General features: G+C 35.1%; 60 protein-coding genes, 1 other RNA gene and 2 other annotated features (2 of these 63 cut by a window edge). Of the genes, 13 read left to right on the top strand and 48 right to left on the bottom strand.

Annotation, left to right across the window (positions count from 1 at the left end):
- From BUB12_RS03085 to gpr, 11 genes are all read right to left on the bottom strand, one after another.
- Window positions 1-265 carry the 5' end (the start) of a 16S rRNA (uracil(1498)-N(3))-methyltransferase gene (locus tag BUB12_RS03085; RefSeq protein ID WP_072887888.1) on the bottom strand. 491 nt of this gene lie to the left of the window's left edge, so only the first 265 of its 756 coding nucleotides appear in the window; its start codon is at window positions 263-265; its stop codon lies off the left edge, out of view.
- 9 nt (window positions 266-274) lie between these two features.
- Complete coding sequence (gene prmA, locus BUB12_RS03080) at window positions 275-1,213, bottom strand: 50S ribosomal protein L11 methyltransferase (RefSeq protein WP_072887886.1); 939 nt, start codon at window positions 1,211-1,213, stop codon at window positions 275-277.
- A 977-nt stretch (window positions 1,214-2,190) separates the two neighbouring features.
- Complete coding sequence (gene dnaJ, locus BUB12_RS03075) at window positions 2,191-3,315, bottom strand: molecular chaperone DnaJ (RefSeq protein ID WP_072887885.1); 1,125 nt, start codon at window positions 3,313-3,315, stop codon at window positions 2,191-2,193.
- 237 nt (window positions 3,316-3,552) lie between these two features.
- On the bottom strand, window positions 3,553-5,388 hold the full coding sequence (gene dnaK / locus BUB12_RS03070; protein WP_072887883.1) for a molecular chaperone DnaK: 1,836 nt from the start codon (window positions 5,386-5,388) through the stop codon (window positions 3,553-3,555).
- A 37-nt stretch (window positions 5,389-5,425) separates the two neighbouring features.
- Window positions 5,426-6,004, bottom strand: a complete 579-nt coding sequence (grpE, locus tag BUB12_RS03065) for a nucleotide exchange factor GrpE (RefSeq protein WP_072887882.1) — start codon at window positions 6,002-6,004, stop codon at window positions 5,426-5,428.
- 58 nt (window positions 6,005-6,062) lie between these two features.
- Window positions 6,063-7,094 (bottom strand): heat-inducible transcriptional repressor HrcA, encoded by a 1,032-nt coding sequence (gene hrcA, locus BUB12_RS03060; RefSeq protein ID WP_072887880.1) that lies wholly within the window; start codon window positions 7,092-7,094, stop codon window positions 6,063-6,065.
- A 76-nt stretch (window positions 7,095-7,170) separates the two neighbouring features.
- Window positions 7,171-8,328: a radical SAM family heme chaperone HemW gene (gene hemW / locus BUB12_RS03055; protein ID WP_072887878.1), complete on the bottom strand. Its 1,158-nt coding sequence runs from the start codon at window positions 8,326-8,328 to the stop codon at window positions 7,171-7,173.
- 132 nt (window positions 8,329-8,460) lie between these two features.
- Window positions 8,461-10,269, bottom strand: a complete 1,809-nt coding sequence (gene lepA / locus BUB12_RS03050; RefSeq protein WP_072887876.1) for a translation elongation factor 4 — start codon at window positions 10,267-10,269, stop codon at window positions 8,461-8,463.
- A 620-nt stretch (window positions 10,270-10,889) separates the two neighbouring features.
- The gene (locus BUB12_RS03045) at window positions 10,890-11,243 is read right to left on the bottom strand and encodes a hypothetical protein (RefSeq protein ID WP_072887874.1); all 354 of its coding nucleotides are present in this window, start codon (window positions 11,241-11,243) and stop codon (window positions 10,890-10,892) included.
- 15 nt (window positions 11,244-11,258) lie between these two features.
- Window positions 11,259-12,437 carry a stage II sporulation protein P gene (gene spoIIP, locus BUB12_RS03040; RefSeq protein WP_072887872.1) on the bottom strand — a complete coding sequence of 393 codons (1,179 nt, stop codon included), beginning with the start codon at window positions 12,435-12,437 and terminating at the stop codon, window positions 11,259-11,261.
- Between the two features lie 93 nt (window positions 12,438-12,530).
- Window positions 12,531-13,637 (bottom strand): GPR endopeptidase, encoded by a 1,107-nt coding sequence (gene gpr, locus BUB12_RS03035; RefSeq protein WP_072887871.1) that lies wholly within the window; start codon window positions 13,635-13,637, stop codon window positions 12,531-12,533.
- Between the two features lie 190 nt (window positions 13,638-13,827).
- On the opposite strand from gpr, the gene rpsT reads away from it, so the two are divergent.
- Window positions 13,828-14,091, top strand: a complete 264-nt coding sequence (gene rpsT, locus BUB12_RS03030; RefSeq protein ID WP_072887869.1) for a 30S ribosomal protein S20 — start codon at window positions 13,828-13,830, stop codon at window positions 14,089-14,091.
- 38 nt (window positions 14,092-14,129) lie between these two features.
- Here the strand turns inward: rpsT and holA are convergent, their stop codons facing one another.
- Window positions 14,130-15,149 (bottom strand): DNA polymerase III subunit delta, encoded by a 1,020-nt coding sequence (gene holA / locus BUB12_RS03025; protein ID WP_072887867.1) that lies wholly within the window; start codon window positions 15,147-15,149, stop codon window positions 14,130-14,132.
- A 323-nt stretch (window positions 15,150-15,472) separates the two neighbouring features.
- Between holA and BUB12_RS03020 the strand changes: the two genes are divergently transcribed.
- Complete coding sequence (locus tag BUB12_RS03020; protein ID WP_072887865.1) at window positions 15,473-15,607, top strand: YqzM family protein; 135 nt, start codon at window positions 15,473-15,475, stop codon at window positions 15,605-15,607.
- 94 nt (window positions 15,608-15,701) lie between these two features.
- On the opposite strand, the gene BUB12_RS03015 is transcribed toward BUB12_RS03020, so the two are convergent.
- From BUB12_RS03015 to BUB12_RS02965, 11 genes are all read right to left on the bottom strand, one after another.
- Window positions 15,702-17,978, bottom strand: a complete 2,277-nt coding sequence (locus BUB12_RS03015) for a DNA internalization-related competence protein ComEC/Rec2 (protein WP_072887864.1) — start codon at window positions 17,976-17,978, stop codon at window positions 15,702-15,704.
- A gap of 9 nt (window positions 17,979-17,987) precedes the next feature.
- The gene (locus BUB12_RS03010; protein WP_072887862.1) at window positions 17,988-18,548 is read right to left on the bottom strand and encodes a ComE operon protein 2; all 561 of its coding nucleotides are present in this window, start codon (window positions 18,546-18,548) and stop codon (window positions 17,988-17,990) included.
- A 64-nt stretch (window positions 18,549-18,612) separates the two neighbouring features.
- Window positions 18,613-19,197, bottom strand: a complete 585-nt coding sequence (locus BUB12_RS03005) for a helix-hairpin-helix domain-containing protein (protein ID WP_072887860.1) — start codon at window positions 19,195-19,197, stop codon at window positions 18,613-18,615.
- 125 nt (window positions 19,198-19,322) lie between these two features.
- Window positions 19,323-20,066, bottom strand: a complete 744-nt coding sequence (locus BUB12_RS03000; protein WP_072887858.1) for a class I SAM-dependent DNA methyltransferase — start codon at window positions 20,064-20,066, stop codon at window positions 19,323-19,325.
- Between the two features lie 2 nt (window positions 20,067-20,068).
- Complete coding sequence (gene rsfS, locus BUB12_RS02995; protein ID WP_072887856.1) at window positions 20,069-20,422, bottom strand: ribosome silencing factor; 354 nt, start codon at window positions 20,420-20,422, stop codon at window positions 20,069-20,071.
- 4 nt (window positions 20,423-20,426) lie between these two features.
- A complete protein-coding gene (gene yqeK / locus BUB12_RS02990) occupies window positions 20,427-20,999 on the bottom strand; it encodes a bis(5'-nucleosyl)-tetraphosphatase (symmetrical) YqeK (RefSeq protein ID WP_072887854.1) in 573 nt (190 codons plus the stop codon).
- Entirely contained in the window at window positions 20,989-21,555 is a 567-nt protein-coding gene (locus tag BUB12_RS02985) for a nicotinate-nucleotide adenylyltransferase (RefSeq protein WP_072887853.1), read from the bottom strand. Before BUB12_RS02985 ends, yqeK begins: the two co-directional genes overlap by 11 nt.
- A 9-nt stretch (window positions 21,556-21,564) precedes the next feature.
- Complete coding sequence (gene yhbY, locus BUB12_RS02980; RefSeq protein WP_072887851.1) at window positions 21,565-21,855, bottom strand: ribosome assembly RNA-binding protein YhbY; 291 nt, start codon at window positions 21,853-21,855, stop codon at window positions 21,565-21,567.
- A gap of 2 nt (window positions 21,856-21,857) precedes the next feature.
- Entirely contained in the window at window positions 21,858-22,697 is an 840-nt protein-coding gene (gene aroE / locus BUB12_RS02975; RefSeq protein WP_072887849.1) for a shikimate dehydrogenase, read from the bottom strand.
- A gap of 9 nt (window positions 22,698-22,706) precedes the next feature.
- On the bottom strand, window positions 22,707-23,804 hold the full coding sequence (gene yqeH, locus BUB12_RS02970) for a ribosome biogenesis GTPase YqeH (RefSeq protein ID WP_072887847.1): 1,098 nt from the start codon (window positions 23,802-23,804) through the stop codon (window positions 22,707-22,709).
- Window positions 23,804-24,322: a YqeG family HAD IIIA-type phosphatase gene (locus BUB12_RS02965; protein ID WP_072887967.1), complete on the bottom strand. Its 519-nt coding sequence runs from the start codon at window positions 24,320-24,322 to the stop codon at window positions 23,804-23,806. The genes yqeH and BUB12_RS02965 overlap by 1 nt, the downstream gene beginning before the upstream one ends.
- Before the next feature lie 441 nt (window positions 24,323-24,763).
- Between BUB12_RS02965 and sda the strand changes: the two genes are divergently transcribed.
- The 8 genes from sda to sigK all read left to right on the top strand — a co-directional run bounded on the left by sda (window position 24,764) and on the right by sigK (window position 31,447).
- The gene (gene sda / locus BUB12_RS02960; RefSeq protein WP_072887845.1) at window positions 24,764-24,904 is read left to right on the top strand and encodes a sporulation histidine kinase inhibitor Sda; all 141 of its coding nucleotides are present in this window, start codon (window positions 24,764-24,766) and stop codon (window positions 24,902-24,904) included.
- 337 nt (window positions 24,905-25,241) lie between these two features.
- The gene (locus BUB12_RS02955) at window positions 25,242-27,575 is read left to right on the top strand and encodes a Na+/H+ antiporter subunit A (protein ID WP_072887843.1); all 2,334 of its coding nucleotides are present in this window, start codon (window positions 25,242-25,244) and stop codon (window positions 27,573-27,575) included.
- Window positions 27,576-27,914, top strand: a complete 339-nt coding sequence (locus BUB12_RS02950; protein WP_072887841.1) for a Na(+)/H(+) antiporter subunit C — start codon at window positions 27,576-27,578, stop codon at window positions 27,912-27,914.
- Window positions 27,907-29,388 (top strand): Na+/H+ antiporter subunit D, encoded by a 1,482-nt coding sequence (locus BUB12_RS02945; protein ID WP_072887839.1) that lies wholly within the window; start codon window positions 27,907-27,909, stop codon window positions 29,386-29,388. Before BUB12_RS02950 ends, BUB12_RS02945 begins: the two co-directional genes overlap by 8 nt.
- A gap of 6 nt (window positions 29,389-29,394) precedes the next feature.
- The gene (locus BUB12_RS02940; protein ID WP_072887837.1) at window positions 29,395-29,871 is read left to right on the top strand and encodes a Na+/H+ antiporter subunit E; all 477 of its coding nucleotides are present in this window, start codon (window positions 29,395-29,397) and stop codon (window positions 29,869-29,871) included.
- Window positions 29,868-30,182, top strand: coding sequence for a Na(+)/H(+) antiporter subunit F1 (locus BUB12_RS02935; protein WP_072887835.1), 315 nt, complete (start codon window positions 29,868-29,870; stop codon window positions 30,180-30,182). The genes BUB12_RS02940 and BUB12_RS02935 overlap by 4 nt, the downstream gene beginning before the upstream one ends.
- Entirely contained in the window at window positions 30,163-30,537 is a 375-nt protein-coding gene (gene mnhG / locus BUB12_RS02930) for a monovalent cation/H(+) antiporter subunit G (RefSeq protein WP_072887833.1), read from the top strand. Before BUB12_RS02935 ends, mnhG begins: the two co-directional genes overlap by 20 nt.
- Before the next feature lie 199 nt (window positions 30,538-30,736).
- The gene (gene sigK, locus BUB12_RS02925) at window positions 30,737-31,447 is read left to right on the top strand and encodes an RNA polymerase sporulation sigma factor SigK (protein ID WP_072887832.1); all 711 of its coding nucleotides are present in this window, start codon (window positions 30,737-30,739) and stop codon (window positions 31,445-31,447) included.
- 81 nt (window positions 31,448-31,528) lie between these two features.
- Here sigK and mtnN read toward each other — a convergent pair whose 3' ends face one another.
- The 17 genes from mtnN to cymR all read right to left on the bottom strand — a co-directional run bounded on the left by mtnN (window position 31,529) and on the right by cymR (window position 48,322).
- Entirely contained in the window at window positions 31,529-32,221 is a 693-nt protein-coding gene (mtnN, locus tag BUB12_RS02920; RefSeq protein ID WP_072887830.1) for a 5'-methylthioadenosine/S-adenosylhomocysteine nucleosidase, read from the bottom strand.
- A 41-nt stretch (window positions 32,222-32,262) separates the two neighbouring features.
- Window positions 32,263-33,033 carry a YrrS family protein gene (locus tag BUB12_RS02915; protein ID WP_072887828.1) on the bottom strand — a complete coding sequence of 257 codons (771 nt, stop codon included), beginning with the start codon at window positions 33,031-33,033 and terminating at the stop codon, window positions 32,263-32,265.
- A 187-nt stretch (window positions 33,034-33,220) separates the two neighbouring features.
- Window positions 33,221-33,697 carry a transcription elongation factor GreA gene (gene greA, locus BUB12_RS02910; RefSeq protein WP_072887826.1) on the bottom strand — a complete coding sequence of 159 codons (477 nt, stop codon included), beginning with the start codon at window positions 33,695-33,697 and terminating at the stop codon, window positions 33,221-33,223.
- A gap of 177 nt (window positions 33,698-33,874) precedes the next feature.
- The gene (udk, locus tag BUB12_RS02905) at window positions 33,875-34,516 is read right to left on the bottom strand and encodes a uridine kinase (protein ID WP_072887824.1); all 642 of its coding nucleotides are present in this window, start codon (window positions 34,514-34,516) and stop codon (window positions 33,875-33,877) included.
- A gap of 23 nt (window positions 34,517-34,539) precedes the next feature.
- The gene (locus tag BUB12_RS02900) at window positions 34,540-35,178 is read right to left on the bottom strand and encodes an O-methyltransferase (RefSeq protein WP_072887965.1); all 639 of its coding nucleotides are present in this window, start codon (window positions 35,176-35,178) and stop codon (window positions 34,540-34,542) included.
- 108 nt (window positions 35,179-35,286) lie between these two features.
- Entirely contained in the window at window positions 35,287-36,393 is a 1,107-nt protein-coding gene (gene mltG / locus BUB12_RS02895) for an endolytic transglycosylase MltG (protein ID WP_072887822.1), read from the bottom strand.
- Between the two features lie 190 nt (window positions 36,394-36,583).
- On the bottom strand, window positions 36,584-36,874 hold the full coding sequence (locus BUB12_RS02890; protein WP_072887820.1) for a DUF1292 domain-containing protein: 291 nt from the start codon (window positions 36,872-36,874) through the stop codon (window positions 36,584-36,586).
- Window positions 36,875-36,888: 14 nt separating this feature from the next.
- Entirely contained in the window at window positions 36,889-37,305 is a 417-nt protein-coding gene (ruvX, locus tag BUB12_RS02885) for a Holliday junction resolvase RuvX (RefSeq protein WP_072887818.1), read from the bottom strand.
- 4 nt (window positions 37,306-37,309) lie between these two features.
- Window positions 37,310-37,576, bottom strand: coding sequence for an IreB family regulatory phosphoprotein (locus BUB12_RS02880; RefSeq protein ID WP_072887816.1), 267 nt, complete (start codon window positions 37,574-37,576; stop codon window positions 37,310-37,312).
- 150 nt (window positions 37,577-37,726) lie between these two features.
- A complete protein-coding gene (gene alaS, locus BUB12_RS02875; protein WP_072887814.1) occupies window positions 37,727-40,366 on the bottom strand; it encodes an alanine--tRNA ligase in 2,640 nt (879 codons plus the stop codon).
- Window positions 40,367-40,441: 75 nt separating this feature from the next.
- Window positions 40,442-40,651: a binding site (T-box leader), on the bottom strand.
- Window positions 40,652-40,690: 39 nt separating this feature from the next.
- Complete coding sequence (locus BUB12_RS02870) at window positions 40,691-41,758, bottom strand: AI-2E family transporter (protein ID WP_072887812.1); 1,068 nt, start codon at window positions 41,756-41,758, stop codon at window positions 40,691-40,693.
- 48 nt (window positions 41,759-41,806) lie between these two features.
- Window positions 41,807-41,998, bottom strand: a complete 192-nt coding sequence (locus BUB12_RS02865; RefSeq protein ID WP_072887963.1) for a hypothetical protein — start codon at window positions 41,996-41,998, stop codon at window positions 41,807-41,809.
- A gap of 78 nt (window positions 41,999-42,076) precedes the next feature.
- Entirely contained in the window at window positions 42,077-44,404 is a 2,328-nt protein-coding gene (recD2, locus tag BUB12_RS02860) for an SF1B family DNA helicase RecD2 (RefSeq protein WP_072887811.1), read from the bottom strand.
- Window positions 44,405-44,422: 18 nt separating this feature from the next.
- Window positions 44,423-45,091, bottom strand: a complete 669-nt coding sequence (locus tag BUB12_RS02855; protein WP_072887809.1) for a tetratricopeptide repeat protein — start codon at window positions 45,089-45,091, stop codon at window positions 44,423-44,425.
- 497 nt (window positions 45,092-45,588) lie between these two features.
- Window positions 45,589-46,701 (bottom strand): tRNA 2-thiouridine(34) synthase MnmA, encoded by a 1,113-nt coding sequence (gene mnmA, locus BUB12_RS02850; protein ID WP_072887807.1) that lies wholly within the window; start codon window positions 46,699-46,701, stop codon window positions 45,589-45,591.
- Between the two features lie 12 nt (window positions 46,702-46,713).
- A complete protein-coding gene (locus BUB12_RS02845; RefSeq protein WP_072887806.1) occupies window positions 46,714-47,859 on the bottom strand; it encodes a cysteine desulfurase family protein in 1,146 nt (381 codons plus the stop codon).
- Between the two features lie 43 nt (window positions 47,860-47,902).
- Entirely contained in the window at window positions 47,903-48,322 is a 420-nt protein-coding gene (gene cymR, locus BUB12_RS02840) for a cysteine metabolism transcriptional regulator CymR (RefSeq protein ID WP_072887804.1), read from the bottom strand.
- A 277-nt stretch (window positions 48,323-48,599) separates the two neighbouring features.
- Between cymR and BUB12_RS02835 the strand changes: the two genes are divergently transcribed.
- Together BUB12_RS02835 and BUB12_RS02830 are read left to right on the top strand one after the other, a co-directional pair.
- Entirely contained in the window at window positions 48,600-49,883 is a 1,284-nt protein-coding gene (locus tag BUB12_RS02835; RefSeq protein ID WP_072887802.1) for a replication-associated recombination protein A, read from the top strand.
- Window positions 49,884-50,023: 140 nt separating this feature from the next.
- The gene (locus BUB12_RS02830) at window positions 50,024-50,671 is read left to right on the top strand and encodes an RsfA family transcriptional regulator (protein WP_072887800.1); all 648 of its coding nucleotides are present in this window, start codon (window positions 50,024-50,026) and stop codon (window positions 50,669-50,671) included.
- Window positions 50,672-50,713: 42 nt separating this feature from the next.
- Here the strand turns inward: BUB12_RS02830 and BUB12_RS02825 are convergent, their stop codons facing one another.
- The 5 genes from BUB12_RS02825 to BUB12_RS17810 all read right to left on the bottom strand — a co-directional run bounded on the left by BUB12_RS02825 (window position 50,714) and on the right by BUB12_RS17810 (window position 55,288).
- Window positions 50,714-51,262, bottom strand: coding sequence for a DinB family protein (locus tag BUB12_RS02825; RefSeq protein ID WP_072887799.1), 549 nt, complete (start codon window positions 51,260-51,262; stop codon window positions 50,714-50,716).
- 161 nt (window positions 51,263-51,423) lie between these two features.
- Window positions 51,424-51,610: non-coding RNA, 6S RNA (gene ssrS, locus BUB12_RS02820), on the bottom strand.
- A gap of 118 nt (window positions 51,611-51,728) precedes the next feature.
- Window positions 51,729-53,498, bottom strand: coding sequence for an aspartate--tRNA ligase (aspS, locus tag BUB12_RS02815; RefSeq protein ID WP_072887797.1), 1,770 nt, complete (start codon window positions 53,496-53,498; stop codon window positions 51,729-51,731).
- Entirely contained in the window at window positions 53,495-54,781 is a 1,287-nt protein-coding gene (gene hisS / locus BUB12_RS02810) for a histidine--tRNA ligase (RefSeq protein ID WP_072887795.1), read from the bottom strand. The genes aspS and hisS overlap by 4 nt, the downstream gene beginning before the upstream one ends.
- A 56-nt stretch (window positions 54,782-54,837) precedes the next feature.
- Window positions 54,838-55,064 (bottom strand) — a binding site (T-box leader).
- 50 nt (window positions 55,065-55,114) lie between these two features.
- Window positions 55,115-55,288 (bottom strand): hypothetical protein, encoded by a 174-nt coding sequence (locus BUB12_RS17810; RefSeq protein WP_200801012.1) that lies wholly within the window; start codon window positions 55,286-55,288, stop codon window positions 55,115-55,117.
- Between the two features lie 95 nt (window positions 55,289-55,383).
- Here BUB12_RS17810 and BUB12_RS02805 point away from each other — a divergent pair, with 95 nt between their 5' ends.
- Window positions 55,384-56,427: an N-acetylmuramoyl-L-alanine amidase family protein gene (locus BUB12_RS02805; RefSeq protein WP_072887793.1), complete on the top strand. Its 1,044-nt coding sequence runs from the start codon at window positions 55,384-55,386 to the stop codon at window positions 56,425-56,427.
- A 163-nt stretch (window positions 56,428-56,590) separates the two neighbouring features.
- Here BUB12_RS02805 and BUB12_RS02800 read toward each other — a convergent pair whose 3' ends face one another.
- From BUB12_RS02800 to BUB12_RS02790, 3 genes are all read right to left on the bottom strand, one after another.
- Window positions 56,591-56,839, bottom strand: a complete 249-nt coding sequence (locus BUB12_RS02800) for a hypothetical protein (RefSeq protein WP_072887791.1) — start codon at window positions 56,837-56,839, stop codon at window positions 56,591-56,593.
- Window positions 56,840-56,920: 81 nt separating this feature from the next.
- Window positions 56,921-57,436: an AAA family ATPase gene (locus BUB12_RS02795; RefSeq protein ID WP_072887789.1), complete on the bottom strand. Its 516-nt coding sequence runs from the start codon at window positions 57,434-57,436 to the stop codon at window positions 56,921-56,923.
- A 29-nt stretch (window positions 57,437-57,465) separates the two neighbouring features.
- A protein-coding gene (locus BUB12_RS02790) for an ASCH domain-containing protein (RefSeq protein ID WP_072887787.1) crosses the window boundary here: on the bottom strand, window positions 57,466-57,671 show its 3' portion. The gene runs 253 nt beyond the window's last position; only the last 206 of its 459 coding nucleotides appear in the window; the start codon falls outside the window, past its right edge; its stop codon occupies window positions 57,466-57,468.

The following is a 57,671-nucleotide window of genomic DNA, read 5'->3' as shown; positions in this document are numbered from 1 at the left end:
TATCACCTTTAGGAAGTCCTTGGGCAATAGTAACTTCAACAGGTAATTCAACTGTTCCGTCAAGCCACTCTTTAATTACTGCCTGAACTGTTCGATCCTCTATATGAACAATTTCACATATAGACGCTTTCCCTTCAGGATGATTAGCAATAATGTTATCCCCTACTTGAAACCGCATAACACGAACAATATGGTGGGCATCATCTCCATCGATGATCACCTCATTTTCTTTCCAATTCGTATGAGGAACAAAATATCTCTGCAAAAATTCCACCTACTTTTTCTGTGCAACAATGGAAACCCAATCATTCAGTTCATTTGTTTCAATGATCTGAAAGCCTTGAGATTCTAATGAATTTATTACCGTTTGCTTTTTAGATTGGATGATGCCTGATGTTATAAAATAACCGTCTTGTTTTAAGTTTTTCCAAGCATCATCAATAAAACGTACAATGATTTCTGCCAAAATGTTCGATACTACTACATCTACTTGCCTATCAATTCCATTAAGTAAATTATTCTGTTTTGCTGCGATTTTGTCTTCTACATCATTGGTTTGTGCATTTTGCTTCGTGCTTTCTACAGCAATTTCATCTAAATCAAAAGCATGAACTTCTTTTGCTCCTAGTAGAACTGAAGCAATACTAAGTACTCCTGAACCACAACCAACATCGATCACTTCGTCGTTTTCATTAAGGAATTTCTCAAGTGCTTGGATACTCAATATCGTCGTTGGATGTGTACCTGTACCAAAAGCCATCCCAGGATCTAACTCGATTACAACTTCATTCTCATTTTCTGGTTTATATTCTTCCCACGTTGGTGTAATTGTAATCTTATCGGATATTTTAATAGGCTTATAATATTTTTTCCAAGCCGTTGCCCACTCTTCTTCACGTACTTCTGTTAACGTTACTTTGTTAGCACCTATATTAATATCATGATCGATAAGACTAGTAACTGCTTCTTTAATCTCAGCCACCGTTTCAGCCAAAGTGCTATTAGCTGGTAAGTATGCTTTAATATAAACACCTTCATCTGGGTAGTCTGCAGCATCTAACTCAAATATTTCACCATATAGTGCGTCACGGTCGATTATCAAGTCAAGTGGGTCTTCAATGACGACGCCACTTGCACCTGCTTCATGAAGGATATTCGAGATAGGTTCTACAGCTTCATTTGTTGAATGAATACAAATTTCTGACCAATTCATCTTTTCCACTCATTTCATATGAACTTTGTACAACAGAGGCTGGGACATAAGTGTTTTAGTTAAAGTAAAATCCGAACTTTATTCATGATTTAGATTTTTTATAAAATGTAAATGTAGTGTAATCTCTGCCGCTTCAGAAATACACTTCGCTTTCCGCGGGCGGCTGGTGAGCCTCCTCGTGCTATCGCACTGTGGGGTCTCACCGATGCCTTTGCTCCCGCCGGAGTCTACGTGTATTTCTTACGCTAGTGTGTATTCTTAGACAATAAGAATTATGGTTCTACTGCAATATCACTAGTTGATTGGAGCGGAGGGCAGTCGACTCCTTGAAAATGCATTTCCATTTGCATTTTCTGCGTGCGATGCTCCTTTGACTGACGTAGCCTTCCTTGTCCTGCGGGAACAGCACGTGACCGAAGACCCCACTTGATGCACCTGCGTCTTCTAGTAACACAAGGGAGTATCGTTCCTCGGTGCAAGGCAGCACTGGAGCATATTCATGTTGTTGCCTGGCTGAGGCCGTGCCCGCGGCAAAGAAGACACTGTGAAATCGACCGAAGGAAGATTGAACAGATGTCGCACTTGTGCTGGAAGTGAAAGCGACTGTCCGCAGTGCAAATCAACCAAGCAGTTACATCGGAATTGAATAATTCATTTAAAAATAGATTTCACCTAAAGACTAACATTCTAACTACCTTCATGGTAATTGTACGACTTTGGATTATAGAGATTAAGTTATGTTCCAGCCCTCTATGTGTATGACTTTTTTATTAATCGGACTTTTTCAGCAGCCTCGCTATCGCACTGTGTGGTCTCACCGATGCCTTTGCTCCCACAGGACTAGAAAGGCTTCGAAAGCTTATACATCGCACGAACGAAATTGTTCTTTATTTCCGAGGAGTCTACGTATATTACCTCCGCTGAGCTAGCAATTTGTTCATCTTTGGTAATGACTTTTTTGTTATGTCCCAGCTTCGTTATTCACCTTTAAAGGCTTTTTTAAACTTTTGGAAAATGGATTCATCTTGCTCATCCATAGAAATACTTCCTCCACCAAGTTCATTCAATTCGCGTAATAATTCTTTTTGACGTTCATTTAATTTTGTTGGAGTTACGATTCGTACTTTAACATGTTGGTCCCCATGGCCATATCCTCTGACATTCGGAGCACCTTTACCTTTTAATCGGAATATTTTACCTGTTTGTGTTCCTGCTGGGATCTTAAGTTTTACTTTTCCATGAACCGTTGGAACCTCAACTTCGTCACCTAAAGCTGCTTGTGCGAAAGTTAATGGTAATTCACAGTAGATATTATCTCCATCACGTTCAAAAAACTCATGATCTCGTACTTGAATCACAACATATAAATCACCTGCAGGACCACCATTTACTCCTGGCTCTCCTTTTCCAGAGACACGAATTTGTTGGCCTTCATCAATACCAGCAGGAATCGAAATATGGATCTTTTTATTCTTTTTAACCTTACCAGCACCACGGCAAGTCGTACATTTATCAGGGATCTCTTTCCCAGATCCGCTACAATAATGACACACTCGCTTATTAACGACTCTACCAAATGGTGTATTTTGTTCTTGATTTAATTGCCCTGTTCCATGACAATGAGAACATGTTTTTGTTTTTGTTCCAGGTTTAGCTCCTGAACCATGGCACGTATCACAGCTTTCTTCTTTCGGTACAGTAATATCTGTTTCTTTTCCAAAAATCGCCTCTTCAAAATCTAAGACCATCGTATACTGTAGGTCTGCACCTTGTTGTGGAGCGTTCGGGTCACGACGTCGACCTCCACCACCGAAAAACATATCAAAAATATCACCAAAACCACCGAAGTCTTCAGCACCACCGAAGCCACCAAAGCCTTGATTTGCGCCTGCATGGCCAAATTGGTCATATTGAGCACGTTTTTGATCATTGTTTAGTGTTTCATATGCTTCTTTTACTTCTTTAAATTTATCTGCAGCATCTGCTTCCTTATTTACATCTGGATGATATTTCCTAGCAAGTTTTCGATATGCTTTTTTAATTTCTTCTTTAGAAGCACTTTTTTCTAGACCTAGCACTTCATAGTAATCACGCTTACTCACTGTACATCACTCTCCCGCTTACACTTCTGCATAAATTTTATCTTATCACTTCTTATCCGTTCCTAGCAACTGTTAGAAAATTACGTAGTATAATTATAATTAGTGGTTTTACTACATAGTTACAAACTCTTTAGAGGTTGCAATTAAGTTAAAAAAGTCAAAGCCAAGATGGTCCTGACTTTGACTTTTTAACACTTTTTTCATCATTTAGATGCTAGTCATCATGTGGTAATTAGATTATTTCTTGCTTTCTTCATCATCCACTTCAGAATAATCAGCATCGACAACATCATCATCTGTATTTTGACCTTCTTGAGCTTCTCCAGCTTGTTGTTGCTGTTGTGCCATTTGCTCATATAGTTTTACAGATAATTGTTGAACTTGCTCTTCAAGAGCTTCTTTCTTTGCTTTAATGTCTTCAAGATTATCGGATTCCAAAGCAGTTTTTAATTCATCTTTAGCAGCTTCTGCTTTTTGTTTTTCATCATCAGAAACTTTATCACCAAGATCTTTAATTGTTTTATCCGTAGTGAAGATTAGTTGGTCTGCTTCATTGCGTAAATCTACTTCTTCACGACGTTTTTTGTCTGCTTCTGCATTTTCTTCTGCTTCTCTTACCATTTTATCTACTTCTTCATCTGATAAACCTGAAGAAGATTTAATAGTAATAGACTGTTCTTTATTTGTACCCATATCTTTTGCACGAACATTAACGATTCCATTCGCATCAATGTCAAAGGATACTTCAATTTGTGGTACTCCTCTTGGTGCTGGTGGGATATCGGTTAATTGGAAACGTCCAAGTGTTTTATTATCCGCAGCCATTTCTCTTTCACCTTGTAACACATGAATGTCAACTGCTGTTTGATTATCTGCAGCTGTTGAGAATACTTGTGAATGACTAGTAGGAATTGTCGTATTTCGTTCAATCAATTTAGTAAATACTGAACCCATTGTTTCAATACCTAATGATAGAGGTGTTACGTCTAATAATAGAACGTCTTTTACGTCTCCTTGTAGTACTCCACCTTGAATTGCTGCACCTAGTGCTACAACTTCATCAGGGTTTACTCCTTTAGAAGGATCTTTTCCAGTTTCACGTTTAATTGCTTCTTGAACAGCTGGAATACGAGTTGATCCACCTACTAGGATTACTTTATCAATTTCACTAGCGCTTAATCCTGCATCAGAAAGAGCTTTACGAGTAGGTACCATTGTACGCTCTACTAGGTCTGAAGATAGTTCTTCAAATTTAGCACGAGTTAAGTTCATTTCAAGATGCAATGGTCCACCTTCACCAGCAGTGATGAACGGTAATGAAATTTGAGTTTGTGTTACACCTGATAAATCTTTTTTCGCTTTTTCAGCAGCATCTTTCAAACGTTGTACCGCCATTTTATCTTTAGATAAGTCGATTCCATTTTCTTTTTTGAATTCAGCTACTAGATGATCAATAATCACTTCATCAAAGTCATCTCCACCTAGACGGTTGTCTCCAGCAGTAGCAATAACTTCAAATGTACCATCACCAATATCTAGAATCGATACATCAAATGTACCACCACCAAGGTCGTAAACTAGAATTGTTTGGTCTTGGTCATCTTTATCAATACCATATGCTAATGCTGCAGCAGTTGGCTCATTAATAATACGTTCCACTTCTAGTCCTGCAATTTTACCAGCATCTTTAGTAGCTTGACGTTCTGCATCATTGAAGTATGCAGGAACTGTAATTACTGCTTTCTCTACTTTTTCACCGATGTAATCTTCAGCATAAGATTTAATGTGCTGTAAAATAATCGCAGAAACTTCTTGTGGCGTAAATTCTTTTCCATCAATTTCTACTTTATAGTCTGTACCCATATGGCGTTTTACAGATTGGATCGTATCAGGGTTTGTAATTGCTTGACGTTTAGCAACTTCCCCTACTTGTCTTTCACCATTTTTAAAAGCTACAACAGAAGGAGTTGTACGGTTACCTTCTGGGTTTGGGATAACAACCGCTTCTCCACCTTCCATTACTGATACACATGAGTTTGTTGTACCTAAGTCAATTCCGATAATTTTACTCATAATCTACTTCCTCCTACTACATTAAAATTCGATTTAATTATTTGTTTACTTTAACCATTGCTGGTCGAATTACGCGATCCTTTAATAGGTATCCTTTTTGTAGTTCTTCTACTATGATATTTGAATCTTTGTCTTCCTCTTCTACTTGCATAACTGCATGGTGGTAATTAGGGTCGAATTCTTTATCAACCGTTTCAATCACTTCCACACCTTGAGAGGAAAGGGCAGCTATTAGTTGGTTATAAACCATTGTAATACCCTCTACTAGATTCTTATTTGTATCATCAACTTCGACTTGTAATGCTCTTTCAAAATTATCAATTGCCGGTAGCAATTCATTTACAAGGTCTTGTGATTTATATTTTCTGTCCGCCTCTTTTTCTTTTTGAGTTCGTTTTTTAAAGTTATCAAACTCTGCTTGTTGACGGAGTAATCTCTGATAAGCATCATCTTTTTCTTTTTGAAGTTGTTCTACTTCTTGTTTCAACGTATTAAATTCATCCTCATTTACAGAAGTATCATTATTATCCTCTAGTTCCACTTCTGGCTTATCGTCTGCATCTATAATTTCTTGGTCATTTTCTTCCTCAGATGTTTGAATATCTTTTTCTTCCACTGATTTGCCACCTCCATAATTCAAAAAAGAACAAACATACCATTAATAAGGTATCATTCTAGCCATTGCTTTTATACCACAGATAAAGGGCTTCTGTCATTTCATTTGATAATGCATTAAGCAATGTAATAACTTTGCGATATTCCATTCGCGTTGGTCCTAGTAATGCAATAGTTCCCATCTGTTCATCACCTAACTGGTAGGATGCTGTAATCAGACTAAAGTCTTTAATGGCGTCTACATTATTTTCGTGACCAATTTTTACTTTTATTCCATTTTGTGTATTTTTAAGAAGATTAATTACCTCATGTTCGTTTTCCATCATGGAATAAAAGGAACGAATCTTCTCAACATCCTTAAATTCAGGCTGCATAAGCATATTTGATTTACCGCCTATATACAATTTGGCAGGTTGTTCATCAAAAAATGCCGACTTTAAGTATTCGTACGATTTTTCAAAGTCATTAACATATTTTCTCATTAATGAAACTACTTCATTATTTAATACATCTGGCAGATGGATAAGGGACACACCTTTTAAGCGTTCATTTAAGATATTTACCATCTTCTCTAAATCTGAAGACTGAATAGCATCAGGTATTGAGAATGAACGATGTTCTACATGCCCTGTGTCAGTAATTAAAATTGCAACAGCAGTATGTTGTGTTAATGGAACAATCTGCAATTGCTTAAGTTTCGTCTCATAAATTTCAGGACCTAAAATAATCGACGTGTACGTTGTTAAATCTGACAAGATCTCTGCAGATTTCTGTACAAGTGTCTCAAACTCGACAAAACCATCCTGAATAATATGCTTTACGACATTTAAATTACTTTCTTGTATCGTTGGTGCTATCACCTGATCAACATAATAGCGGTATCCCTTCTCAGAAGGAACGCGCCCAGATGATGAGTGGGTCTTTTCCAAATAGCCCATATCCTCTAAATCTGCCATCACATTTCGAATGGTTGCCGCACTATAAGGGATTTCTTCCTTTTTCGAAATGGCACGTGAACCAACTGGATGAGCAGTTTCGATAAAATCATCAATAATGACTTGTAAAATCAATAATTGCCTATCCGTTAACATGATGACCACCTCTGTTAGCACTCTATCCTCTTGAGTGCTAATACTAATAATAAATTATCAAATCCTAATTTCTTTGTCAATTGACTTGTTTAAAATCAAAATCTTCTAATAAAAATTGTTCAAATACTTCATTCCCAAACAATACGCCTTCATCCGTTAAATGAATATGATCATCTTTAGCTATTAACCATTTTTTGTTAACAAGTTGTGTAATGGTATCTTTATATAATTTCTCATAAGAAAACCCAAACTTATTAATGAATTCATTTTTATTTACTCCTGATAACTTGCGTAGTCCTAAGAATAATTCTTCCTCTATTCGTTCTTTTAATCCAATTTCATCTATGTTAAGAATTGGTTTTCCGTCAGCCATTGCTTTCTTGATATACGCAGGTAATGGTCGGATATTTATCGTTCTTTCACCTGGTAAGTATCCACTTGCACCAGCACCAAACCCATAATAATATTCATTATTCCAGTACGTTAAGTTGTGTTTACTTTCGTATCCTGGTTTTGCAAAGTTACTAATTTCATAACGTTGTATCCCATTTCTGGCCATTGAATCTTTAAGTAATTCATACATTTTCACTTCTTCCTCTTGTTGAGGGCGATGCAATTTTCCTTTTTTATGTCTATTGTAGAAAATTGTTTTAGGTTCTATTTGTAAGGAATAAGAGGAGTAATGCGGTAAGTCAAAGGACAATGCTTCATCAACTGTTTTTTGGAAATGTTCAACTGTTTGATGTGGCAATGAATAGATTAAATCGATACTAATATTAAAGAAACCATGTTTTTTCAATAAATCAATTGTTCGATATACATCAGAAACCTTATGCAGTCTCCCTAAGTCTTTCAACATGGTATCATCGAATACTTGCACACCTAATGAAATACGATTGACTCCAAATTCTCTAAGTATCTTAATTTTTTCTTCGTCAAAGTCTCCTGGGTTTGCCTCAATCGTAAATTCTTCACAATTGTCTACATCAAATTTCTCATTGATTACTTCTAGTAGAGTTTTTAATTGCGTTACGTTTAGTGCGGTAGGCGTGCCTCCACCAATAAAAATTGTTTTCATTTTCTTTTTTGTTCCATCGACATTCACTCTAATTTCATTTGCTAATGCTTCTAAATAACTATTTGCCAATTTTTCATCATAGAAAAATTTAGTGAAATCACAATAATGACAAATTTGCTGACAAAAAGGGATGTGAATATATGCTGATTGTATCAAAGGATCATCTCCTAATTATTAAAGTAGTAACACGATAAAAAAGAAAAGGAAAAACTTTTCAAAGAAAGTTCCTCCCATTTCTTTTCTCAGTATAAAAAGTATTGATGATTAGCACTAGCAGCTGTGCTTGACTTAATCATCATTCATTTGTAAAACAGCCATGAAGGCTTCTTGTGGGACTTCAACGGATCCAACCATCTTCATCCGTTTCTTACCTTCTTTTTGTTTTTCTAATAGCTTACGTTTACGTGAAATATCTCCACCATAACATTTAGCGAGAACGTTTTTACGAATCGCTTTAATAGTTGAACGAGCTACAATTTTATTACCAATAGCTGCTTGAACAGGTACTTCGAATTGTTGTCTAGGAATTAAATCTTTTAGTTTATCAACAATTTGTTTACCTCGTTCATATGAAAAATCACGGTGAACGATAAATGATAATGCATCAATGGTATCACCGTTCAGTAATATATCCATCTTAACAAGCATCGAAGCTTGATATCCTATTAATTCATAATCGAAGGATGCGTACCCTTTCGTTTGGGACTTTAATTGATCAAAAAAGTCATAAACTATTTCAGATAATGGTATATGATAAATTACGTTTACACGAATATCATCTAGGTATTCCATATCGATAAATTGGCCACGTTTTTTCTGAGATATCTCCATTACAGCACCAACAAATTCATTTGGTACCATGATGGTTGCTTTAACAAATGGCTCACGAACTTCTTGAATTTGTTGTGGATCAGGCATGAACGATGGATTATCAATCGTTACAGTTTCCCCGTCTGTTTGTTCCACTTCATAAATAACACTTGGTGCTGTAGTAATTAGATCGATTTTGAACTCTCTCTCGATTCTTTCTTGGATGATTTCCATATGAAGCAAACCTAGAAAACCACAACGGAACCCAAATCCTAGTGCTTGTGAAGTTTCTGGCTCATATTGTAAAGAAGAGTCATTTAACTCAAGTCTTTCTAGCGCTTCTCTAAGGTCATTATAGTTATTTGAATCAACAGGATAAAGTCCACAGAAAACCATTGGATTAAGTCTTCGGTACCCTGGTAAAGCCTCTTCTGCTACACGATTAGCTAATGTAATTGTATCCCCAACACGAGAATCAGAAACATTTTTTATGGAAGCCGTTAGATATCCTACCTCACCTACCGTTAACTCTTGTTTACTAACTGGTTTCGGTGTGAACACCCCTAACTCATTTACTTCAAATTCTTTTCCTGTTGCCATCATTTTTATCTTATCGCCAACTTTAACAGAACCCTCTTTAATGCATACATAGGCAACAACACCTTTGTACGAGTCATACAACGAATCAAAGATTAATGCTTTTAATGGCTCTTCAGGTTCACCGGCTGGAGCAGGAATCGCTTCAGTTATACGTTCTAAGATCTCATCAATTCCAATATTGGATTTTGCAGACGCTAAAATTACATCGTCTGGGTCAATACCAATAACTTCTTCTAACTCTTTTTTTACACGTTCTGGCTCAGCGCTAGGCAAGTCTATCTTATTAATAACAGGGATGATTTCTAAATCATTATCCATTGCTAAATAAACATTGGCCAAAGTTTGTGCTTCAATTCCTTGCGCTGCATCAACAACCAAAATCGCACCTTCACATGCAGCAAGACTTCTTGATACTTCATATGTAAAATCGACATGTCCAGGGGTATCAATTAAATGAAAAATAAAGTCTTCCCCACTTTTACTGGTGTATTGTAATTGGACAGCATTTAATTTAATCGTAATTCCTCGTTCACGTTCCAAATCCATCGCATCGAGGGTTTGTTCTTTCAATTCTCGTTGTGTTAAAGCTTTTGTATTTTCTAGAATACGGTCAGCTAGTGTTGATTTTCCATGATCAATATGTGCAATAATAGAAAAATTACGTACGTTATCTTGTTTTTTCACCATACGTGATGCTCACTCCTACTTCCTTTTTGTACATTTAGTATATGTTCAAAAGGAAAAAATTCTCTACAACGTTCTATGTTTTATCAAGTCAATTAAACGATTCTTTTAATTGACAATAACTAGGATGATTATAGCAGTAGAGACCAATTGTTTCAAGAATTTAGAAAAGCGCAAGCGCCAGGTTAGAAACCTATGGACTGGGATTGTGCCTGAGGTTACTCGGTACAAAAGCAATGAAGTCTCTCCACGTAGCTTTTTCCTTCGATGCTTTGGCGAGACCCAATAGGTAAACAAGAACACCTCTCGATTACCCTAGCTACCATTTTGATATCGCTACCGGCATCGAGAACAACTCTCGATTACCCTAGCAACGCTTTCGACTTCGCTACGGGCATCGAGAAGTCATCTCAATTAAATTTTTGCGCTTTGCTTACTCCCTTTAGTGAGTCGGCAAATAACAAGTCCAACCAAAATAATAGAGAGAATTTATATGTTCTATCGCAGTGGAAAAAACCTCTTTTTATAGGACATCCGTAAATGTTTTCACTTTTTGAACATGAACATCTAAACGTGCTATCAACGGGATTTTACTAGATTTAGCCTTCTTAGTGACTTTAACATTAGAAAAACAACTGAGACAGCTCATAAAGGATACCGACAATCAAGTTATAGAATCCTTTTACAGCAGCCTCTAGTACGGAGGCCGCTTTTTGTGTAACACCCGCTGGACCTTCTAATTCTACAGGTTGTATGTTATCCTCACTGACGTTATCATCAGCATCAGCTGAAGTGTCTACTTCTACCGAAGATTCCTCTGGTGATTTTTCTTCACTACTTTGTTCCGGTATCTCAACTGCAGCTACTTGTTCCTCTGTTTTGGGTGAAACAGAAACTTCTTCTTTTTGATTCATCCCAAACACGGTGCCCCCAAGAAAAAAGACAGCTAACAATAGCACCACTACGATAAAACGCATAATTAGTCATCCTTTCTAATTTCCACTAACTTCCTGAGCATCTTTCCAATAATAGTCACTAAACACTTCTGCTAAGGCATCTGCTGACCGGTACAGTTCCTCCAAACTATTATGAACTCCACCAAACTCTATTAAAATGGCATTTTCGTGTAAATCTTGATTATATACTCCATTATTGCCAGGTCCCCCTTGCGGCAATACATCTCGACTAAGCCCTGGATACTTTTCTTCCAATTTTTCATGTAATTCTTTAGCTAAATTCCAATTTTTATCATTCGAAGCAAAATCACTACCTACCACAAATTGAACTTTCGCATACGGTTGCCCATTAATTACCGTTGTTGTTTTATCTCTAGATAATGCATCGCGGTGTAAATCAAAAACATATTTAATATCTTGATTCGAAGCAAAGGCTTCTTGGACAATGGTTCTAGATGAGTCATAGGACTGCCAATATTCCCACCCTTTTTCATTCAAAATGCTCATATTATCCGTTTCATCTACCTGAGTTCCGATCCCGTGTGATTCTAATGATTCTGCAAGATAATCACTAACTTTAGTAATATTAACCTCATTGTGATGAGCAGAATTGACGTCTGTCTCATCTGGCAAATGTGGAAGGAAAGACTCATAATTATGCGTATTATAAATGAAAACAACCTTCTTATCTCCAGTAGTAAGTCCATCCGGTTGCTTTTGCTCATCACCTTCATCACCTGAATCTTCTGCGTCTTCTGGGTCTTCAAAAATCGCTTCACGTTCACGTAGTATTTCTTCCAAAGGTGGAGATGACTCAACTGGTGTGCCATACGAGTGACCTTGTCCAGTAACTAATAAATATCTTTCGTAAATAGATAGACCTGGTAATTCATTGCCTAACAAGCTTCTCGGATCATTTGGTTTAATACTAGCAGCTAATTGTAAAAATCCAGATGAAATACTTGGTAATTCTTCATTTGGATAAGCATCACGCAATGCCTTGTTTTCCATCCCTAACAAATATAGAAAAGTGGAACTCTTCACCTCATTCGTCCAATTTGTGATTGTATCAGTTGATAACTTAAAGGTACTTGAAATAGACGTAAAAACCCCAATCGAACCAAAAAGAAGTAGAATACATAAAACATATAATCCTACTCTTTTTATGATTGGGGATATAGTAGTATTCTGATAAAATCGTTTGTTCAAGCCCATTTGTTCCACCTCTTTTTATACTCTATGTTTTAACATATGTGTTAAATAGAAGAGGTAGAACTAAATCTTTTAAATTTACTAGAGTTCCTATTTTTATCTTGAGTACGATGCAAAATTGTCTACATTGACCGATTCATGTAATGCTGCATTAATTCCATTTGCAATCACATGAGACATATCAACCATAAACCCATCAACTTCTTTTGGCGTAACCATAAGATTATGCCCAATTGGGGTTAGTACTTCACTGATTAGTGATCTTTTTTCTTCTTCAGTTAAATTACCTACCATTCCTAAGAACGTTTGACGTTGATTTTCATCTGGTAGATCTTCCTCCGTGAATTTCTTCCCTCCAAATGATAAACTAGCTGGAGCTAATGCTTTAGATGGGCGATCTTTTTCACGAAATTCTCTACCAAAATGTTTTAATATAAAATCGATTGTATCACTAGTAATTGTTACTGCATCGACTACTGTCGGAACGCCAATAGCAAATACCGGAACTCCTAATGATTTCTCACTAATCTCTTTTCGCTTATTCCCAACACCAGACCCAGGATGAATCCCAGTATCAGATAACTGAATCGTTTCATTAACTCTCTCAATTGATCTCGAAGCTAATGCATCAATTGCGATAACAAAATCAGGCTGATGCTTCTCTACGATACCGAAGATAATATTGCTAGTTTCAATCCCTGTAACTCCCATCACTCCTGGAGTCACTGAGGCAACGGAACGGTATCCCTCTGACACTGATTCATGCTCTAACTTGAATAAATGACTTGTAACTAATACCTTTTCAGCAGTCATCGGGCCTAGAGCATCTGGAGTTACATTCCAATTCCCTAACCCCACTATTAAACCCGTTCCATCTTTAGGAATCTTATTTTTTTCTAAAAGAAATTCTAATTCATGCGCAAGTATTTTAGCAGCATTTTCTTGTCTTGTCGTATCTTGCCGTTTCACACCATCTGCATATATGGTAACGTAATTCCCAGGCTTCTTTCCGATTAACTCTGCGCCTTCTTCATCAATTTCTACATAAGAAATTTTAATTTCATCTTGTTCGCGTTCTTTTACTGTAACACCTTTTATTTCTGATTCTTTTTTTTCTTCTTTTTCAACATACATATCTCTAGCTTCTACAGCTAAATCAGTTCGTACCTGAAAAGTTTCTTCTTCATGATTATTTTTCTCCATACGAAACCTACCTTTCATCTAATTAATGCTGTATTTTTATATCGTTTGCATTTTCATTAAAATCATACAAATTTACGCTTTTCTATGAGCGAAACTAACAAACCTATTGAAATCATCGCCCAGCTTTGGTAAAATGTCTCTTGTTCGAATTAAATGGAACAACTGTATGTTTCGTTTAGGAGGTGAAACAATGGCTAATATTAAATCTGCAATTAAACGTGTTGATGTTAACAATAAAAAACGCGCTCAAAACCAATCTGTTAAATCAGAAATGCGTACACAAATAAAGCAAGTTGAATCATTTATTGAAGCTAATGATGTTGAAAACGCAAAATCTGCATTAAAATTAACAATTAAAAAGATTGACAAAGCAGTTCAAAAAGGACTAATCCATAAGAACAATGGTGATCGTCAAAAAGCACGATTATCTAGAAAAGTTAATAACTTAGCGTAATAATAAAAACGATCCCTATTTTATAAGGATCGTTTTTATTATGCTTCATTACGAATTAACTGATAGAGCAATAATTCAAAGGCAAGTTCTTTATCCATTTTTCCTTGTTTAATTTGACGGTCAGCATTTGCTAAATGTTGAATAATCATCTTCAATCGTTCTAGCGAAAATTTACTTTCTCTAGTTAAGGCTACTTTCACTACATATGGATGAACACCAAGTTGTTTTTGCATTTGAAATTGACTGTACCCTTTTGATTTTAATAGTTTTATTCGTAATATATTTCGAAATTGAAAGGCTAAAAGTGCAATTAGTGCAATAGGTTCTTCTTTCATCTTTTCCAAATCTTTGTAGATTGAAATCGCTTTTTGCAAATTCCCTTCTATGACGGTATCAACTAATCTCAAGGCTGAACTGTTGACCGTATGTGAAATCAAGTCTTCTGCTATTTCTTTCGTCACAACTCCATTTTCTCCTACATACATTGCTAATTTTGCTAATTCATTTTCTAATAAGTTCAAGTTTGTTGATAGTTCTGTCTCTAACGTTTCATATGCTGCTTTGTCAATCTGAATATTAAGTTGGTCCGCCATATTTTTTATCCAATTATCAAGTTCATACTCTTTGATTGGATTGCACTCGGCAACAGTAGCATGCTTTTTAAGCTGCTTGATCACTTTTTTCCGTTCATCTATTTTTTCATAAGGAGCAATTAAGACAAGTACTGAAAAATCTACTGGATTTTCTATGTATCGAACTAGTGAATCTAAATCATGTTCAAATGCCAACTTGTCCGGTTTTGCTTTTAAAAAAACTGGATTATTCGCTATTATTAGTTTGGTATCACCAAAAAATGGATATGTTTCAGCATCACTAATGACCTCTTGGATAGGAATTTCGGTAAGATCATAAGTGGCGTAATTTTCGGAGTCTATCGATAATTTTTTCTCTATTTCATCTTTTATTTTTTGGATAAAATATACTTCTGTTCCATATAATAAGAAAACATGAGGCATCTGTTTCTTTTTCAGCTGTTTCATGACGTCCATATAAGACATGCTACTCACTCCAATAGTCATTTACTATACTACATAATGTTAAAGTGAATACGCACGAATAGCAAGAAAAAGAAAATTTGAGAGGGGGCTATATTTTAGAAGGTACCCCCTCTCTAATCTATATGAACGTTTAAAAGGCAAGCCCTAGGAACTGACCTTTTAAACGGGGTTTTCTTTATTTATAGCGTTTCCGATTTAAGTAAAAGTATAGTTGTTAAGTCTTTCTAATTATGGAGAGATATTTTTGTGACAAATCAATGTCTTATATGGATTTTTTTTGCGTTTTAATTTATACTAATATAAGTAATATAGGAGGGGTAGCTATGAACGAATTTGAAAAAGATGTTCAATCAAAAAATAATGACGTCGTCGATTCCATTAAAGGTTTCGCATTTTCATTTGTATTCTTCTTTTTAATCTTTACAATTGGTGTTGTTATTAGCGTTATTGGATCTTAAAAACGAAATTGGTACATAAGATAAAGAGACTGAACATATGGCAGTCTCTTTTTTATATGGCTTTTTGTCGTTCTGTAGGTCTATCTAGCTTATCTTATGGTAAGAAGCGATAAAATGTTCCTGCTTCGTTGGTATAATGAAAAATAATTGCTCCGTCATGATCGGTTCGTAAAATTTGAACGTTTTCATCGTCTAACGTGTTGATCACTTCATAGGATGGGTGTCCATACATATTATTCACACCGACTGAGATTAGTGCGACATCAGGTTCTATTTGCTTAATAAATGTCGGGTCTGTTGAAGTATTACTGCCATGATGGGCTACTTTAAGTACATCTACCTTTAAATCGGGGTGATCCAAAAGTAAGTTTCTTTCGACATGTTTACTAATATCCCCTGTAAAGAGCCATTTCCTCCCTCCAATTTCTGAAAATAACACCAATGAATTATCATTTGAGTTCCCATATGATTCACTTCCTCCCATAACGTAAAAATCTTGGGAATTCACATGAACTACATTTCCTTTTCCTACTCTTACTATCTCTGTACCACTGTTTTTCCAATGCGACTCTTGTTCCATTGAAAGCGTAAAATTATCACTTATAAAAATAGTATCGATTATGAAGCTATCCACCATAAAATCAACACTACCTACATGATCCTCATCTTCATGACTTAAAAAAACTGCATCAATTTTGCTAATTCCCTTTTTAAATAAAAATGGTCGGATTATTTGTTTAAATACCTTATCTGTCGCTTGTCCATCTTCAAAAGAAAAAGTCCCACCAGCATCAATAAAAATTACCCCTTTTCTATAAGGTAATTCAATTACAATTGCATCTCCTTGTCCAATGTCAAGGACCGTAACTGTTCCATATGGGGAAAAATAGGGTTTTAGTACAATGACAACTATTAAAAGAACAATTCCGACACCCTGTTTAAAAGCGTGTGAGAGTTTGTTTTGATTGATGAAATGCATCAATAAAAAAGCCATGACAAAATAAACAATAACGATAATCAGGTTAGGAAAACTTCCAACCACCCATGGAAATGACAAATGGTAATCAATCATTTTTAATAGCGAGAGAAAAGAATTTTCATGTATTTTTACCAATAATGTAGCAATATGAGTTGTTATTACATGAAATGGAGATAAAATAAACAATAGAAATAATAGAGGGATAAAAACTAACGAAAAGTACGGAACGACTATCATGTTTAATAATATGGAAAGTGGTTGGATGTAATAAAAATAAGTAACTTGTAACGGAATTAGGATCATTTGGGAGATGAAACTAATTCTTAACATTTGCCAAAAAATAGAATTTGACTCCAAGATCCATGACTTTGATAAAAGAATTGCAAATGTAACGATAAAAGAGAATTGAAATCCTATGTGGTAAATGTAGTGTGGGTTTAGAATTAAAAGGAATATAAAGACGATACTGATAATATCAGTCGTACTAGTTTTCCACTTAAATTTAGCCATGAGAATTACAAAAATTACCATGAGACTAGCACGCCAAACGGATGGTTCTCCCCCAGCTAAAAGGGCATAACAAGGAAGAAATAAAACTAAAACGTTATATGCTCTTTCCTTCGTACAAAGATTTAACTTCACCAGAATAAAGAACACAACAGAAATAATAATCCCGATATGAAGACCTGATATCGCCAGTAGATGAGATAAACTCCACCGTTGAAAAAGCTCAATAATATCCTGAGATAGGTGGCTATCATCTCCTAGTACCAATGCATAAATCCATGCACTTATTTCTTCACTATATGCTTCACTAACCTTCTTTCTTAGTACATCCCTAAAAGAAAATATGCTACTTAATATCGATGTATTTGTTTCACAGTTGATTTGAGAGAGTGACTCTATAATAACCTGGTGTGACACTCCTTGCGTTAACAAATAGTGGCTGTAATCAAATTCACCTGGGTTTCTTGCCCCATTTACAGGTTCTATATCACCTTGTATTTCACAAACAGCACCATATTGAATACCAACTAGATCGTAATCTTGATCTGAAGTAAAATACGTTACTTGGATTTGCTCATTTGTCGACTCTTCCTTAATTCGAAAGTTAATATTTGTAGTAGATTGGTGGATGGAAGTTGTAATTTTTCCAATAATTGGCTTAGTAAATTGGAATTCATCGGAGGAATCTTTTACAGAAGGGATATAAAAAATGAAGAAAAGGATAGAGGCTAAGGAGAGAATGAAAGCAATCTTCCCTAGCCTTTTTTGAAGGTATAAGATTAATAAAAAGATCGGTAAGCTCACTAACCATAACATGTGATCCGTTACAATGAACATTGCACTTAACGCCATAGTAATTGCTACAATATGCCAGTACCCTTTCATAAAATCTTCCTATTCGAATAAGCTAGCCGCTTGTTTCTTTAATCCATGTATTTCTTCCCCATCACGTTCAAGCGTTTCTAATTTATTCAGTAGTTTCTGGACATATTCTGTTTTTTCTTGGTGTTTCGTATCCAATGTTAAGTAGTCTAACTCTACTTTTTTCATCTTAACACCAGCTTCTTCAAAAAGTTGAATAGCATAAGGGTGATTTTTATAATCTTCTGCATAATAAACCGTTCTAATACCACTTTGGATGAGCTGTTTGCAACATTGTAGACATGGAAAGTGGGTGACATAAATATCCGCATTATCAGTTGGAACCCCAAATTTTGCACATTGTAGGAGTGCATTTGCTTCTGCATGAACCGTACGAACACAATGCCCATCAATTACATAACACCCATCATCAACACAATGAACACTTCCAGACACACTTCCATTATATCCACCTGCAATGATTCGTTTATCCCTTACTATAGTTGCACCAACCATTAGTCTAGTACAGGTGCTTCTTAGTGCTAATAATTGGCTCTGTGCCATAAAATATTGATCCCATGATATTCTATCCATGTTATAACCACCTTTACTCTAGTTATTTCTAGTTTACGACCTGATTCGACACTCGTCAATGGAATCATGGGACATGAATGTCTTCTCGAATGGCCTCTAATGTTTTTTCCCCAATTCCAGATACGTTTAATAATTCATCTACTGATTTAAATGGCCCATTTTCTTCTCGATACTGAATGATGGCTTGTGCTTTTGATGGACCAATTCCAGTTAATGATTGAATTTCCTCGACGGAAGCGTGGTTTAGCCTAATTTTACTAGTTCCACCTACTCCAGTACTACTAGCCGTTTGCTCTCCCTTATTAGGTACAATAATAATCATTTCATCGTAAACCTTTTGTGCGAGGTTAATGACGGTTTCTTCCGCATTTTCTGTAAACCCACCAGCTTTCTCTAGGACATCAATGACACGATCTTCTTCATTCATTTCATAGACGCCTGGATGACGCACCGAACCTTTAATATCAACGAGAATTTTTTGAGTTGAAGCAACGGGGGAAGTTTCAGAAGAATTAATAGTAGAGGAGATTTCTTCGACCGTAGTAAGTTCACTTACTTCTGTCTTTCGATCAACATTAATGACAAGTAATATAACGATAACAAACCCAACTAAGAGGACAATTGCATACTTCTTAATAAACTCTATCACCTAATTACCACATCCTTCTCACAAGATTTTGTAGAAAAACATAGAAAAATGTTTACTAATAATATATATTCTCTATCCGTTTCAATTTTCCTGCAATAAAAAATAACCGAGAATTAGTTTCTCGATTATTTTTCAGCTACAACAAATATTCTTTCTGTCGTATCACTATAACTATCTTCCTCAATGGAAAAATCACCATAAATATGTACCTTATCAAAACCTACGTCCTTCAATAACTTCTTATAATGTTCTATTGGATAGGTCCGTTGATGATGTGTTTCATCAAAACGTTTATATGTATTGTCTTCCCGAGCAAAAAACGTTAATTCATGATACATTTCACCTGGAGTTTCCCCTTCCACACAAAACCAAATGTAGGAGGCGTCATCTGTTACATCTGCAAATGTTTGATTCACTAGATGGTTTTCCACATGATAAAGCGAATGCACATCAAAAATAAATACCCCATCTTTTTCCAGCGAATCATACACTCGTTTAAAGACACGTGTCAAATCCGCTTCTTCTGGAATATAGTTGATGACATCACAATAACTGACAGCCACATCTAACTCATTTAAACCTGTTAATTCAGTTAAATCTTGATGTAACCAATTGATATTTACGTTAGCATTACTAGCTTTCTGTTCGGCTAATGATAACATTTCTGATGAATTATCAACACCCGTAATATCATACCCTTCAAGAGCAAGCTTGATTGTAATTTCTCCAGTTCCACATCCTAAGTCGGCTATCTTTTTTACATCTTTTTGATAATGTTCAAGTATTTGTTCCGTAAACTTTACCCATTGATCGTAAGGCGCATCTTCCATTAACTGATCATATAGTAAGGCCATATGCTGATATGCCATTATTAGTCATTCCCTACTTGAATTGGAACTTGAGAAGCATCTCCCCATAATCGTTCAATATTATAATAAGTGCGCTCTTCCTTATGGAAAACATGACATACAATATCTCCTAGGTCAACAAGCACCCATCTTGCATGCTCCAGTCCTTCTATTCTTTTTACTGGGATATCATGTTCATCCATTTTCTCTTTAATAGAACGAGCAATCGCTTGTACTTGTCGTTCATTGCTTCCATGACAGATTAAAAAGTAATCTGCAATCATTGAAACTTGATCCATATCTAATGCGATGATATCTTCTGCTCGTTTATCGTCACATGCTTCTACTGCCAAATGTAATATATCTTTAACTTCCATCTAATTAATTACCTCCATTTACACGTTTCGTTAAATCATTATAGGAATGAAAACTATCCGGATAAATCGTGTGGCCCTTATCCATTAAAAATCGTATCGTATTCCTTGAAATAAGCCATGCAGCATGAATTAAATCTTTTTTTGCTGTTTCTCTTACTTCATCTAATCCAGGAAAGTCTCTTCCCGGTTCGATATAATCTGCAACAAATAGCACGAGTTCCATATCACTCATGTTCGCTCGCCCTGTTGTATGATAAAAGATCGCATCTTTTATACTACTATCCGTTATCCCATATTCTCGCTCTATTAACAACGATGCGACTGGCCCATGCCAAAGTTCGTGGTGAAAATGTAATAAATCCTTCGGTAAGTAAGATTCTTCAATTATTCTACGCATTTCATCTAATGGACGATACTTACAATAATCGTGAAAAATTGCAGCTAATTCTGCCTTTTCTTGATCCACGCCATATTTCCCTGCTAACTCTTTTGCAGTTTTTGCGACACGTAAAGTATGTTCAAATCGTGATTTCGTTAAATATTTTTCTACAATTGTAGTTGCTTCTTTAATTTCCATACAATTGATACTCCTTAATATACATATACACAGATTCTGGAATTAAATACTTAACAGATTGTTTATTTGCAAATCTTTTTCTGATGGTAGTTGATGATACTTCAATGAAGGGTACTTCTACCTCAATAATTGGATAAGTTGTTTTTAATTGATACCCAGGTCTTTTCACTCCAACAAAAGTAATCATCTCAACTAACTCATCAATTTTAGACCAATTCGCTAAATACTCAACCATATCGGCACCGATAATAAAAAAGAATTCGGTATCCTTATGACTTTGTTGTAACGCTTTAATCGTATCAATTGTATATGATTTTCCATGGCGTTCAATTTCGATCGTATTCAACCTAAAGGCAGCATTTCCCTTAATTGCATTGTTGATCATATGGATACGGTGATCCGCCCCAATACTAGCCTCTTTTTTATGTGGAGGTTCATACGTTGGGATAAACCAAACTTCTTCAAGTTGCAATTGTTGACGAACTTCTTCAGCTATAATTAGATGTCCAATATGAGGTGGATCAAATGTGCCACCTAATATACCGATACGTTTCATAATTACTCCTTATGGCAATTGAATCTTTTTATGTTCTACAGATTCTTTGTATAGCACAATATTATTACCGATGATTTGAACAATTTCTGCATTCGTTCCTTCTTGCAATTGTTCAGCAACAGTATCTTTATCCTCTAAACAATTTTGCAATATACTAACCTTTATTAGTTCTCTTTTTTCTAATGCCTCATTAATTTGAACGATCATATTTTCATTTACTCCATCTTTTCCAACTTGAAATATTGGTTTCAAGTGATGAGCTTCTGAACGTAAATATCTTTTTTGTTTACCAGTTAACAATTTTATCCCTCCAGGATGTTTTTAAGTGTATCTTCTAGCCCTTCCATTGGTACTTTGTGGTTGCTCCATAACTCAAACGCGAGTTTTGCTTGATATAGCAACATCGTATGTCCATAATGAATTTGTGCTCCTTTTTGCTGAGCGAGCTGTAAGAAGTTTGTAAAAATCGGTTGATAGACGATATCACTGAAAATACTTCCTTGTTTGACATGGTCAAGTTGGATGATGGAATTATTTGGATAAGGCTTCATACCAACCGAAGTTGTTTGAATAACTAGATCATAATGACTTACTACTTCTTCTGTCTCTTTAATTGAGAGAATTGAAGTACTCGTATGCTCTGACTTCAACTCCAATAAACTTGTTGCTCTCTCCATTGTCCGATTGGCAAGGTCAATCGTTGAAAAACCGAATTGATTTAGCGCAAAATAGATACTTCTAGCAGCGCCCCCAGCACCGAGTATTACGATTCGTTTCGACTTTTCCTTAAAGAAATCTGGAAAGTGGTGTTGAAGGGAGTTCACATATCCTAATCCATCTGTATTATAACCAACCCACTTCCCGTTCTTCTTCCTCACAGTATTTACTGCACCAATTTCATCAGCTTGTCTATCTAAATAATCCAAATATGGTATGATTTTTTGTTTAAAAGGAACAGTTACATTAAACCCATCTAGATTAGACTGTAAAAATTCTTTTATTTGTACATCAAAATCCTCTGGCTTTATTTCATAAAGGTCGTATGTTCCGTTACTATTAGTTTTATCAAGAAATTGACGATGTATCCAAGGTGATAACGAATGTGTGATTGGATAGCCTATTAGACCTAATTTCAATTGCATAATTATCACCTATATTAATGATTTTCTAATTGATGCATGAACACCTTTAGGGCTGTGTACTTCCACTGTTACATTCCCCGATACGCTAACCCATCCTAATCCCGGAAATACAATGTCTGTTTTTTCATTTGATATTTTGAAGGATTGAGGTACTAATTTCGGTAAAGATTGCATGCTTTCTTCATCTGGTGGTGACAACAAATCGCCAACATGCTTTTCATACAAATCATCTGCTTTTTCCAGTTTGGTTCGGTGAATATTTAGTTGATTTGAAAAGTAACAAACGAAAGATTGGCGATCCCCTTTAATAAAATCTAATCGGGCTAATCCACCAAAGAATAATGTTTGTTCTTCATTTAATTGATACACCCTTGGTTTTATCTCCTTGTTAGGTGTAATCATTTTTAAATCCCTGTCAGAAATATAATGGGCTATTTGTTGTTTGTTCACAATTCCTGGCGTATCAATTAACGCACTATTATCATCTAAAGGTATTTCGATAAACCCTAATGTTGTTCCTGGGAAATAGGAAGTTGTGATTACTTCGTCAACACCAACAGATTGCTTAATTAAACGATTGATAAAGGTAGATTTTCCTACATTAGTAGTTCCGACTATATAGACATCTTTCCCTTTTCGGTAGGCTTCCATTTGCTCTGTTAGTTCTTCTATTCCATGACCTTTCATAGAAGAGATTAGAAACACATCTTCTACCTTAATTCCAGCCTCTTTTGCTGAAGAACGTAACCATTGTATTAGTTTACGTTGATTTGTAGATTTTGGCAACAAATCCATTTTATTACCAACAAGTAAAATAGGATTATTTCCGACAATTCTTGGCAAGCTTTTAATCATGCTACCATTCACATCAAAAATATCAATAACATGTACAACTAGTCCTTCTTTTTGTTGAATAGAACTAACCATTTTTAGAAAATCATCATCTGTAATAGAAACGTCCTGTATTTCATTATAATGCTTTAATCGAAAGCATCTTTTACATAATATATTCTCTTTCTCTAAAGAAGATTTAGGTGTATACCCAACTTCATTAGGATTAGTGGATTGGATTTCAGCACCACAACCCTGGCAATAAATTATATCCATTATTTTTCCTCCCATGTAATCTTGCCTTTTTTACGAAAGTACCGTAAAATTCTTCGTTCTATTGTGCGATTAATTCTTGTTATTTTCTCATCCGTCTCAACAATAGGAACAACCAATATCGTATATAACCCTGCGGAGTTTCCTCCAAGTACATCAGTTAATAACTGATCGCCTATGACAACAATTTCTTCTCTTTCTAAGCCCATTTCTACTGCTGCTTTCTTAAACGCACGTCTAAGAGGTTTCCTTGCACTAAATACATATGGAGACCCAAGAGGCTCAGAGAAAAACTTCACACGTTCTTCTTTATTATTTGAAATAATAGTAACCTTTATATCATGATCTTTCATTGATTGAAACCATTCGATTACCTCTGGAGTTGCAGACCTCACATCCCATGCAACTAACGTATTGTCTAAATCAGTAATAATACCTTTAATTCCTTTTTCTTTTAGTAGAGATGGTTTAATCTCGAAAATACTTTTCACATGTTCATTTGGCAAAAATTTCTTAAGCAACATCTACACCTCAATTAATTATTTCAGATTAAGTCCCGGTTTGTATGTATTGGCATACGGGAATGTCTATATGTATCAAACGAAAAATTATCATACCTGAGTATTATACAATATAAGTCAATCCTATAATAACTATTTATAGATAGCAAAATTATATGTATATGCTAAAAACTACGTTGAAATATGTAAAATTGCTAAAAAACTTGTAAAATCGTTCGACAAATACCTACAATTTACGAACTGTGGATAACTCTATCAACAGTTTCCACAATTATACATATTGGTAAATCAACGATTACTGGATAATTTAGGTATTTATACACAAGTTATCTACATATGGGTGTAGATAACTGTGGCCTTGTGTCAATATTTGAATCATGATAAGTTATTAATACAAATTAACTCTAGCAAATTGCTAATAGATTGAGGAGGGCTTCATTTATGGAGCATTTGTCCGATGAATTATTGATTGAATCCTATCATAAAGCAAATGAATTAAATCTAAGCCCTGATTTTGTGTTGCTCATAAAAAAGGAAATTTATAACAGAGGACTCAGTCATCTTATTAAATTTTCTAGCTAAAAAATATTTGTTATATATAAATAGGAAGAAAGAATAATACTCTTATCATTTTATAAAATGATGGGAGTTTTTTGTTTTTCAAATGAGCAAATTATGGTAAGTTAATGACTAAAGTAATTTATTTATAAAGCCACTCCCGGGGAGGGAAGTTACTTTATCCTTTATACGAAAAATGTTTTCATATACAATATATATTGGGAATTAAGTCACATTTATTTAATCCATCAATACCACTTTCCTACATACCCCTAAGGCAATAATTTAATAAACTACATATTTTTTCATTTTGTCTATAAAATATGACTAGCTAGAGAGAATTAAGGAGGATTTCCATTCGATGTTAATTGCAGTATTAATTCCACTTATTTTTGCTATTATTGTTCCATACTTGAGCAAATTTAAGCAAAAAGTACATACTGGTATTTTCGTGTTCTTCATACCTTTTAGTATTTTTCTTTATTTTATTCGTTTTGTTGGAAGTGATTTTGAACCGGTTCGGCAAACGTATAACTGGATTCCATCGTTAGGTATTAATTTTGATTTTTATTTAGATGGATTGAGTTTACTTTTTGTTTTACTAATTAGTGGTATTGGATCATTAGTAGTTCTATACTCCGTTTACTATCTCCATGTTTCTGAGAGATTAGGTCATTTCTATCTTTATTTACTCATGTTCATGACGGCAATGCTAGGTGTTGTCTTATCCGATAACGTATTTGTATTGTATACGTTTTGGGAGCTAACTTCTATTTCATCCTTTTTATTAATTGGATATTGGCATTATCGTGAACGTTCAAGATATGGAGCTCAAAAGTCCATGCTCATTACTGTTTTTGGTGGATTAAGTATGTTAGGTGGGCTTGTACTATTATCGAACATAACTGGTACTACGAGCATACAGGCAATGATTGCTCAAGTAGATGTCATTTTAGCTAATGATTATTTACCTCTTATCATGGCCTTTATTTTATTAGGTGCATTTACAAAATCTGCACAATTCCCGTTTCATATATGGTTACCAGATGCAATGGAAGCACCTACCCCTGTTAGTGCTTATCTCCATTCAGCGACAATGGTAAAAGCAGGTATATTTTTAATTGCTCGCTTTTCTCCAATCTTTTCAGGTTATGAATGGTTCTTCATCGTCGTAAGTATCGTCGGTATTGTTACGTTGTGTTGGGCTTCTTATATGGCTGTTAGACAAACAGATTTAAAAGGAATATTAGCATTTTCGACTATTAGTCAACTAGGTATGATTATGGCAATGCTAGGTTTTGGTACAGGAGCAGCTGTATTTGCAGCTGTATTCCATATTCTAAACCATGCAACGTTTAAAGGTAGTTTATTTATGATTGCCGGGATTATTGACCATGAAACTGGTACACGTGATATCCGGAAACTGGGTGGTTTGTTTACCTTCATGCCAATGACAGGTATTCTTGCGATATTTGGGACCTTCTCTATGGCAGGTATTCCATTACCATTCCTGAATGGTTTCTATAGTAAAGAGGCTTTCTTTGCTTCCACGTTAGAATTAGAATCTACAGGAAATGCAATTGCTTCATTTTTGGTAGAAGCAATACCTTATCTCGCTGTGTTTGGTAGTATCTTTACATTTGTATACTCCATGTATTTATTCTTTGGAGTATTCACAGGTCCAGCGAAGCTAGACAAATTAAAGACAAAACCACACGAGGCACCTATTGGAATGCTCGTATCACCTTTTATTTTAGTCTTAGGTGTAATCGTAATTGGATTGTTCCCTAACCTATTTAACGGAACTTTCTTGATTCATGCTGCTGAAGCAGTTAACTCAACGGTTGAGTTAGAGAAACTTAAATTCTGGCATGGATTTATCACACCATTATTTATGTCGTTAGCAGTTGTAGGAATTGGAATCGTGTTCTATTTAACAAGACAAAAGTGGAGCAATATTTACCATGTTCTCCCAGGTAAATTGAGCTTTAACAAAGTGTATGACTATATAATTAAAAAGCTAGATGATGTTTCAGCTAAAATTACAGATTCTTATATGACTGGATCCTTAAAAACATATATGACGATTATTCTAGCGACTATCCTTGTCGTAACTACCTTCTTTATGGTTGTTACTGGTGGATTTACTATTAGTACAGATAACTTAGCAGAAGTAACATTTATTGAGATTGCAGTTGTACTTGTAATTACCATTGCTGCTATTGCAACTATTTTTACCAATTCGAAATTGGGTGCAATATTAATTACAGGTGTTGTTGGTTATGGAGTGGCAACATTATTTGTCATTTATCGAGCACCTGACTTAGCATTAACACAATTAGTGATTGAAACGGTTTCTGTAGCATTATTCCTATTATGTTTCTACCACTTGCCGAAGCTTAGAAAAAGAACAGAAAAAGCAAGTACGAAACTTGGTAATGCTGTTATCTCGATCGGTTTCGGAGCATTAATGACTATTATTGCCATTTCTGCACATAGTACGGATTGGTTTGAACCTATTTCCAATTACTTCATCGAAACTTCGTATAAACTTGGTGGCGGTCATAATATCGTTAACGTCATTTTAGTTGACATGCGTGGGTTAGATACGTTATTTGAAATTACAGTTTTAGGAATTGCTGCACTTGCGATTGTGAGCCTCATTAAACTTAGACACGATAAGGAGGCAAAATAAATGGAAATAATTATTTCAATCTTAGCTGGGGTTTTAATTACTACTGGCATTTATAATCTGCTACAGAAACAATTCTTGAGGATTGTTATCGGAACGGTACTATTATCACACGGGGCACATTTATTTATCTTGACCATGGGTAAACTAAAGCGTGGTCAGCCCCCTATTTTGACAGATGGTGTTACCGACTATACCGATCCATTACCTCAAGCATTGATTTTGACATCAATTGTTATTAGTTTCGGTATTACGAGTCTGTTACTAGTACTGGCCTATCGAACAGCCAGAGAGAACAATACAGATAATATGGAAGAATTAAGGGGTACTGAAAATGAGTAATTTAGTAGTTTTACCAATCATCATCCCATTATTAGCAGGTGTAATTGTAGCACTATTTAATAAAAAGGTTGCTGTTACTAGAACATTAACAAAACTATTTTCAATACTAAACTTAGGTGTTGCCGCCTATTTATCATGGATTGTCTTTACAACGGATTCTATTATTTTAGAAACTGGGGAATGGGTTGCTCCATATGGAATCATCTTAGTTGCTGATCCACTGGCATCGTTATTAGTTTTAACAACTAATATCGTTGCTGTTGCATGTGCATTCTATGCACCACACTCCCTATCGTTAAGACAAGAAACACATTATTTCTATGCTTTTTATTTCTTCCTCATAACAGGGGTATCAGGAGCATTTTTAACTGGGGATTTATTTAACCTATTTGTCTTCTTTGAGGTATTATTAATGGCTTCTTATGCCTTAATTGTGCTAGGTGGAGAGAGAATTCAATTAAGAGAATCGATTAAATATGTATTAATTAACCTATTTTCATCCATTTTATTCGTAACGGCTGTTGCTTTTATCTATGGAGCAGTTGGTACAGTCAATATGGCGCAAATTGCAGAACGTGTTCAAATCCAAGGACAAGATGGCGTTCTAACTACAGTCGCTATCCTGCTATTCTTTGTATTTGCAACGAAGGCAGCACTATTCCCATTGTATTATTGGATGCCTAAATCCTATATTGTCCCAAATACAGTCGTTTCTGCATTGTTTGGTGCATTATTGACAAAAGTAGGGATATACTCGATTCTACGTGTGTTCTCTTTAATATTCGTACACAAACTAGAGTTAACCCACGAAACCTTCATATGGATTGCAGGACTTTCCATGCTCTTTGGAGTAATTGGTGCATTATCAACAAACAATATTAAGCTAATTATCGCCTACAATATCATTCCTGCCATTGGTTTTATATTAATGGGATTAGGAGTGTTTAACCAGGATGGTATGAGTGGTTCAGTCTATTATTTAGTTCATGACATGATTATTAAAACAGCTCTATTCCTTATAGTCGGTGTGATAGCTTATGTAGCTGGTACATCTGATTTAAGGAAAATGGGCGGCTTAATTCATTACTACCCTGGATTAGGATGGCTATTATTTGTGGCAGCATTTGTTTTAGCCGGGATTCCACCATTTAGTGGGTTTATCGGAAAACTTCTATTATTGCAAGGAACATTATCTGAATATGAAGTTGTAATTACCATAATTGCGTTGATTTCAAGTTTGTTAATTCTTTACTCTGTGATGAAAATATTCATTCGTGGTTTTTGGGGAGAAAAAGATGAAACAGGTAAATATGAAAAGAAATCGACTAAAGGTTTAATTGGTCCAATTGTTTATTTACTAGCCTTTTCCATCTTTTTAGGTGTAGGTGCAGAATGGATTGTTCCATCCGTTGAATCAATCTCAACCTACTTACTTGATCCAGAAATTTATATAGAATCTGTTTTAAAGGAGTAATGGAAAATGGCCTTTCAAATCGTTATAAATTTAATTATCGCATTTATGTGGATGTTCTTAAGTGAAGCGTATTCTGTTTCTAGTTTTATTGCCGGGTACCTCTGGGGTATTCTGTTACTATTTTTAATGAATCGGTTCATTCCAGATACATTCTACATAAAACGAGTCGTTAAGATTATTAAACTAATCCTATTATTTATTAAAGAATTAATATTATCTAATTTTGATATTGTTAAATTGGTTTATACACCCAAACTTAACGTTGAACCTGGTATTTTTGAACTTCCAACAGAATTAAAAGGAAATTGGGAGATTACATTGCTAACTTCATTAATCTCACTAACACCAGGAACTCTTTCAGTTGCTGTATCAAATGATAATACTAAGTTATACATTCATGCCATGCATATAGAAAATGTGGAAGAATCTATTAAAGGAATAAAAGATACATTTGAAAAAGCAATTATGGAGGTGACACGATGACAGATAATTTATTGGATGTAACAGAAACAATACTTGATATCACCTTGTTCATAAGCTTTATTGCGATATCATTGTCACTCATCCTATTATTAATCCGAATGTTGAAAGGACCAACTAACCCTGATCGTGCAGTAGCACTTGATACAATAGGAATCAATTTAATGGGAGTAGCTGCCTTATTAGCAATTTACTTAATTACTCCAAACTTAAATGATGTCATCCTTCTCATCGCCATACTTGCATTCCTTGGTACCGTGGCAATTGCTAAATACTTAGAAAAGGGTGTTATCATTGATCGAGACATGGATTGAAATTATATTAAACATTATAATTATCCTTTTATTGCTTTTTGGAAGCTTTTTTATCTTGTCAGGTTCAGTTGGTATTATCCGCTTCCCTGACATATACACAAGATTGCATGCAGCAACGAAAGCATCTACACTTGGACTAGCTGGAATCCTTATTGGAGCATTTATCTTTCTTTACCTAGAACATTCTATATTGAGTGGAAAACTCTTGCTGGCTTTACTATTTATTTTAATGACTGCCCCAATCTCAGCACACATGATTTCACGTGCTGCACACAAAGTCGGTGTAAAACCAGTTATAAAAGAAAGAAAAGATGCCTATGAAGAAGCAATACGAGAGTATGAGAATCGACAATAACGAATCATCATAACGTATAAAAGTAATCCGAACTTAATTCAATGTTCCAGATAACTGTGGAATTGAATAGGTTCGGATTTTTGTATTATTTTTATACTAATCCTGTACAAATTAGTTTGGACAGACACAAATCCACCAAAGTGCACATAGGTTGAGTATATAGGCAAAAGCCCAGCCGACTTCCAGGAGGTGTATTTGTTTGTCCGGAATACTAAGTGTCTTAGCATTACTAATTAAAGAAGCATTATTTTTCGTTTCCTATGTAAAAAATCACGCTTTCCCACAACCATTATCATCAGAAGAAGAAGCTAAATATATAGAAGAAATGCAAAATGGCAGTGAAACAGCAAGGAACAAACTAATCGAGCATAATTTACGTTTAGTTGCACACATCGTAAAAAAGTTCGAAAATACAGGAGAAGACATGGAGGATTTAATATCTATAGGAACGATTGGTTTAATAAAAGGGATAGAAAGCTTCTCTGTCGGTAAAGGTACAAAATTAGCCACTTATGCTGCTCGCTGTATTGAAAATGAAATTTTAATGCATTTACGTGCACTTAAAAAGGTAAAAAAGGACGTTTCACTTCATGATCCAATTGGTCAGGACAAAGAAGGAAATGAAATAAGTCTGATTGATATCTTAGAAGCTGAAAATGAAAATGTCATTGAATATATACAATTAAATATGGAAATTGAGAAGATGAAGGATTACTTTAGTATCCTTGATAAACGTGAAAAAGAGGTTATTGTGTTTCGCTATGGTTTAAATGGGAAAAAGGAAATGACCCAAAGAGAGATTGCAAAAAAGCTAAATATATCAAGAAGTTACGTATCTCGAATCGAAAAAAGAGCGTTAATGAAAGTGTTCCATGAATATTTTCGCAATGAAAGGAAATATGAGTCGTAAATAGCAGAACAAAGAATAAAAACCTCCCGTACTACACAGTCCTTTAATCAAGGTCTGCTTTGAAGAAGGGAGGTTTGTTATTTACTCTACATTTTCTATTATATGTAGGATAATGTTTGAAGCATTTTTAGCTGCTTTATCTAAAAACTCATCAAATGATACGGAGGATTCCTTTCCAGCGATATCGGATAAGGCACGTATCACAACAAAAGGTACTCCATACTGATAACTTACCTGTGCAACAGCAGCTGCTTCCATTTCTCCAGCAATCATACCTTGAAATTTTTCTTTAACGAAAGCAACGCGGTCGGCATCGTCCATAAATGAATCTCCAGTAGCAATCATCCCTTCAGCACCTTGGATGTCTACTTGTTCGAAAGCACTCATTGCTTGTTTTCTTAGCTTCTCATCTGCTTTATATGTAGCAGGCATTCCAGGAACTTGTCCGTAAGCGTAATCAAATGCTGTTACATCCACATCATGATGAACAACTTCTGTAGATACTACGACATCCCCTACATTTAATTCCTGTGCAAATCCACCTGCTGACCCAGTATTAATAATTTTTGTCGGTTTAAAGCGCTCATGTAAAATTGTTGTAGCCATCGCTGCATTTACTTTTCCGATACCAGATTTTAATAATACTACTTCTTTTGATTTAAGATTTCCTTTAATAAACAAGCAATTAGCAATTTCAATTTCTTCTTTATCTGTTATATGTTCTTTTAAGATCGCTATTTCTTCATCCATTGCTCCTATTATACCAATAGTCATGTTGTAATTCCTCCTACTGTCTTATCAACCATCTTGGTCAATTACTGTTCATCTTCGTTTTGATCACCTTGCGTTTCTTGATTTTCTTGAGCCTCTTGACTTTCAAAACGCCACTTCTCATCATTTTCAGATAGTTCTTCTACTAAGGTAGGTTGCCACCCTTGATTTTCAATCCAACTTAAATAAACACGATAAATGACGGTTTCCTCGCGATCTGATACCGTACCAATCACTTTTTGTGGGCCATTATTTTTCAACCACCACGTAACCATATTATTTTCATCTAAACGAGTTGCTACTCGTATGGCTTTTTCCATTTCTATTCTGTCTAAGTCATTGCCAAAAAGTGTGTGTGGCTCCTCTTGTTCCGTACCAATTGGCTTCCAATCACTACTTGTAAAAGAATCAATTACAATATCATCTCCAGAACCTTCTGCTGGCTCTGTTTCAAATTCTTGTTCTTCATTATAGTTTCCATTTGTACTCGAATCTTCAGGGTCTTCAGTTTCCGACTCTGCATCATCTTGTTCATCCGTTTCTGTTTCAATAAAGGAACCTTCCCCGTCATCCTCATCATTCTGTCCATCATCATTACCATTTTCTGCAACTTCAGAATCGGAGTTATCATTATTTGTTTCTGATGTGTTAACTGTTCCATCAGCAGTCTCATCGTCGTCTCCTCCGAACAACCATATTCCCACTAAAGCAATAACTAACAATCCTCCTATAATTAATAGAGCGGAGATAGCTTTTGTATTTTTTCTTCTTTTTTCAAATTTATTAACTCTACTATAACTATCAAAATTACTCATTCTTCTTCCCTCCCTATGTATACTTTATTATAGTACCAAATAATATATGCTAACAAATATAATATATCAATTTTTTAATAGATGGTCATTATATACTATAAAAAAATCAATAGAACACTACTTATTTTATGCAGAATTAAAAGAGACATTTCAATAGGATAATTCCTTGAAATGCCTCTACTATTTTCTATTCCACTTTTAAAATTTTTACTTGGATATCTCCACCTGGAGTATTAACTGATAACTCTTCTCCAATACCGTGTCCTAACAAGCTCTTAGCCATTGGAGAATCATTCGATATTTTACCTTCGAATGGATCTGCTTCAGCACTACCCACAATTGTATATGTTTCTTCTTCCCCATCAGGTAGTTCTTTAAAAGTAACTGACTTCCCTAAGGAAACTATATCAGGATTATCATTATCATTTTCAATAATAACAGCATTACGAATCATTTTTTCAACTTGAGCAATACGTGATTCAACAAAAGCTTGTTCATCTTTTGCTGCATCATACTCAGAGTTCTCAGAAAGGTCTCCAAAGTCGCGAGCCACTTTAATACGCTCTACAACCTCTTGTCTTCTTTCCGTTTTTAAGAATAGAAGTTCCTTTTCTAGTTTCTCTTTCCCCTCTAATGTCATATAATAATTTTTCTCTACTGCCATCAAAAAAACACTCCTTTTTATACTCTCTTGTGAGAAGGCTAACCATAATACTAAGTATGACGATTATTATTGCATACTTTCTGAAAAAGTACAATTAAATGGTACATTTAGAATGTACCGATTAAAGTATATATTATTCATTAATATGGCAGATTTTATTAAAATTGGCAATAGTTTTTATGAATTATTTGCCTGATTTTTTGATAAAATTTGTTCTATCTTTGTCGCCATAATATCAATTGCTACTTTATTTTGTCCACCTTCAGGAATAATGATATCAGCATAACGCTTTGTTTGTTCAACAAATTGTAAATGCATTGGTCGTACTGAATTTAAATATTGATCAATTACAGAGTCTAATGTTCTCCCACGTTCTTTAATATCACGAAGCAGACGACGTATGATTCGTAAATCAGCATCTGTATCAACAAATACTTTAATATCCATTAAATCAACAAGACGTGGGTCTTCTAAAATAAGAATACCCTCAACTATTATTACATCCTTTGGCTCAACTTGAATGACTTTTTTGGAGCGTGTATGTAATTTATAATCGTAAACTGGTTTTTCTATTCCTTTACTATCAATCAGCTGCTTCAAGTGCTCAATCAATAAATCATTGTCAAAAGCTAGAGGGTGGTCATAGTTCGTATTTAGTCTTTCCTCATAAGGTAGGTGACTTTGATCTTTATAATAATAATCTTGTTCGATTACTAAAATGGTTTTGTCTGAAAAGCGCTGGCTAATGGAACGTGTTACAGAAGTTTTGCCACTCCCGCTTCCTCCTGCCACTCCGATTACTACTGGTTTTTCTTTCATCTAAGTTGTTTCCCCTTTCTCTGCTACTTCTTGTAACTGACTGCTACCCCATCTCCAATTGGAAAAATGGTTGTCACATAATCAGGATGGTTATGAAGCCAATTATTAAATGTTTTAATTTTTTCTACCATTTTTTTATATCGAGGATGTTCGAAGTTGTCCTCTGCAACATACCCTCTAAATAATACATTATCTGTTACGATAAACCCATTATTCGTCAATAATGGGGAAGCTAATTCGAAGAACCGTTGATATTGTCCCTTGGCTGCATCGATAAAAATACAGTCAAAACGATCTCCGTTCTCATTTAATTTACTTATTTCCTCTAAGGCATCACCATGAATAACCTTTATACTATTATGCTTCTTTTGACGATTAATATTTTCAATTGCCTGATTGTATCGTACATCGTCTCTTTCAATCGTAACTATTTGACCATTTGGGTTAGCCTCTAACATACGTAAGGCAGAATATCCAATTGCTGTACCTATCTCAAGTATTTGTTGTGGTTTATTTAACCTTATTAATTGTAGCAAAAAATTCATTCCAATTGGATCCATGATCGGTATATGGCCTTTTTTAGCTTGATCTTCCATCTCTACTACCCATTTATCAACAATTGGCAAATGAGATTCTACATACGTTTTTACTTGCTTATCTATCATCATGTATCTACCTCTACCATTATTTTGACTTCACAGCTATTAAATCATGCTCTCATAAAAACGGGAAATGTGACAATACACTCACATTCCCATTTTCTATTTAAATTAATTAATATACTGTCTTTTATATTCATTATGTTGTTCAAGTGTCTCAGAATAGTAAATATCTCCAGTACTATCGTGTAAGAAATATAGATAATCAGTTTCTGCTGGATATAACGCTGCATCTAGTGCATTTTGTGAGAAATTGGATATTGGTCCTATTGGCAATGCATTTACAAAATACGTATTGTATGGCGATTCAATCTGAGTGTCTACCTTTAATACCTTCTCCTTATGGTCACCTAGAGCATACAGCACTGTTGGATCTGTTTGAAGTGGCATTCCTACTTCTAATCGATTGTAAAATATACCTGAAATTTGTCTTCTTTGGTCTTTAGTAACAGCTTCTTTTTCTATAATGGATGCCAAAGTAATCGTTTCATGCACATTAAATTCACTATTTAAGATGGCATCATAGTATTCTGCTATTACGGCTCTTGTTTTATCTAACATTTTCTCAACAACCGTTTCAATAGATGGGTCTTCTACATAGAAATCATAAGTAGCAGCAAATAAATACCCTTCTAAAGGTGTTTCTATTTCTGGGTCTAAAACGACATCCGTTAAAATGGATTGATAATTATCAATTAAAAGCTTAACATATTCAGGGTCATTTACCTTTTCAAGAAATTCATCTTTTGTAAAAGGTAGTTTTTCCGCATATATTTCTGCCATCTCAGCAATGGTTAACCCTTCTGGTATCGTTATGCGAAATACAGGTTCTTTAATAATTCTTCCATTTTTCAATGATTCTATAATTTCATCGATTGTCATGGATTTTGTAAATGTATATTCCCCTGCTTGAAAACCAGATTCATTTCTAAACTTTATGTAATATTTAAAAATCCTAGCATCTTTTATGATCTCATTGTTCTCTAGAACTTCTGCAATACTAGATGTTGAAGAGCCTAGTGGAATCTCAATTCCTACACCTTCATCATTTGTAGGATCTACTGGTTCTAAAGCAGATTTTATATAGTTATATCCAGTTACGCCACCAGTAACGATAAGAATTATTAAAATTAAAATTATAACGGAAACAATTTTTCGTACCGTTCGTACTTCATCATTACGAGATAGTAGATTTTTTTTATAATCATCTTTCGACATTTCTCATACCCCTCTCATTCCGGTATATTATACTAAAAAATAGGAACATACGCTAGAACAAAGGCAATATTTTATAGTATTTCTCTGTAATAGATATTTATCCCATCCGTAAATAGTGAGTCAGTATAAATTTGTTATGCAACAAAAAGGGAGCTGCCCCAAGGACAACTCCACAGATTCTTTTATTTATTTAGCCTTTTAATTCTTCTTCATCTGCAATGGTATTAAGCATTTCTTCAACCATTTCCCATTCTTCATCTGATTCGATTGGGAATAAGGATAGGTCATTATCATCGGATTCTTTTTCTTCGTAACGAAATGCATATACTTCTACTTCTTCGTCATCTTTCTGTTCAACAGGTACAACCGCGATATACGATTGATTTGTTTCATCAACATCAAATGTAAATAAAACCTCAAATAAATGTTCTTCACCATTTTCATCTGGAATGATGATTCGCTCTTTTTCTTCAAGTGCCATGTAAAAACACCCCTTTATATTTTTTGATCAAGATAGCCTTGTAAGATCATTACTGCTGCCATTTTATCAATGACTTTTTTTCGCTTCTTTCTACTCATATCTGCTTCTAGCAATACTCTTTCAGCAGCCATTGTTGTCAGACGTTCATCCCATAATACAGTTGGAATGTTAAGAACTTCTTCAATGTGTTTGGCATAGTTTATGGACATTTCTCCACGTTCTCCAATTGAACCATTCATATTTTTAGGCAATCCAATAACAGCCTTCCCAATATGATGTTCATCTATAATTTCCTTCAACTGGTCATCAGCAGAGTTTATTTCGTTTTCGTCCCATTTTATAGTTGTGATCCCTTGTGCAGTCCAGCCAAGTTCATCACTTACTGCAACACCAATGGTTTTAGATCCAACGTCTAAACCTATTATCTTCATCTAGTCATCCCTTTTTCTGTTGTTCTAGATAGTACTTCACTAATTCTTCAATAACCTCATCACGTTCAACCTTACGAATTAAGTTACGTGCATCTTTATATCTTGGAATATAAGCAGGGTCACCTGATAGGAGATAACCAACGATTTGGTTGATTGGATTATATCCTTTCTCCTGTAATGCCTCGTGAACGGTCATTAAGATTTGTTTAATATCTTGATCAAATGGTTCTTCTGAAAAATTGAATTTCATCGTCTTATCAATTGAACTCATTATGACACCTCATTCCATTAAAGTGGATCTATTGTAAATGTAATTTGATACAGTACGTCACGTAAACAACTTTATTAATACCTTATATCTATTCTAACATGTTTTACGACTATATAATAACTTTAATCATTAGATGATAGATAAAGTTTATTAATTTAGGTTATCTTCTACATATTGTTTCGCATAGGATAGAGCTTCCCCTATTTTCTCAGGGTTTTTACCTCCTGCTTGAGCCATATCAGGACGGCCTCCTCCACCGCCACCACATAATTGAGCAGCTTGCTTAATCAACTTACCTGCCTGTAAGCCACGGTCGATTAAATCTTTAGATACACCAGCAGCTAACTGGACTTTTTGGTCATTCTCTGCAGCTAAAAGAATAATTCCTGAGCCAATTTTTTGTTTAAGCTCATCAACCATATTACGTAATTGATTCATATCCTTTACGTTCACTTTTTCTGCTAGTAGTTTTACGTCTTGAACTGTTTCTACTTTATCTAAAATAGATGCTGCTTCTAAGTTAGACATTTTTGCGTTTAGTGATTCATTTTCTTTTTGTAAGCTTCTAATTTCCTGGAATAAGCTTTCAATTCGTTCAGGTAAATTAGACTCACTAGTTTTTACTAATTGAGCTACTTCTTGTAAGAGATCTATTTTATTATTGGTAAAATCATAAGCCTGCTTACTTGTGACAGCTTCAATTCTTCGTGTACCTGCACCAATACCACCTTCAGAAACGACTTTAAATAATCCTATTTGTGATGTATTAAATACGTGGCACCCACCACAAAGTTCGACACTATAATCACCGATTTGTACGACCCTTACAATGTCGCCGTATTTTTCACCAAATAACGCCATTGCTCCCATTGCTTTCGCTTCATCGATTTTTTTATTATCAATTTGCAATGTAATGGATTCCCAAATTTTCTCGTTAACAATTTGCTCAATCTGCTGTAATTCTTCAGTTGTTAGGGCATTAAAATGTGAAAAGTCGAATCTTAAACGCTCTGGTGTCACTAATGAACCTGCTTGGTTAACATGACTCCCAAGGACATCCTTTAATGCCTGATGTAGTAAATGCGTTGCCGTATGGTTTTTAATAACAGCGTTTCTAAACTCAGACTCTACGACAGCTTTCACCGTATCCCCTGTATTAACAACCCCATCTTTTACAACTGCTTTATGGATATGGTCACCTTTAGGAGATTTTTGAACATCTACTACATATAATGAAGCATTTTCTGTATAAATCCAGCCTTTATCAGCGACTTGTCCACCACTCTCCGCATAGAATGGAGTCTCTTTCAATAGAACAAAAATTTCTTCTTCTACTTTTGCAGTGTCCACGACTTCTTTACCTGATATGATTGCGACAATGGATGTTTCTACTTCTAATTGGTCGTACCCAATAAAGTTAGTTTCAACATCTACCTTACTCAAAATATCATCTTGAACTTGCATGGAATCTACTTTTTGACGAGCATTTCTAGCACGTTCTCGTTGTTTTTCCATTTCTTCATTGAAACCTGCTTCATCAATGGTAAATCCATGTTGTTCAACGTATTCTTCGGTTAACTCTTTTGGAAATCCATACGTGTCATATAATCGAAAAACTTCTTTTCCAGGAAATACAGAACTTCCACTAGATTTTTCTTTGTCAATAATCGTTGTTAATATTTCAAGTCCATCATTTAATGTTTCATGGAATCTCTCTTCTTCCACTTTAATGATATTAGCAATAAATTCTTGCTGATTCATAACTTGTGGGTAGAAGTCCTTCATAATGTTTCCTACTGTTTCTACTAATTCGTACATGAAAGGTCGTTCAATACCAATCTCTTTAGCAAAACGAACAGCACGACGAAGCAGTCTTCTTAAGACATATCCTCTTCCTTCATTAGAAGGCAATGCTCCGTCCCCAATTGCAAAACTTACGGTACGAATGTGGTCAGCGATAACTTTATATGCTGTATCACTTTCTTTTGCTTTCCCGTATGGAACATTCGCTAGTTCTTCTGTTTTACGGATAATTGGCATAAATAAATCCGTTTCAAAATTAGTAGGGGCATCCTGAATAACTGATACTAGTCGTTCTAGACCCATCCCTGTATCAATATTTTTCTTCGGTAAAGGCGTGTACGTATTATCAGGATTATGATTAAACTGAGAGAACACTAAGTTCCAAATTTCTAAATAACGGTCATTCTCCCCACCAGGATATAGTTCTGGATCATTAGGGTCATTGCCATACTTCTCTCCACGGTCATAGAAGATTTCTGTATTTGGACCACTAGGACCTTCACCAATGTCCCAGAAATTCTCTTCTAGGCGAATGATTCGTTCTTTTGGTAACTTTATATCATTTAGCCAAATATCATATGCTTCATCATCTTCAGGATGTACTGTAACAGAAAGTAGCTCAGGGTCAAAACCTAACCATTTATCACTAGTTAAGAATTCCCATGCCCAGTCAATTGCTTCGTTCTTGAAATAATCCCCAATTGAAAAGTTCCCTAGCATTTCAAAGAATGTATGGTGTCTAGCTGTGAATCCTACATTTTCTATGTCATTTGTACGAATCGATTTTTGGGCATTCACTAGTCGAGGATTCTCTGGAATTACTCGACCATCGAAGTATTTCTTTAGGGTAGCAACACCACTATTGATCCATAATAATGTTGGATCATCTTTTGGGACAAGTGATGCACTTGGCTCTACCCGATGATTTTTTTCTTTAAAGAAATCAAGAAACATTTGTCTTACTTGTGCTGATGTTAGTTGACTCATTTTTCCTACCTCCATTTTTATAAAACAAATTTTAAATAGACTTTATAAAATAAAAAAATCCCCTCTCTGCATGATTGCAGGGACGAGATTATCGCGGTACCACCCTAATTATAAACAAAAATAACTTTTGTTCATCACTTTAGCATGGTAACGGTATGCACCGGCGAGGATTAGTCGCACTCCAGTTGAGCTTTCCATGGTTCTAACTTAGAATTTCTTCCAGCCAAACGAAAATCCCTCTCTATAAGCAGAATGCCATGTACTTTTAACCTTCAACGTATTTACATATATAATGGATTATTGTAGATAAAATAATAGAACTTGTCAACGATTTCTTACCAATATTAGGCTATGGTTTAATATCACATTTAAAATCGTTAATATTGGCACTGCCAGAATCATTCCAATCACACCACTCATTTGCCCACCTAGTAAAAGTGCGAAAATAATGGCTATAGGATGAATAGCAACACTTTTTCCTACAATATAAGGTGCTAATAAATTACTTTCTATTAATTGAATCACAAAAATTGCTATTAAAACAAATAATACCATTTTTCCTGAGACTGTTAAAGCTATTCCAACAGCTGGTATCGCACCAATAATGGGGCCAAAATACGGAATAATATTAGTTAAACCAATAATTATAGCTAAAATCAGAGCATAATTTAACCCTAAGAAATAAAAAATAATATACGACGTTATTCCAACAAATAGACAGACTAATAACTGTCCACGAATATAGTTTCCAAGACTTTTATCGATTGCATGAACTAACTCGCTGGATTTTTCCTGGTATTTCTTAGGAATAAATTGTTTAAGGTATGCTTTAATTTTTTCTAAATCCTTTAAGAAATAGAAAACTAACACAGGTATGACTGTTAAAATGATAATCATATCCAATAGTTTCGTAATACCACCAATAGCTGATTCTAAGATGGTTGTTATTCTATTCTCCATTCGATTTAGAAAATCATCAAATTTATCGTGTACCGTTTCTGGTAAAAATGCCGTCGATTCGTATACTTGATAGATTAGTGATTCAAACTTCTCAATGAATTGTGGTAGAAACTCATTCAAATCTTTTAATTGATTAACAACCATAGGATAAACACGGTAACTTAAATAACCGATTCCCCCAAAGAAAATTACATAAATAATTAAGATAGCTAATGCTTTTGGTATATTGTACGAATGGATTTTATTAACGATCGGAAATAGCAAGTACGCTATGAGACCAGCGATAAGAAACGGTAACAGTAAATGCCAAATAAATGAAAAAAAAGCCTGATAAAACGGGTATAACTTCACTAACAAATAAATAAATAGAAAGACAAAAATACCAATAATAATCCAGTACAAAAACTGGTATGGCTTTTTTTGTGGGACCATAATTATTCAGCTCCTTAGTATAATGTTAGGCATCATTTATACTAAGGTTTACCATTGAACTTTTCGTTCATCTTCGGAAAATAAGTCATTCAACGAGCTAAGAGAACCATCTGCTTCCACTTGATGTACCGTTAATTCATCCCCTGATACAGAAAGTTCTACAAAACAGTTCCAGCAATAAAACTGTTGTGAGCCTATTTTTCCAATGTCTTTACTAGAACAGTTAGGACAACGCATCATCATAAAATCTCTCCTGTTTTGAATAGATAAGATATTATGTTATCGTTGCCCCATTTTTAAAGATTTATACCTACTAAACTACATAAAATCGTATGGAGATAATTCTTCATCCTCTGATTCTACTTTATCGGTTTCTATATTCTCATCCTTATTCCCCATTCGTTCGGTCAACGATTCTCTTAAGGATGTATAGCGCTTATTTGTATCTAATGTTTGAACTCCCTTAAAAAAGGCCTGTTTCTCCCCACATAGAATTAGTGATTGTTTTCCCCTAGTAATTGCAGTATAGATTAAATTCTTCCTTAACATACGATGATAACCAGAAACCATTGGTAATAAGACTATTGGAAATTCACTTCCCTGTGATTTATGAATAGAAATACAATATGCTAACATGATATTCACGTAATCAGAACGTTCATAAACTACTTCTTTATCATCAAAAGATACAACTAGCTGTTCCTCATTTTCTACATTCTCATCTTCTTTAAATATTGCAACGACTTCTCCAATATCTCCATTAAATACACCATCTTCTGGTTGATTTACTAATTGAAGTACTTTGTCTCCAATCCTAAAAGTAGTGTCTTTTGTTTTTACTTCTCTCTTTTTACGACTTTTCGGATTGACTAAATCTTGGATTGCCTTATTAATCATCGTGATGCCAGCTTCTGAACGATACATCGGTGCTAATATTTGGATATCTCTTATATCCATACCCTTTTCCATTGCTTTATTTAGTATTTGTGTAATCACATCAATTACTTGATGCTCCCTGCAATCAATAAAACTAAAATCCTTTTCATTTTGTAATGCATCTGGTGGGAAATCGCCATTTTTTATCATATGAGCGAGCTGAATAATCTTTGAGCCTTCTTTTTGGCGATAGACTTCATTTAATGAGATTGTTTGTATGAAATCATTATTTAGTAAGTCTGTTAAAACCTGCCCAGGTCCAACAGATGGCAATTGATCTTCATCACCTACCAACAACACTTGCATATCGTCTGGGATAGCTTTAAATAGATTGTTAGCAAGCCAAATATCTACCATTGAAAACTCATCAACAATTAAAAAGCGTCCATCCAATTGTTCCTGTTCGTCTTTATCGAACCCTTCACTGCCATTCCACCCTAGCAAACGGTGAATGGTTACTGCTGGAATTCCAGTAGATTCTGTCATTCGTTTAGCTGCTCGTCCTGTTGGAGCTGTTAATACAAATGGAAAATCTGCCTTAGATTCATAGTCATTTGGGTTAACGGAAACTTTGTGGATCGTTGAATAGGCTTTTATTATCCCTTTAATTACGGTCGTTTTCCCTGTCCCCGGACCACCTGTTAAGATCATTAGTTTTGATTTTAATGCATTGTCAATCGCTTCAAATTGTTCTTTACCATAGCTTAATGTTTCTTCTTCTTCAATGTCACCAATAATTTTCATTAAATCGGCTAATGGTATGTCATGATCAACTGGGTGGGTTAATAGCCTTTTAATATTGGAAGCAAATCCATCTTCTGCATAATAGAGTGATGGTAGATAAACATTTCCATCCTTAAGAATAACTTGTTTCTCCGTATTCAATTCTTCTAAAATCGTCGTTACTTCTTCATCTGATAAGTGATGTTCTGGACTCCATAGTAAATCGATTACTTGTTGCACACAAACGGTTAAAGGCAGAAACACATGTCCATCCTGGATGCTATTCTGTAGCACATAAATACAACCGGCACCAATACGGTTCGGGTGACTTAAAGACAGCCCATTTTTTCTGGCAATTTCATCAGCTGTTTGAAATCCGAATCCATCAATATCAAATACATAGCGATATGGATCTTCTTCCAATACATCAAGAGCCGTTTCTTTATATTTTTCATAGATTTTCTGTGCCATTTTCAAACCAATATTATATTTTGCAAGGTGGATAACCACTTGTTCAAATCCTTGGTTTTCTTGTAATTTTTTGAGTAAGTTGTCGGCTGTCTCTTTTTTAAGCCCAGGCACTTCTGACAAAACATCTGGATTATTTAATATTTTTGAGATAGCAGACTCTCCAAGGTGATTGACAACCCTTGTAGCTGTTTTTTCTCCAATACCATAAAATAGATCACTTGATAGATAGGCAACTAATCCATCTTTTGTATCTGGAATATACGTTTTATAAGAAGAAACATTAAATTGCGTACCAAATTTAGGGTGTTTTTCAAACTGTCCATAGAAGAAATACGTTGTTTTTTCTTGTAAGGTTGAAAAATGACCTTTCACAACAATTTCTTTTTCCTCATAATCTGTATTTGTTTCAGATACTTTTATTTTTACAATAGAGAATCCTTCTACTTGATTTTGAAAAATCGTATATAAAAGTTCTCCTTTAAAGTATTCCATTTCCTCAGATTGCCTATCAGTCATTTGAACAACCCCACAATATTAGTTTTCTTTTTGATTTAAAAGTTCTTCTACTTTTCCTTTACCGTTAGCTGCCAATACATGATCCGGTTGAATCTGTAATGCTCTGTCAAAATGATGTAACGCTCCTTGAGCATCATCATAGTAAAGTGAAATAATCCCAAGGTTATAATGGGCATCACTATGTTCTTCATCCATCTTTAATACGTTTTCAAATGTTGTTTTTGCTTCATCAATTAGATTACTTTGTGCCAAAGCAAGTCCATATTGGAAAAGAATATCTGTATCAGTATCATTTAATTCAGTAGCTCTTAGTAAATAGGGTAAAGCTAATTTATGATGGTCTTGATTTTGGAATGTCATACCTAGCATAAAGTAAACATCTGCCTCTTCTAAACCGAAATCAATTGCTTGTTGAAAATTCTTTTGGGCATTCTGAAAATCTTCTTGTTCAAAATACATGTTTCCTAGCCCATAATATGCCGTTGCAGACTTTTCATCTAATTCAATTGCTTTATCAAAGAAACCTTTTGCATGCTCAAAATCATTTATATGTATTAATAGATTTCCAAAATTGATATATCCTACTGGGTCTTTTGGATTTTCTTGAATGATCTCATCGAATAACTTTGCTGCCTCTTCCAGATTATTTTCTTGCATTAACTGAATTGCTTTTGCATTTTTATCCATCTTGAAACTCCTTTGTGTCTAGTTAGTAGTTGACATAAAATGAAATAATTATCGTGGTAACTGCTATGTTGATTTACGCTGCGAGCAGTCGCTTTCACTTCCAGCACAAGGGCGACATCTGTTCAATCTTCCTTCGGTCGATTTCACAGTGTCTTCTTTGCCGCGGGCACGGCCTCAGCCAGGCGACTACTTGAATAAACTTCTTTGCTGCCTTGTACCGAGGAATTGACTTCTTAGACTTTCTAGTAGACGCAGGTACATCTTTTAGGGTCTTCGGACACGTGCTGTTCCCGCAGGACAAGGAAGGATACGTCAGAGGAGCATCGCACGCAGAAAATGCAAATGGAAATGCATTTTCAAGGAGTCGACTGCCCTCCGCTTCAATCAACCCTCTTATTAATAACGGTCAGGTTGTAAAAGAAACATTAACTGTTAGTGAGAAAAAACAAAAGGACCACGATTATCTTAGATGCTAGAGAAGCGTGATCCTTTCGTGATTATCCTACATAATCAAGTGTAATGTCATCTTTAATAATTTCATCAATAGTGCCCCCACCTAAGCATACGTCACCATCGTAAAATACGACAGCTTGCCCAGGAGTTATAGCACGTTGTCTCTCTTTAAATGTAACTTTTACTTTTCCATCCTCTAAACGAGTAACAATCACTCCACTATCTTGCTGACGATAACGGAATTTAGCCGTACATTCAAAAGTCTTTTCTACTTTATCTTCCTGAATCCAATTAACATCCGTTGCTATTAATGCATCAGAATATAATTTTTCATGATGATATCCTTGCTCAACATAGAGAATATTTTCTTCTAGATTTTTTCCAACTACAAACCAAGGATCACCTGCACCACCGATACCTAAACCTTGCCGTTGGCCAATCGTGTAGTACATTAATCCATCATGACGCCCTTTTACTACCCCATCAAGGGTTTGCATTTCTCCAGGTTGAGCCGGTAAGTACTCACTTAAAAACTCTTTGAAATTACGTTCTCCAATAAAGCAAATGCCAGTACTATCCTTTTTCGTTGCAGTAACTAACCCTGCTTCTTTCGCAATTTCACGTACTTTAGACTTTGGCATATGACCTAATGGAAACATTACTTTTGAAAGAACATCTTCTGATAATTGATTTAAGAAATAGGTTTGATCTTTATTATCATCAACACCTCGTAGCATTTCCACACGACCATCTGTAGTTCTAACTTGTGCATAATGCCCTGTTGCTAGATAATCAGCACCTAATGATAAGGCATGATCTAAAAAGGCTTTAAACTTAATTTCTTTATTACACATAACATCAGGGTTTGGTGTTCTTCCTGCCTTATATTCATCTAGAAAATACGAGAAAACTTTATCCCAATATTCCTTCTCAAAATTTACAGCATAGTATGGGATATCTAGTTGGTTACATACACGAACTACGTCATCATAGTCTTCTGTTGCTGTACATACGCCAAATTCATCTGTGTCATCCCAGTTTTTCATAAATATGCCTACCACATCATACCCTTGCTCTTTTAATAAAAGTGCAGCAACAGAGGAGTCTACACCACCGCTCATTCCTACTACTACACGTATATCTTTATTATCCTTCATTTAAAACACCACCTATTTTTTCGTCAACCGTTTTACAATCGATGCCACACGTTCAGCAGCCTCTATCACATTTTCTGTCGTATTAAATAATCCAAAGCTAAACCGAATCGAATTAGTGGTACATGCGTGGTCTTTCCCATAGATTGCGGATAAAACATGGGAAGGTTCTACAGACCCAGCTGTACATGCACTTCCACTTGATGCAGCAATTCCTGACAAATCAAAGTTGGTTAATAATTGCTCCACATTTGTACCAGGGAAACTAATATTAACGATTGATTCTATCGTTAGCTTCTTATCACCGTTTATTGCAAAATCAATACCATGTTTAGCTAATTCTTGTAAAAATGTTTCTTTATAGTTATTGTAAATTTCCTTGCGTTCTTCTCGGTTCTCCATGGCAAGTTCCACAGCTTTTTGGAACCCAACAGCTCCTACGACATTCTCCGTACCAGGACGTCGTTTTCGCTCTTGTTCCCCACCGAATTGTAATGCATTTAATTTTACATCCTCTTTTGCATAAAGAAAACCAATTCCTTTTGGACCGTTAATTTTATGAGAGGAGACAGTTAATAAGTCTACTCCTAAATCTTCCACTTGGATATCCAATAGCCCGTATGCCTGAACAGCATCCGTGTGGAAATACGCTTGATGCTCTTTCAGTAATTCTCCTATTTCTTTAATAGGTTGAATAACTCCTGTCTCGTTATTAACAAACATAATCGAAACTAAGATTGTTTGGTCGGTCAAGGCATTTTTTACATCTTCTACACGAATCTGTCCATTTTCTCCTACTGGTAAATAGGTAACCTCGAAACCTTCTTTTTCAAGGTATTCAACTGTATGAAGTACTGCATGATGTTCTTGTTCCGTTGTTATAATATGATTTCCTCGATGTCGATTAGCCTGAACCGTTCCGACTAATGCCAAATTATCCGCTTCCGTTCCGCCACTCGTAAAAATAATTTCCTTTTCATCTGCATGAATGCTACGTGCTAATGTACGTCTAGCTTCATCTAAATATCTTCTAGCTTTCCGTCCGAAAGAATGCACGCTGGATGGATTACCAAAAACTTCCTCATAGATTGGTACCATCGTTTCAATCACTCGCTTATCCATAGGAGTTGTTGCAGCGTGATCCATGTATATATGATCCATAACTATCTTTTCCTTCCTTTTAATCCTAGTTTAAGCAGTTTCCTTATATATAAAACATGTAAGCATCATTTGAATCATCTTGGTCGTGCTGAATTAAGTCCTCTAACGTCGTTGTATCAAGGACATCTTTTACAGCATCTCGTATTCTTAACCATAATGCTTGTTTAGCAGGTTCCTCATCTTCTATACCTTCAACGGGAGTGATAGGTCCTTCTAGTACTCTAATAATATCACCAGCTTTAATTTCTTTTGGCTCCCTTGGTAAAACATATCCACCATAGGCCCCTCTTACACTTTTAATTAACCCCGCATTACGTAACGGAGAAGCTAGTTGTTCTAAATAATGCTCTGATAAGTTGTTGTCACGAGCAATGACCTTTAACGGCGTGGGTCCTTCCCCATAATTTCTAGCTAGTTCTATCATAATGGTCAAGCCGTAACGGCCTTTGGTAGAAATCTTCACGTTAATACACCTCTATTTTCCAGTCCATTTATATTCATATATTTCAGAGCTATCTAGCTCCGAACGTAGCATAGCGGACGCTCTCCGCTTTTTATATTATTATAACATTAAATGATTATAGCATGAACTGTGTCTCTCTTGCATTTTATCGAACCTCACTATACCCTTAAATTAATAATCTATTAATAAAGTTGACTTTGTTTAGTCTTTAGTCTTCATTACATGGAATCATCATAAATAGAAATAGTTTCTACAATATAGTAAAGGACGAGTTATTATGAATAGAAAACCACTTGCATTTCGAATGCGACCTGCACATATCAATGACATCATTGGGCAGGACCATTTAGTAGGTGATGGCAAAATATTGAATCGAATGGTAAAAGCGGAACAATTAGCTTCTATGATTTTATTTGGGCCACCAGGAACTGGAAAAACGTCGACAGCATTTGCTCTAGCGAAGAGCTTAGACTTACCTGTCAAAATATTAAATGCCGTTGTAGACAAGAAAAAAGATATGGAGATTGTGGTTGAAGAAGCAAAAATGACCGGACATCTTGTATTAATATTAGATGAAGTCCATCGACTTGATAAAGCAAAGCAAGACTTTTTATTACCACACTTAGAGAGCAATCTAATTACATTAATAGGGTGTACAACTAGTAATCCCTATCATGCGATTAACCCTGCGATTCGAAGCAGATGTCATTTATTTGAATTACATGGCTTAACAGAAAAACATATAAAAACAGCATTGATCAGAGCCATTGATGATCCTATAAATGGGTATGGAGAGTTGGATATTACGATATCGGACAAGGCTTTAGAGCATTTTGCAATTAGTGCAAACGGAGATTTACGTTCTGCATTAAATGGTCTGGAATTAGCTGTTTCTTCTACTCCAAAAAATAGTGAAAATCAAGTCATCATTGAACTGTCTACAGCTGAAGAATGTATGCAGAAGAAGAGTTTCTCACATGATAAAGGCGGCGACGCTCATTATGATGTGCTTAGCGCGTTTCAAAAATCGATACGTGGTAGTGATGTAGATGCCGCACTCCACTATTTAGGTAGATTAATTGAAGCTGGTGACCTTGATAGTATTGCTAGAAGAATGGTTGTCATTGCTTATGAAGATATTGGATTAGCTAATCCACAAGCTGGACCTAGAACACTTGCAGCAGTGGAAGCTGCTGAACGAATTGGTTTTCCAGAAGCACGAATTCCTCTATCTGTTGCCATTATCGAACTTTGCCTTTCACCTAAGTCAAACACAGCATACAAGGCATTGGACGCAGCCCTTGCAGATATAAGAAGTGGAAAAAGTGGAGAAATTCCTAGTCATTTAAAGGATTCCCATTATCAAGGTGCTAAGAATCTAGGTCGCGGCGTAGACTACAAATACCCCCACAACTACGAGAACGGTTGGGTAAGTCAACAATATCTACCAGATTCGATCAAATCAAGACAATATTATGTTCCAAAAAACACTGGTAAATTTGAACAAGCTATTAAACAAGTTTATGAAAGAATCCAATCTGATAAAAAGAAACATAATTAGGTACGTATAAATCCTTTTCCAAACGGTAAAACTAGAGAAAAGCAAACTCTATAAACAAAATTACTAATACAAGAATTTAGTAGTTAACAAAATCTAGTTTTATGAATACTACATGTGTCTTGGAAAAGGAGATGAAACAAATGGTTAAAGTTAGACAAGATGCTTGGTCACATGAAGATGACCTACTTTTAGCAGAAACTGTTTTACGCCATATTAGAGAAGGTAGTACCCAATTAAACGCATTTGAAGAAGTTGGAGATAAATTAAACCGCACTTCGGCTGCATGTGGGTTCAGATGGAATGCTGAAATTAGGCAGAAATATGATGATGCTATTGACCTGGCGAAAAGACAACGCAAAGAAAAGAAACGCGCTTTAGAACGCAATCGAACAAAACGGAAACAACCTGTTGTTACACTTGCACAAAACTATGATACTGAAACAAGTACGGAGGAACATAGTAGTTCTACTATTTCTATTGATTCTGTCATTCACTTTTTAAAGGAAATGAAAAAAGACTATTATGCTTCCAATCAATCAAAAGTCACATTAGACCAAACCCAAAAAGAAAACGAAATGTTAAAAGAAAAGATTAATAATCTTGAAAGACAGCTTGCTGAAACAGAAAATCAGCTAAATACAATTCAAGAAGATTATCAAGTATTTGTTCAAATTATGGACCGTGCTAGAAAGATGACTGTGCTTGATGACCAAGGATCTATGAAAGCACCAGCCTTTCGAATGGATAAAAATGGAAACCTCGAACAAATTGCACAAGGTTCCAATTAAAACCTTACTCTCTCACCATTGTGAGGGAGTTTTATTATTGTCTCAACTAAGATAATAGTCTTTCGTCAAGTTAAAATGATGTTGTTCGTGAATCCCTATTAATTGAATTGATTGCGGTAAATTGGGATGATGTGCAACTGGATCTGGATAATATATTTGCCCAGCAATCCTCTCATCCATTGGCAAAACGTTTGCCTTTAATAGATTCGTCTCCCTTTCTAGCAACTTTTTAATTTCGTCATAGTTCTTTTTCCGTGGTAAGTTCTTTGGTGGATTCAATAAGAGTGGAGCATTCATTGGTTTTTTCTTCTTTTGGTGGTATTCAATATAGATGTTGTTCATGTCGGTTGGATAAGGTTTATTCTTTCGCAAAACAGCAAGAGGGTACATAATCGGCATATAGATAACCGAAAACCTTCTAAATAACCTTAATAGTAAATATAAGTGATATACCGTTTCTGCGACAGACCATTTATTTGGATAAGGCCTCTCCCAAACATCTTCAACATTACTATCCATTTCTTGATAAAAACTTTTCCTTTGTTCCTGTATCCTGTCAAAATAATCTTCAAAATTGTTAGATACTCCCACTAAAACATCTCCTAATTGATATTGATGCAAAAAAACTAGCGAAGTGTATTTTCCGTAGCGGTAGATTTCACGGTACACAAATTCAAAAATCCGAACAATTCTCTTGTTCGGATTTTGATGTATCTATAATACTTTTGTGCTAGTCTCTTAATTATGTATGCATCAATCCCAATGTTGCCGTCTATTTGATTAGTTTTGATCCCGCTCAAGGCAGGTGGGTGCTTTGTTTTATATTTATTGTACTTCCTCTGACAATGGAGGCGCGTACGCAATATAAAAACTCTCAAGCTCCCAATTATGTTAATGTTCGGTCAAAACGTTCTATATAGACAAACACATCAGGATCAATGCCTTTAGTTAATAATTTGTTTGTAAATTAATATTAACATAAGAAATTTACTGTTTCAATATCATGTTATGTGAAGTATTCATTACATTTGTTACAGTTTTTAAACAATTACATCAATTACTCATATTCTTTAGTTAATTGGATAGCTAATTCATCTAATTGTGCATCACTTACAGTATCTGGTGCATCTGTTAGTGGATCAGAAGCTGATGCCGTCTTAGGGAATAGAATAGTATCTCTTAAGTTGCTTCTTCCTGCTAGTAACATAACAATTCGGTCTAATCCTAGTGCAATCCCTCCATGTGGTGGTGCACCATATTCTAACGCATCGAGTAGGAAACCAAATTGTTCCTCTGCCTCTTCATTTGTAAATCCTAAAACCTCAAACATTTGATTTTGTAGTTCACGTTTATAAATACGTAGAGAACCTCCACCTAATTCATAGCCGTTAAGCACTAAATCGTAAGCATTTGCTTTAACATTTGCAGGATCTGTAGCTAATTTGTCAACATCACCATCCGCTGGCATCGTAAATGGATGATGGGCAGCTGTATAACGACCAAGTTCTTCATCATACTCTAGAAGTGGCCAATCGGTAATCCATAAGAAATTAAATTTAGACTCATCAATTAGTCCCAGTTCTTTTCCTAGTTTTAGACGTAAAGCACCTAAACTATCATATACTACAGAGGTATCATCTGCTCCGAATAATAGTAAGTCACCATCTTTTGCTTCTGCTTTACTTATAAGTCCTTGCTTTTCCTCATCAGTTAAAAATTTCGCAATTGGACCTTTCACATCATTTTCTTCCACTTTTAACCATGCTAGCCCTTTTGCACCGTACACTTTAACAAAATCGGTTAATTTATCAATATCTTTTCGAGAATAATTGTTCGCTTGACCTTCTACATTTAACAGACAAACCGTTCCACCGGATTCAATAGCACCCTGGAATACTTTAAATGTTGAGTCCTTAAGAACATCGGATACATGAATAAACTCCATACCAAATCTTGTATCTGGTTTATCTGAGCCGTAACGTCTCATTGCTTCATCATATGGCATGCGTTGCAATGGTAATTCAAGATCAATGCCTTTAACTTCTTTCATCACTTTTTGCATCATGTTTTCTGTCATTTCCATTATTTCATCACTCGACATGAAAGAAGTTTCAATATCAATTTGAGTAAATTCTGGTTGACGGTCTGCTCTCAAATCTTCATCTCTAAAACAACGAGCGATTTGATAGTATTTCTCGAAACCACTCATCATGATCAACTGTTTAAACAATTGTGGAGATTGTGGCAGTGCATAAAATTCACCTGAATGGACTCTACTTGGTACAAGGTAATCACGAGCTCCTTCTGGTGTACTCTTCGTCAAAATTGGTGTTTCCATTTCTAAATATCCATTATCATTTAAGTAATTTCTAACCGTTTGTGTGATTTGATGACGCATTTTAAACGTCTCTTGAAGGGGAGTTCTTCTTAAATCAATATAACGGTATTTCAGACGTAAATCTTCTGACACATCGGATTCATCTTGGATTAAAAATGGAGGGTTCTTTGCCTTATTGATTACTTCTATTTCTGAAGCAATTACCTCAATATGCCCCGTCTCCATGGAAGGATTGATCGTGTTTTCCTCTCTTTTCACGACTTTTCCTTTAACTTGAACAACAAACTCACTACGAACACTATCTGCTGTTTCTAAAGCCGATTTTGAAACATCCGGATTAAATACTACTTGAACTACTCCAGATTTGTCTCGAAGGTCAATAAAAATTAATCCTCCCAAATCACGTCTTTTTTGAACCCAACCTTTTAAAAGGATTTCTTTATCAATATCACTCTCTCTTAGAGTTCCACCTAATACACGTTTACTCATTTTTCTCTTCCTCCTTGGAGCTTCCCAGCTACTGTATCAACCACGGATTGTATTGATACTTCGATTTGTTCACCTGTTTCCATATCCTTCAAATTGATGACTTGTTTCTTCAGTTCATCTTCTCCAAGGATTAGAACCATTTTAGCCTGATACCTGTCAGCTGCTTTAAATTGAGCCTTCATCTTTCTTCCCTGATAATCTTTATCTACCTGAATACCATTTTTACGTAGTTCATGTACTAAGCGTACGGCTTCTTTTTCTACTTCTTCCCCTACTGCTATAAGATAGCAATCAATCGTCTCATCAATTGGCAATTGTTGATTCTCAGCATCAAGTGCCATTAATAATCGTTCGATTCCCATGCCAAATCCTATTCCTGGTGTATCTGGTCCACCTAACTGATTCACTAACCCATTGTATCTTCCACCACCAGCTAACGTTGTAATAGCACCAAAGCCTTCTGCCTCACTCATAATCTCAAAAGCAGTGTGATTATAATAGTCAAGTCCACGGACTAAATTCGGATCGACTTCATAAGAAATCCCCATTAATGTTAGATATTCTTTCACTTTATCGAAGTATTCTCTTGATTCGTCATTTAAATAGTCGAGAATAGATGGTGCCGTCCCCATTGCCGGATGATTACGATCTGTTTTACAGTCTAGAACTCGTAATGGATTTTGGTCTAAACGGTTTTGACAGTCACTACACAATTCTTCGCGGTGAGGTGTGAAATGTGTAATTAAAGCATTACGGTAATCTTCTCTACTTTCAGCATCTCCTAATGAATTAATAACTAATTTAAGTGATGATAATCCTAATTCCTGGTACACCGTCATAGCTAAATCGATAACCTCAGCATCAACGGCTGGGTCAGCACTACCTAGTACTTCCACTCCAAATTGATTAAGTTGACGCATTCTTCCTTGCTGTGGTCTTTCATAACGGAACATTTGCATAAAATAAAACAATTTAATCGGTTGACTAGGTTCACCATACATTTTATTTTGAACAAATGCTCTTGCAACAGAAGCAGTTCCTTCAGGGCGTAATGTAAGACTTCTTCCACCTCGGTCCTCGAAGGTATACATTTCTTTTTGAACGATGTCTGTTGAATCACCAACTCCACGTTGAAAGACTTCCGTATGTTCAAATAGTGGTGTGCGAATTTCCTTATAATGGAATTGATCACAGATATTTTTTATTTTATTTTCTACAAATTGCCATTTTTGAGCATCCTGTGGTAAAACATCAGCAGTTCCTCTTGGCGCTTTAATATTCATTATGTAGCCCCCTACTAATTTTTTGTATATAAAAAAACTCTCATCCCCTCCATAAAAGAAGGGACGAGAGTTACCCGCGTTGCCACCCTAGTTGATGCACTTAAGCATCCACTCTTCACAGTTAACGCCTGCAAGACGTCTACACCTACTAATTTACTACGTACGTTCGATGTAAAACCTTAGGAGTGTCTTTTCATTAGACCATCATGTAAAATGTTTTCAGCCTCGACATTTTATCTCTGCCCAGATGGGAACTAACTACTTTCTCCGTCATCGGTATGTTCGTTCATATATACTTGAATGTAACTATCTTAAATTCTTCTGCAAATAATGTCAAGCACGATTCATCTTTTTCTTTAAAGCTTTTACTTCTCCTAACGAAATCCCTAATTCTTGAGCGATTTCCATATGATTGGATGCCCCGTCCAATTCTACAAATCGATGATAATTGACCCCAAAAATATCACCATTACTTTTACTAGACCACTGCTTTTCATTCATTCGCAAGATTATTCCTCCTTTTGTTACCTCTAGTTTTGCCTATTCGACAATTTTTTATTAAAATAGGAACATAGCTTTTTTTAAAATAGGGGGAACGTTTCTTGCGTAATAAAAAAATATTATTATTAATGATTAGTATAGTTTTAACGATCATTACAATTACTACTGTCGTCTATGCTAATGAAATAACAGTAAATGAAAATAACCTTAATGTCAGAGGTGGTCCAGGTACTAGTTTCGGAGTTGTTGGACAGGTACATAAAGATGAGACATATTCAATTGTAGAAATTCAAGATGATTGGATAAAAATCCAATTTGAAGACATTACAGGCTGGGTAACAAGTGAGTTTGTTACCGTTAGTGGGCAATCTGAAACGGTTGAGGAGATTGAATCAAATCATGAAATAACCATCCTTCAGAATAATACACATATTCGCAATGAACCTACGACTGACAGTGACATTATCCATTTTGCAAAAGTAGACACTGTCTTTTCAGTGATAGGTGAATCAAATAGTTGGTATCACATACAAAATGACGATATAAGTGGCTATGTTCTTAAAAGCTTTGTGGAAAAATCAGTTGTCAATAATCAATCATCAGGGATTAAAAATAAAACCATTGTCCTCGATGCTGGGCATGGGGGAAGAGATGTTGGTGCTATTGGAGCAACTGGTTCTTATGAAAAAGATCTAACATTGAAAACATCTTTGATTCTAGCAGAAGAATTAACGAACCTTGGTGCCAAAGTTATTTTAACAAGAAGTGATGATGAGTTTATTCCTTTAGAAAGTCGTTCTGCTGTGTCGAATAACGCGATAGCTGATGCGTTTATTAGTATTCATTATAATAGTACTCCAGAGTTACCTAATGTAACTGGAATTAACACATACTACTATTATGACCATAGTATTGACCTTGCAAATCACGTACAAAATGAAATCATTCAACAAACAGAAACTCGAGACAGAGGAATAGCTTTCGGTGATTATTTAGTAATTCGTACAAACATGGTACCTTCTTTATTATTAGAATTAGGTTTTGTATCTAATGAGGAAAGCGAACAATTACTTTTAACAAATGCTTATCAAACAAAACTAGTAACAGGAATAGTAAATGGTTTAGTAAAGTATTTTGAGAAATAGAGTCAAAGCAACACCACCAAAATATTATATCGGAGAAGCTAATAGCACATTATTAGCTTCTCTTTTAAAATATACTCCCTATCCTCTAGCAATATGGGAGCTATCTTAAATCAGGCCTTGTTTCACAAATGCACCCTAACTTAACTTTTATCGATGATGATGTTTATTTCTCTCTTTGGTAAATCTTAAGTTCTAATGATTCAACATATTTTCTTACTGCACCCAATAATATTCCAATGAGTATCAGAATCAATCCACCAACTATAAATACATAGGTTCTAACCGTTCTAATCGTATCCATGTGGTCATTTGTTCCATCGTATGTATAATCCCAAGTTTGAGTCCAACCATAGAAAATAAAAATAATACCGATTGATACAGGTAAAACGAAAATCCATCTTAAATCTTTCATATTTCCTCTCCCTCTTATTATTTAACTATCATGAGGCGTTAATTGAACAAGGGGTTCTATCACTATTGAAGTAAGATCCCGTTAGTTGATAAATTTTTTAATTTGATTTGTGTGAGTAATAAGCACTATCTTGTCTTTATGTATAGCATACTTATTAAAGAAATTTACTTTTCCTATATTTTCAAAGTATCGGTTCCATTTAAACATTTTTAAAAATATTTCAATTGTAGGTTTATAGTTTGATTTTTCTAATCGAAGTTTTTGTTTCAAAAACCTCTTTATTATTCGGTATGTTCTTATTGAATATTTGGTATCTAAAAAGATAATTAAGTCTGCACTGTGAAAACAATTGCTTACCCAATCCTCATTATGTACTCCTTCAATTATCCAACTTTCTGATTGTATTATACTATTTAGATAATCTTCTCTTTCTTGTTCGGTTCTTCTTATATCTCCAGATTTATTCCTTATCCAAACTACATTATCTAATTCGTAATAAGGCATTTCTAACTTTGAAGATAATTCTTTTGCCAAAGTTGTTTTACCACTTCCGACAGACCCTATAATATGTATCTTTTTTGGTATCTCCTTTTTCAAAAAATCACCTAATTCATAGTAATTGTATCTTATTTCCTATAAATCAACTTAAATCTTTCACAAACAACAGGTATTTTGTAATTGAATTCTTGATTTAAATTTTTAAACTCTTTTTTAAAGAAGGTTTCGTGAACATCACGCCAATACCTCAATGAACGGTCACCCTCACCTTCCAAATATGCGTGTTCTTCGGTAACTTCATCAAAAGGAACAACCTCTACTGATGTAGTTTCTG

It is taken from the genome of Ornithinibacillus halophilus, assembly GCF_900129485.1.
GTDB lineage: Bacteria > Bacillota > Bacilli > Bacillales > Amphibacillaceae > Ornithinibacillus > Ornithinibacillus halophilus.
The sequence above is the reverse complement of the archived record's forward strand: the minus strand, read 5'-3'. Positions and strand labels throughout refer to the sequence as shown.

What these genes read in the sequence shown, in the direction of transcription:
- BUB12_RS02855 (WP_072887809.1), bottom strand. Translation starts at nt 45,091, where the DNA reads ATGGATAAAAATGCAAAAGCAATTCAGTTAATGCAAGAAAATAATCTG.
- BUB12_RS02835 (WP_072887802.1), top strand. Translation starts at nt 48,600, where the DNA reads ATGAATAGAAAACCACTTGCATTTCGAATGCGACCTGCACATATCAAT.
- BUB12_RS03015 (WP_072887864.1), bottom strand. Translation starts at nt 17,978, where the DNA reads ATGAAAGGGTACTGGCATATTGTAGCAATTACTATGGCGTTAAGTGCA.
- BUB12_RS02845 (WP_072887806.1), bottom strand. Translation starts at nt 47,859, where the DNA reads ATGGATCATATATACATGGATCACGCTGCAACAACTCCTATGGATAAG.
- BUB12_RS02940 (WP_072887837.1), top strand. Translation starts at nt 29,395, where the DNA reads ATGGCCTTTCAAATCGTTATAAATTTAATTATCGCATTTATGTGGATG.
- BUB12_RS02880 (WP_072887816.1), bottom strand. Translation starts at nt 37,576, where the DNA reads ATGAGTTCAATTGATAAGACGATGAAATTCAATTTTTCAGAAGAACCA.
- mltG (WP_072887822.1), bottom strand. Translation starts at nt 36,393, where the DNA reads ATGTCGAAAGATGATTATAAAAAAAATCTACTATCTCGTAATGATGAA.
- recD2 (WP_072887811.1), bottom strand. Translation starts at nt 44,404, where the DNA reads ATGACTGATAGGCAATCTGAGGAAATGGAATACTTTAAAGGAGAACTT.
- alaS (WP_072887814.1), bottom strand. Translation starts at nt 40,366, where the DNA reads ATGAGTCAACTAACATCAGCACAAGTAAGACAAATGTTTCTTGATTTC.
- BUB12_RS02950 (WP_072887841.1), top strand. Translation starts at nt 27,576, where the DNA reads ATGGAAATAATTATTTCAATCTTAGCTGGGGTTTTAATTACTACTGGC.
- sda (WP_072887845.1), top strand. Translation starts at nt 24,764, where the DNA reads ATGGAGCATTTGTCCGATGAATTATTGATTGAATCCTATCATAAAGCA.
- greA (WP_072887826.1), bottom strand. Translation starts at nt 33,697, where the DNA reads ATGGCAGTAGAGAAAAATTATTATATGACATTAGAGGGGAAAGAGAAA.
- dnaK (WP_072887883.1), bottom strand. Translation starts at nt 5,388, where the DNA reads ATGAGTAAAATTATCGGAATTGACTTAGGTACAACAAACTCATGTGTA.
- BUB12_RS02800 (WP_072887791.1), bottom strand. Translation starts at nt 56,839, where the DNA reads ATGAAAGATTTAAGATGGATTTTCGTTTTACCTGTATCAATCGGTATT.
- holA (WP_072887867.1), bottom strand. Translation starts at nt 15,149, where the DNA reads ATGTCTTATATGGACGTCATGAAACAGCTGAAAAAGAAACAGATGCCT.
- BUB12_RS03010 (WP_072887862.1), bottom strand. Translation starts at nt 18,548, where the DNA reads ATGGATAGAATATCATGGGATCAATATTTTATGGCACAGAGCCAATTA.
- aspS (WP_072887797.1), bottom strand. Translation starts at nt 53,498, where the DNA reads ATGAGTAAACGTGTATTAGGTGGAACTCTAAGAGAGAGTGATATTGAT.
- BUB12_RS02955 (WP_072887843.1), top strand. Translation starts at nt 25,242, where the DNA reads ATGTTAATTGCAGTATTAATTCCACTTATTTTTGCTATTATTGTTCCA.
- aroE (WP_072887849.1), bottom strand. Translation starts at nt 22,697, where the DNA reads ATGCAATTGAAATTAGGTCTAATAGGCTATCCAATCACACATTCGTTA.
- BUB12_RS02935 (WP_072887835.1), top strand. Translation starts at nt 29,868, where the DNA reads ATGACAGATAATTTATTGGATGTAACAGAAACAATACTTGATATCACC.
- lepA (WP_072887876.1), bottom strand. Translation starts at nt 10,269, where the DNA reads ATGGTGAAAAAACAAGATAACGTACGTAATTTTTCTATTATTGCACAT.
- BUB12_RS03045 (WP_072887874.1), bottom strand. Translation starts at nt 11,243, where the DNA reads ATGCGTTTTATCGTAGTGGTGCTATTGTTAGCTGTCTTTTTTCTTGGG.
- hrcA (WP_072887880.1), bottom strand. Translation starts at nt 7,094, where the DNA reads ATGTTAACGGATAGGCAATTATTGATTTTACAAGTCATTATTGATGAT.
- BUB12_RS02830 (WP_072887800.1), top strand. Translation starts at nt 50,024, where the DNA reads ATGGTTAAAGTTAGACAAGATGCTTGGTCACATGAAGATGACCTACTT.
- mnmA (WP_072887807.1), bottom strand. Translation starts at nt 46,701, where the DNA reads ATGAAGGATAATAAAGATATACGTGTAGTAGTAGGAATGAGCGGTGGT.
- yqeK (WP_072887854.1), bottom strand. Translation starts at nt 20,999, where the DNA reads ATGGAAATTAAAGAAGCAACTACAATTGTAGAAAAATATTTAACGAAA.
- gpr (WP_072887871.1), bottom strand. Translation starts at nt 13,637, where the DNA reads ATGGAGAAAAATAATCATGAAGAAGAAACTTTTCAGGTACGAACTGAT.
- BUB12_RS03020 (WP_072887865.1), top strand. Translation starts at nt 15,473, where the DNA reads ATGAACGAATTTGAAAAAGATGTTCAATCAAAAAATAATGACGTCGTC.
- BUB12_RS02915 (WP_072887828.1), bottom strand. Translation starts at nt 33,033, where the DNA reads ATGAGTAATTTTGATAGTTATAGTAGAGTTAATAAATTTGAAAAAAGA.
- BUB12_RS03000 (WP_072887858.1), bottom strand. Translation starts at nt 20,066, where the DNA reads ATGGCATATCAGCATATGGCCTTACTATATGATCAGTTAATGGAAGAT.
- BUB12_RS02870 (WP_072887812.1), bottom strand. Translation starts at nt 41,758, where the DNA reads ATGGTCCCACAAAAAAAGCCATACCAGTTTTTGTACTGGATTATTATT.
- rpsT (WP_072887869.1), top strand. Translation starts at nt 13,828, where the DNA reads ATGGCTAATATTAAATCTGCAATTAAACGTGTTGATGTTAACAATAAA.
- BUB12_RS02985 (WP_072887853.1), bottom strand. Translation starts at nt 21,555, where the DNA reads ATGAAACGTATCGGTATATTAGGTGGCACATTTGATCCACCTCATATT.
- BUB12_RS02890 (WP_072887820.1), bottom strand. Translation starts at nt 36,874, where the DNA reads ATGGCACTTGAAGAAAAAGAGCGAATCATCATTCCAGATGAAAATGGT.
- BUB12_RS02945 (WP_072887839.1), top strand. Translation starts at nt 27,907, where the DNA reads ATGAGTAATTTAGTAGTTTTACCAATCATCATCCCATTATTAGCAGGT.
- yqeH (WP_072887847.1), bottom strand. Translation starts at nt 23,804, where the DNA reads ATGGATATAATTTATTGCCAGGGTTGTGGTGCTGAAATCCAATCCACT.
- mtnN (WP_072887830.1), bottom strand. Translation starts at nt 32,221, where the DNA reads ATGACTATTGGTATAATAGGAGCAATGGATGAAGAAATAGCGATCTTA.
- ruvX (WP_072887818.1), bottom strand. Translation starts at nt 37,305, where the DNA reads ATGAAGATAATAGGTTTAGACGTTGGATCTAAAACCATTGGTGTTGCA.
- rsfS (WP_072887856.1), bottom strand. Translation starts at nt 20,422, where the DNA reads ATGGAAGTTAAAGATATATTACATTTGGCAGTAGAAGCATGTGACGAT.
- BUB12_RS02865 (WP_072887963.1), bottom strand. Translation starts at nt 41,998, where the DNA reads ATGATGCGTTGTCCTAACTGTTCTAGTAAAGACATTGGAAAAATAGGC.
- prmA (WP_072887886.1), bottom strand. Translation starts at nt 1,213, where the DNA reads ATGAATTGGTCAGAAATTTGTATTCATTCAACAAATGAAGCTGTAGAA.
- hisS (WP_072887795.1), bottom strand. Translation starts at nt 54,781, where the DNA reads ATGAATATTAAAGCGCCAAGAGGAACTGCTGATGTTTTACCACAGGAT.
- spoIIP (WP_072887872.1), bottom strand. Translation starts at nt 12,437, where the DNA reads ATGGGCTTGAACAAACGATTTTATCAGAATACTACTATATCCCCAATC.
- udk (WP_072887824.1), bottom strand. Translation starts at nt 34,516, where the DNA reads ATGAAAGAAAAACCAGTAGTAATCGGAGTGGCAGGAGGAAGCGGGAGT.